The 49,655-nt window shown below is 39.9% G+C and carries 45 protein-coding genes; 31 read left to right on the top strand and 14 right to left on the bottom strand.

The genetic code is table 11. The features are described from left to right. Together ABI367_RS16305 and ABI367_RS16300 are read left to right on the top strand one after the other, a co-directional pair. Positions 1–358 (top strand): phosphoenolpyruvate carboxylase (locus ABI367_RS16305; RefSeq protein ID WP_462227458.1); only part of this gene is annotated, 358 nt, incomplete at its 5' end. A gap of 91 nt (positions 359–449) precedes the next feature. Next, positions 450–983, top strand: coding sequence for a DUF4142 domain-containing protein (locus tag ABI367_RS16300; RefSeq protein WP_462227457.1), 534 nt, complete (start codon positions 450–452; stop codon positions 981–983). Here ABI367_RS16300 and ABI367_RS16295 read toward each other — a convergent pair. Further along, positions 975–2,177, bottom strand: a complete 1,203-nt coding sequence (locus tag ABI367_RS16295; RefSeq protein ID WP_462227456.1) for a DUF763 domain-containing protein — start codon at positions 2,175–2,177, stop codon at positions 975–977. The genes ABI367_RS16300 and ABI367_RS16295 overlap by 9 nt on opposite strands. Positions 2,178–2,308: 131 nt before the next feature. Between ABI367_RS16295 and ABI367_RS16290 the strand changes: the two genes are divergently transcribed. Then, entirely contained in the window at positions 2,309–3,253 is a 945-nt protein-coding gene (locus ABI367_RS16290) for an SMP-30/gluconolactonase/LRE family protein (protein ID WP_462227455.1), read from the top strand. 2 nt (positions 3,254–3,255) lie between these two features. Here ABI367_RS16290 and ABI367_RS16285 read toward each other — a convergent pair whose 3' ends face one another. Then, positions 3,256–4,074 (bottom strand): NAD(P)H-binding protein, encoded by an 819-nt coding sequence (locus ABI367_RS16285; protein WP_462227454.1) that lies wholly within the window; start codon positions 4,072–4,074, stop codon positions 3,256–3,258. A 316-nt stretch (positions 4,075–4,390) separates the two neighbouring features. Here ABI367_RS16285 and ABI367_RS16280 point away from each other — a divergent pair, with 316 nt between their 5' ends. The 5 genes from ABI367_RS16280 (at position 4,391) to ald (ending at position 11,989) form a co-directional block, all read left to right on the top strand. Further along, the gene (locus ABI367_RS16280; RefSeq protein ID WP_462227453.1) at positions 4,391–5,497 is read left to right on the top strand and encodes an efflux RND transporter periplasmic adaptor subunit; all 1,107 of its coding nucleotides are present in this window, start codon (positions 4,391–4,393) and stop codon (positions 5,495–5,497) included. Between the two features lie 12 nt (positions 5,498–5,509). Then, complete coding sequence (locus tag ABI367_RS16275; RefSeq protein ID WP_462227452.1) at positions 5,510–8,608, top strand: efflux RND transporter permease subunit; 3,099 nt, start codon at positions 5,510–5,512, stop codon at positions 8,606–8,608. Positions 8,609–8,611: 3 nt separating this feature from the next. Further along, the gene (locus ABI367_RS16270) at positions 8,612–9,898 is read left to right on the top strand and encodes a TolC family protein (RefSeq protein WP_462227451.1); all 1,287 of its coding nucleotides are present in this window, start codon (positions 8,612–8,614) and stop codon (positions 9,896–9,898) included. 11 nt (positions 9,899–9,909) lie between these two features. After that, entirely contained in the window at positions 9,910–10,623 is a 714-nt protein-coding gene (locus ABI367_RS16265; protein WP_462227450.1) for an outer membrane beta-barrel protein, read from the top strand. Between the two features lie 238 nt (positions 10,624–10,861). After that, on the top strand, positions 10,862–11,989 hold the full coding sequence (gene ald / locus ABI367_RS16260) for an alanine dehydrogenase (protein WP_462227449.1): 1,128 nt from the start codon (positions 10,862–10,864) through the stop codon (positions 11,987–11,989). Between the two features lies 1 nt (position 11,990). Here ald and ABI367_RS16255 read toward each other — a convergent pair whose 3' ends face one another. Beyond that, entirely contained in the window at positions 11,991–12,413 is a 423-nt protein-coding gene (locus ABI367_RS16255) for a secondary thiamine-phosphate synthase enzyme YjbQ (RefSeq protein WP_462227448.1), read from the bottom strand. A gap of 100 nt (positions 12,414–12,513) precedes the next feature. On the opposite strand from ABI367_RS16255, the gene ABI367_RS16250 reads away from it, so the two are divergent. Beyond that, complete coding sequence (locus tag ABI367_RS16250; protein WP_462227447.1) at positions 12,514–12,750, top strand: hypothetical protein; 237 nt, start codon at positions 12,514–12,516, stop codon at positions 12,748–12,750. A gap of 26 nt (positions 12,751–12,776) precedes the next feature. Here the strand turns inward: ABI367_RS16250 and ABI367_RS16245 are convergent, their stop codons facing one another. Then, a complete protein-coding gene (locus ABI367_RS16245) occupies positions 12,777–13,007 on the bottom strand; it encodes a hypothetical protein (RefSeq protein ID WP_462227446.1) in 231 nt (76 codons plus the stop codon). Positions 13,008–13,059: 52 nt separating this feature from the next. Here ABI367_RS16245 and ABI367_RS16240 point away from each other — a divergent pair, with 52 nt between their 5' ends. Together ABI367_RS16240 and ABI367_RS16235 are read left to right on the top strand one after the other, a co-directional pair. Further along, a complete protein-coding gene (locus ABI367_RS16240) occupies positions 13,060–13,746 on the top strand; it encodes a class I SAM-dependent methyltransferase (protein ID WP_462227444.1) in 687 nt (228 codons plus the stop codon). A gap of 75 nt (positions 13,747–13,821) precedes the next feature. Next, on the top strand, positions 13,822–14,514 hold the full coding sequence (locus ABI367_RS16235) for an SIMPL domain-containing protein (RefSeq protein WP_462227443.1): 693 nt from the start codon (positions 13,822–13,824) through the stop codon (positions 14,512–14,514). A gap of 112 nt (positions 14,515–14,626) precedes the next feature. Here the strand turns inward: ABI367_RS16235 and ABI367_RS16230 are convergent, their stop codons facing one another. After that, the gene (locus ABI367_RS16230) at positions 14,627–15,076 is read right to left on the bottom strand and encodes an acyl-CoA thioesterase (RefSeq protein ID WP_462227442.1); all 450 of its coding nucleotides are present in this window, start codon (positions 15,074–15,076) and stop codon (positions 14,627–14,629) included. A gap of 143 nt (positions 15,077–15,219) precedes the next feature. On the opposite strand from ABI367_RS16230, the gene ABI367_RS16225 reads away from it, so the two are divergent. Beyond that, positions 15,220–15,657, top strand: a complete 438-nt coding sequence (locus ABI367_RS16225; protein WP_462227441.1) for an Hsp20/alpha crystallin family protein — start codon at positions 15,220–15,222, stop codon at positions 15,655–15,657. Between the two features lie 281 nt (positions 15,658–15,938). Here ABI367_RS16225 and ABI367_RS16220 read toward each other — a convergent pair whose 3' ends face one another. After that, complete coding sequence (locus ABI367_RS16220) at positions 15,939–18,236, bottom strand: S41 family peptidase (protein WP_462227440.1); 2,298 nt, start codon at positions 18,234–18,236, stop codon at positions 15,939–15,941. Positions 18,237–18,349: 113 nt separating this feature from the next. Further along, complete coding sequence (locus ABI367_RS16215) at positions 18,350–18,844, bottom strand: YajQ family cyclic di-GMP-binding protein (RefSeq protein WP_462227439.1); 495 nt, start codon at positions 18,842–18,844, stop codon at positions 18,350–18,352. 525 nt (positions 18,845–19,369) lie between these two features. On the opposite strand from ABI367_RS16215, the gene ppk1 reads away from it, so the two are divergent. The 7 genes from ppk1 (at position 19,370) to ABI367_RS16180 (ending at position 27,092) form a co-directional block, all read left to right on the top strand. Beyond that, positions 19,370–21,424 carry a polyphosphate kinase 1 gene (gene ppk1, locus ABI367_RS16210; RefSeq protein WP_462227438.1) on the top strand — a complete coding sequence of 685 codons (2,055 nt, stop codon included), beginning with the start codon at positions 19,370–19,372 and terminating at the stop codon, positions 21,422–21,424. Then, on the top strand, positions 21,421–22,302 hold the full coding sequence (locus ABI367_RS16205; protein ID WP_462227437.1) for a Ppx/GppA phosphatase family protein: 882 nt from the start codon (positions 21,421–21,423) through the stop codon (positions 22,300–22,302). Before ppk1 ends, ABI367_RS16205 begins: the two co-directional genes overlap by 4 nt. 218 nt (positions 22,303–22,520) lie before the next feature. Continuing rightward, positions 22,521–23,096 carry a UbiX family flavin prenyltransferase gene (locus ABI367_RS16200; RefSeq protein ID WP_462227436.1) on the top strand — a complete coding sequence of 192 codons (576 nt, stop codon included), beginning with the start codon at positions 22,521–22,523 and terminating at the stop codon, positions 23,094–23,096. Positions 23,097–23,310: 214 nt separating this feature from the next. Further along, entirely contained in the window at positions 23,311–24,630 is a 1,320-nt protein-coding gene (gene mtaB / locus ABI367_RS16195) for a tRNA (N(6)-L-threonylcarbamoyladenosine(37)-C(2))-methylthiotransferase MtaB (RefSeq protein ID WP_462227435.1), read from the top strand. A gap of 29 nt (positions 24,631–24,659) precedes the next feature. After that, positions 24,660–25,829: a prolipoprotein diacylglyceryl transferase gene (locus ABI367_RS16190; protein WP_462227434.1), complete on the top strand. Its 1,170-nt coding sequence runs from the start codon at positions 24,660–24,662 to the stop codon at positions 25,827–25,829. After that, a complete protein-coding gene (locus ABI367_RS16185) occupies positions 25,822–26,295 on the top strand; it encodes a GtrA family protein (protein ID WP_462227433.1) in 474 nt (157 codons plus the stop codon). The genes ABI367_RS16190 and ABI367_RS16185 overlap by 8 nt, the downstream gene beginning before the upstream one ends. A gap of 5 nt (positions 26,296–26,300) precedes the next feature. Next, positions 26,301–27,092 (top strand): inositol monophosphatase family protein, encoded by a 792-nt coding sequence (locus ABI367_RS16180; protein WP_462227432.1) that lies wholly within the window; start codon positions 26,301–26,303, stop codon positions 27,090–27,092. 122 nt (positions 27,093–27,214) lie between these two features. Here the strand turns inward: ABI367_RS16180 and ABI367_RS16175 are convergent, their stop codons facing one another. Both ABI367_RS16175 and purB read right to left on the bottom strand, forming a co-directional pair. Then, positions 27,215–27,766 (bottom strand): NifU family protein, encoded by a 552-nt coding sequence (locus ABI367_RS16175; RefSeq protein ID WP_462227431.1) that lies wholly within the window; start codon positions 27,764–27,766, stop codon positions 27,215–27,217. Between the two features lie 178 nt (positions 27,767–27,944). Continuing rightward, complete coding sequence (gene purB / locus ABI367_RS16170) at positions 27,945–29,288, bottom strand: adenylosuccinate lyase (protein ID WP_462227430.1); 1,344 nt, start codon at positions 29,286–29,288, stop codon at positions 27,945–27,947. A 227-nt stretch (positions 29,289–29,515) separates the two neighbouring features. On the opposite strand from purB, the gene ABI367_RS16165 reads away from it, so the two are divergent. From ABI367_RS16165 to ABI367_RS16150, 4 genes are all read left to right on the top strand, one after another. Next, positions 29,516–30,136: a TetR/AcrR family transcriptional regulator gene (locus tag ABI367_RS16165; RefSeq protein WP_462227429.1), complete on the top strand. Its 621-nt coding sequence runs from the start codon at positions 29,516–29,518 to the stop codon at positions 30,134–30,136. 95 nt (positions 30,137–30,231) lie between these two features. Then, a complete protein-coding gene (locus ABI367_RS16160) occupies positions 30,232–31,578 on the top strand; it encodes a TolC family protein (protein WP_462227428.1) in 1,347 nt (448 codons plus the stop codon). A 26-nt stretch (positions 31,579–31,604) separates the two neighbouring features. Continuing rightward, on the top strand, positions 31,605–32,699 hold the full coding sequence (locus ABI367_RS16155) for an efflux RND transporter periplasmic adaptor subunit (protein WP_462227427.1): 1,095 nt from the start codon (positions 31,605–31,607) through the stop codon (positions 32,697–32,699). Positions 32,700–32,731: 32 nt separating this feature from the next. After that, positions 32,732–36,130, top strand: coding sequence for an efflux RND transporter permease subunit (locus tag ABI367_RS16150; RefSeq protein WP_462227426.1), 3,399 nt, complete (start codon positions 32,732–32,734; stop codon positions 36,128–36,130). Between the two features lie 303 nt (positions 36,131–36,433). On the opposite strand, the gene ABI367_RS16145 is transcribed toward ABI367_RS16150, so the two are convergent. Both ABI367_RS16145 and ABI367_RS16140 read right to left on the bottom strand, forming a co-directional pair. After that, positions 36,434–37,672: a nucleoside recognition domain-containing protein gene (locus tag ABI367_RS16145; RefSeq protein ID WP_462227425.1), complete on the bottom strand. Its 1,239-nt coding sequence runs from the start codon at positions 37,670–37,672 to the stop codon at positions 36,434–36,436. Between the two features lie 63 nt (positions 37,673–37,735). After that, complete coding sequence (locus tag ABI367_RS16140; RefSeq protein WP_462227424.1) at positions 37,736–38,224, bottom strand: hypothetical protein; 489 nt, start codon at positions 38,222–38,224, stop codon at positions 37,736–37,738. Positions 38,225–38,332: 108 nt separating this feature from the next. On the opposite strand from ABI367_RS16140, the gene ABI367_RS16135 reads away from it, so the two are divergent. The 5 genes from ABI367_RS16135 (at position 38,333) to ABI367_RS16115 (ending at position 44,398) form a co-directional block, all read left to right on the top strand. Next, positions 38,333–38,755 carry an OsmC family protein gene (locus tag ABI367_RS16135; protein WP_462227423.1) on the top strand — a complete coding sequence of 141 codons (423 nt, stop codon included), beginning with the start codon at positions 38,333–38,335 and terminating at the stop codon, positions 38,753–38,755. A gap of 75 nt (positions 38,756–38,830) precedes the next feature. Further along, positions 38,831–40,156, top strand: a complete 1,326-nt coding sequence (locus ABI367_RS16130) for an OmpA family protein (protein ID WP_462227422.1) — start codon at positions 38,831–38,833, stop codon at positions 40,154–40,156. Positions 40,157–40,453: 297 nt separating this feature from the next. Then, a complete protein-coding gene (locus ABI367_RS16125; RefSeq protein WP_462227421.1) occupies positions 40,454–41,848 on the top strand; it encodes a DUF6089 family protein in 1,395 nt (464 codons plus the stop codon). A 246-nt stretch (positions 41,849–42,094) separates the two neighbouring features. Then, complete coding sequence (locus tag ABI367_RS16120; RefSeq protein WP_462227420.1) at positions 42,095–42,898, top strand: hypothetical protein; 804 nt, start codon at positions 42,095–42,097, stop codon at positions 42,896–42,898. Between the two features lie 51 nt (positions 42,899–42,949). Then, positions 42,950–44,398, top strand: a complete 1,449-nt coding sequence (locus ABI367_RS16115) for a family 43 glycosylhydrolase (RefSeq protein ID WP_462227419.1) — start codon at positions 42,950–42,952, stop codon at positions 44,396–44,398. 77 nt (positions 44,399–44,475) lie between these two features. Here ABI367_RS16115 and ABI367_RS16110 read toward each other — a convergent pair whose 3' ends face one another. Beyond that, a complete protein-coding gene (locus tag ABI367_RS16110; protein ID WP_462227418.1) occupies positions 44,476–44,859 on the bottom strand; it encodes an SRPBCC domain-containing protein in 384 nt (127 codons plus the stop codon). Between the two features lie 64 nt (positions 44,860–44,923). Here ABI367_RS16110 and gpmA point away from each other — a divergent pair, with 64 nt between their 5' ends. Next, on the top strand, positions 44,924–45,613 hold the full coding sequence (gpmA, locus tag ABI367_RS16105; RefSeq protein WP_462227417.1) for a 2,3-diphosphoglycerate-dependent phosphoglycerate mutase: 690 nt from the start codon (positions 44,924–44,926) through the stop codon (positions 45,611–45,613). 58 nt (positions 45,614–45,671) lie between these two features. Here gpmA and proC read toward each other — a convergent pair whose 3' ends face one another. Both proC and argB read right to left on the bottom strand, forming a co-directional pair. After that, positions 45,672–46,481: a pyrroline-5-carboxylate reductase gene (gene proC, locus ABI367_RS16100; RefSeq protein ID WP_462227416.1), complete on the bottom strand. Its 810-nt coding sequence runs from the start codon at positions 46,479–46,481 to the stop codon at positions 45,672–45,674. Further along, positions 46,478–47,275 carry an acetylglutamate kinase gene (gene argB / locus ABI367_RS16095; RefSeq protein ID WP_462227415.1) on the bottom strand — a complete coding sequence of 266 codons (798 nt, stop codon included), beginning with the start codon at positions 47,273–47,275 and terminating at the stop codon, positions 46,478–46,480. Before argB ends, proC begins: the two co-directional genes overlap by 4 nt. A 174-nt stretch (positions 47,276–47,449) precedes the next feature. Here argB and ABI367_RS16090 point away from each other — a divergent pair, with 174 nt between their 5' ends. Both ABI367_RS16090 and ABI367_RS16085 read left to right on the top strand, forming a co-directional pair. Next, entirely contained in the window at positions 47,450–48,745 is a 1,296-nt protein-coding gene (locus tag ABI367_RS16090) for an NAD(P)/FAD-dependent oxidoreductase (protein WP_462227414.1), read from the top strand. A gap of 13 nt (positions 48,746–48,758) precedes the next feature. Beyond that, positions 48,759–49,655: cation:proton antiporter (locus ABI367_RS16085; RefSeq protein ID WP_462227413.1), on the top strand; the 897-nt coding region annotated here is incomplete at its 3' end.

Raw genomic sequence — 49,655 nt, 5'->3', positions numbered from 1 at the left:
TAAAACGATGGTTGATAATTGCATTATGTCAATGTCTAAATCTGATTTCAGGCTTACGACTTATTTAGAAAAAGATGAAAAATTTGGCGCTTTCTGGAAACAGCTTAAAGATGAATTTGAACTGACTAAAACATTGTTGTTGGAACTTACAGAAACAAAAGCTTTAATGGAAGATTCGCCTGTTGAGCGCCGATCAATAGGTATTCGTGAGCGTATTGTACTGCCATTGGTCATAGTGCAACATTATGCTTTGCATTGTTTAAACAATACTTCGGACGAAGAACTATCAGAGGTTTATAAAAAGCTGGCCATACGTACAGTATATGGTATAGTTAACGCCGGCAGAAACCTGGCATAAGCCATAGCTTAAAATAAAATACCTGACTTATATGGTTTTGTAAACCATATAACAGTAAGTTTGTTATCCTGATAACAAATTATAACCAATCATGAAAAAGGTATTTTTTTATTTAGCTGCCGTGGCAATCATGTCTACAGCATATTCATGCCAGGATGCCCGGAAAGGTAAAAACTATAATGACAAAACGCTTGCGGACGATGAGGCCATAAATTTTATTAAGAAAGGCCTTGAAGCAGGGCTTACCGAAGTAAAAGCAGCCGGGGTAGCTAAAACCCATTCATCAAATGCCCGCATTATAAATTTTGCCAATATGATGATAGCCGATCATACCAGAGCTGGTAACGAACTTAAAAAGATAGAGACCGATAAAATGGTTGATGACCGTGATACCATTAGCATGGAACATCAAAAAATGATAGCCGGGATCTCGGCAAAGTCGGGCGTTGAGTTTGATAAGGCTTATATGGAAATGATGGTTGATGACCATCAAAAAGCCATAAAATTATTTAAAAGCGTTGGCGATAATACCAGCGGTACCATACAAGAATTTGCTGCTAAAACTTTACCAACATTACAAATGCATCTCGATTCGGCTAAAGCAATAAATGCAGCATTAAAATAATTTTAATTGTTGTTGCAAGGGTGGTTTTGCTTTGCCAAACACGGTACGGCCACCATATTTCCAGGAGTTGCTGCGTTCTTCTTCAATCACCTCATCAAAGTTGGCGTTTGGTATAAAATCTTTTTCGGCTTGCTGTGCTATATTGGTTAACCGCTTTATGGCTTCGTTTTTTTCGGTATTGCCCAATTTAGCTTTGTGTATAGCGGTTTGTAAAGTTCCTATTGTTTCATCATAAATCTTAATAGGCACAGGGAAGGGGTGACCGTCCTTACCGCCGTGTGCAAATGAAAACCTTGCAGGGTCCTTAAAACGCGACGGTGTGCCATGTATCACTTCGCTTACCAGCGTTAACGACTGTAAAGTACGCGGACCCAACCCCTTTAATAATAACAATTCCTCAAAATCTTCCGGTCGTTTTTCATGTGCCAGCCAAAGTACGCTGCCCAATCGTTTCAGGTCAACATCCTTGGCTTTTACGTCATGATGCGATGGCATAACCAGTTTATTGATCTCTTTGAGCATAATATCAGGGTTTTCATTAGCTATCTGCATAACTCCGGCCCTTGATGATGCGGCGTGCTTATCAGCCATATTTAAAATATAACCTGCATTTTGCCCGTAAATAGAAGTGTGCGGATTATCAACAAACGAGGTTAACGCATCCGAATGCCAGTGATAGCGTCGCGCTGTTTTACTATGGTCGCTCATACCTTGTTGCACTACGGTCCATTTCCCGGTATCGCTTAAAATAAAATTATGAGTGTATAACTGAAAGCCATCCTGTATGGCTGTATTATCAACCTTGGCGCTCAATTTACTACACCTCACCAGTTCAGTGCCGTTAAGGCCGGTACGGTCGCTTATTTTTATAAGCTCATCAGGAGTTTGTTTGGAGTATTTACCCTTGCCACCACAAATATATATCCCTAAATCTTTACTATGCGGATTAACAGCACGTTTTAAAGCACCCATAACCGAAGTAGTAATACCTGAGGAGTGCCAGTCCATCCCCATAACCGCCCCCAGGCTTTGAAACCAAAAAGGATCGCTCAGACGGCGTAAAACTTCGTCTTTGCCATAATCCATCACTATAGTTTCAACAACAGCCAGCCCTAACTTTGCCATTCTTTCTGCCAGCCATTGGGGCACATATCCATAATGTAACGGCAAATCAGCACTTCCTGAACGCTTCATGCTAACAAATTTAGCAAAATGTTTGTAAAAATTGCAATGCTAAATTTGGTATTAAGCACATTATTATCGATTATTGAGGAACGGATATTAAACCAAACCTTTTACTATTTATCCAATTAAATAAAAACTAAATGAAAAATATTAACAAAGCTCTTTTAGCTATTGGCGCGGGTTTTTTTGCGCTTTCATCGTTTACCATGAATGGACGTATAACGCCTTCATTAAAACTTAATGCCCCTGCTGATACGGCTACTGTTGTATTAGCTGCTGATGCAAAGCCTGTTCTTATATCTGATAAATTTGGCTTCGCCGAAGGCCCTACGGTTGATAAAAAGGGCAATCTGTTTGTTACGGATATGCCTAATGATAAGATATTTAAATATGATATCGACGGCAATTTATCGGTATGGATGGAACATGCACACAGACCTAACGGGATGTTTATGGACAAAAAAGGCAATTTGATTGTTTGTTCTGAAGAAAAAAATCAATTGCTATCTATAAGCCCTAAACAGGAGGTTACCGTTTTGTTAAATGATTACCAGGGCCATATGTTTAATGCGCCTAATGATGTTTACATCCATAAAAATGGAGGTATGTACATTACCGATCCATTATTTGCCCGTGATTTTTGGACGCGTAAGAAAACCAGTGATTTGGACGGCGATAAAGTTTATTACCTACCCAAAGGAGCTTCGCAAGCTATACCCGTTGTTAGTGATATGAAAAAACCTAATGGTGTTGTAGGCACACCTGATGGTAAATACTTATATGTTGGTGACTATTATGGAAAGACCTACAAATACAAAATTGAAAAGGATGGTACGTTATCAGAAAAAACATTATTTGCAGATCAGCCATCAGACGGTATGACGCTTGATAATATGGGTAATGTTTACCTTACAAGCCGTGGTGTAAATGTTTACAGCCCTCAAGGCAAACTGATCAATAAAATATCTGTGCCGGCACCTGCCACAACCAACGTTTGTTTTGCCGGAAAAAACAAAGATGTTTTGTTTATAACCACTTCAAAAGCCTTATATAGCTTACAAACCAAAGTAAAAGGGGTAGAATAATATTATCCTACGGATGTATCCAGCCAATTCATTAAAGAATTGATTTGGTACCGGTAATTTAAAATGGTATTAACGTAGAGACTGGAAATGATTTTCCAGTCTTTTTTTTCGTCAATAAATTCAGGTACAGCTAACCCAGCACAGGTAGAGGCTTTGGTATAAAAGGCTTGTTTTGTGGGATGATCAGGGCTGCAGGCGTTATAGGTATACCCAAAAGCCTGTTGTTTTATAACAGCTAAACTTATGCCTATACAATCCGTTAAATGTATAAGATTTACAGGAGCGTTACCATTGGGTATATCTTTCTTCCCTACAAAAAATCTTCCGGGATCACGACCGGGCCCGATTAAACCGGCAAACCGAATAATGGTTGTAGTAAAAGCGGCTTCCCCCTTTAATAATTGTTCGGCTGTGAGCATTGTATTGCCTGATGTTGTGTTAGGTTGGGGGATGTTTAATTCATCTACTTCTGCATTATCATCAGCATAAACACCGGTAGAGCTTATTAAAACCACTTGTTTTATATTGTACTGTTTAGCTAATGCTATAATAGTATCAATACTATATAGGTAGGATTCTCCATTACCAGAACGAGCTTTTGGCGGGATGCATATCCATAATATATTGCAGGCAAAAAAATCGGGATCGTATTTTTTTTCGCTTTCAGACAGGTTTAGCAGGTAGGGTTTTATACCCTCATTTTGTAATACCGGAAGCTTCGTGGCAGTGGTTGACGAGCCTTTTACCGCTATACCCATATCAATCAATGATTTTGCCAATTGTAAACCATACCAGCCGCATCCTGCAATACTAATGATCATTGTTTTTAATTTAACGCTCAAAAATATTAATAAAATTGTTACTTAAAATTATTTATTTAACTATTTGATTATTAATTATTTATATAATATCAATTAATTTGTTACAAAGATTTATAATAGGATTAGAGTAGATTGTTAGGCTTGCCGAATTTTAGAAATTAGAACAGCATTAGAATATTGTAATTAAAAGCTAACCTTGCTGTTTACATCTATATTTGACGCCTTGAAAGCCGTAATTATAACCTAAATAAAACTTAAAAAATTGATCAAAAATTGTTTTGATTTTACTATACCCAATTGTATTTAAACTAACATAATGAAAAATGTATGCCTATTGGTTTTTGCAGTATTTGCATTAACCGCCTGCAAGCAAAAAAAAGAGGAGAAAGAACCCAGCAACTACACCGTTAAAGGCGATATCATTGTTATTCCGGACAGTTCAAACATTAAATCAAAACTAAAACTTACTACTATAACCGAAGAGCCTTACCGATTACAAATGGTAACGGCAGGTACGGTAAAGGCTATACCTACACAATATGCCGAAATTGCGCCGCCTTTTTCAGGGAGGGTAATTAAGTCATATATGCGTTTGGGTGCAAGGGTTACCACTAATACCCCATTATTTGAAATCAGTTCGCCTGATTTTATGGCTGCACAAAAAGCTTTTTTTCAGGAAAAATCGCAAATGTTACAAGCCGAAAAAACATTAAAACGCCAAAAAGATCTTAAAGATCATGGTGTTGGCTCTGAGAAGGACATGGAAGAGGCTGCCACAAGCTATGAAATAGAAAAAAAGGAATATGAAAATGCCATAGTTGGCATTAAGGTGTTCAAAGCCAATCCTGATAATATTACATTGGGGCAACCATTAATAGTTTATTCGCCTATTAACGGTGAAATAATTGAAAATACTATTGTAGTAGGTCAATTTATAAAAGATGACGCAGCCCGTGTGGCTATAGTAGCCGAATTAAATAAAGTTTGGGTAGTGGGCCAGGTAAAAGAAAAAGACATACGTTATATACATGAGCTGGATCAATGTAGTATTGATATACCCGCGTTGCCCGAAAAACATATAACCGGTAAAATTTATCACGTTAATGATATTATTGACGAAGATACCCGTAGCGTACAAATATTGATTGAATGTAATAACGCCGACCATACCCTTAAGCCCGGCATGTACGTTAATGTTGATTTTAGTAATGCGCCAACCAAAGCCATATTGGTGCCAACCACTTCAATATTGCAAATGAACGAAAGTAGCTTTGTATTTGTACAAAATGCTAAAAATACCTATCAAAAGCGTAAGGTTGAAACAGCGGGTACCGATAGTAACAGAACAGTAATAAAATCAGGTTTAAAACCGGGTGATGTAATAGTTAGCGAAGGCGGTTTTTATTTATCAAATGTGCAATAGTTTTTAAAACTGATGAAGAAACTGATATTTACCGCTATACAAAAGCGCTGGCTGTTTTTAGCTTTATTTATATTGATAGCCATTTTTGGCTATTACTCATGGAAACAATTATCTATTGAGGCTTATCCCGATATTGCCGACGTTACCTCGCAGGTGGTTACCCAGGTGCCCGGTTTGGCTGCCGAAGAAATTGAACAGCAAATAACCATACCTATTGAGCGGGCATTAAATGGTATGCCGGGTCTGCACGTAATGCGTAGCCGTAGCACCTTTGGCCTCTCCATGGTTACACTGGTATTTGAAGATGGGATAGAGGATTACTGGAGCCGCCAGCGGGTGTTGGAACGTTTGGGTGACCTCGATCTTCCTTACAGCGCAAAACCCGGTCTTGATCCGCTTACATCGCCCATTGGCGAAATTTACCGTTATATTATTGTAAGTAAAAATCACGACCTGAGGGAACTTACTGATCTGCAAAACTGGGTTATCATACCTAAAATTAAACAGGTTACCGGCGTGGCCGATGTTGCCAATTTTGGTGGTATTACTACACAGTATCAGGTAGAGGTTGATCCGCGTAAGCTGTCGGCATACAAATTATCATTAGGGGATGTACAGACGGCTTTAAACAATAATAACACCAATTCGGGTGGTAGCGTATTGCCGCGCGGCGATTTGAATTATGTGATACGTGGTATAGGTTTATATAAAACCCTTACCGACATGGGCAATACTGTTATTAAATCAAAGGACGGTGTTCCAATCTTTCTGAAAGATATAGGTACGCTCAAATTTGGTAATCTTGAGCGTAAAGGCATATTGGGCTATACCGACAGAAATGTGAATTTTGATGACGGCATAGAAGGTATTGTACTCCTTTTAAAACACGAAAACCCATCTGTAGTGTTAAACGGTGTACATGCGGCAGTTGATGAACTTAACAATGGTATTTTGCCCGCGGGTGTTACTATTAAACCATACATGGACCGTACCGGATTGGTTGATACCACGCTGGAAACGGTATCGCATACCTTATTGGAAGGTATGTCGTTGGTTATTATAGTGCTTATTATATTTTTAGGAAACTGGCGCGGAGCTTTAATTGTAGCCATAACTATTCCGCTGGCACTGCTTATTGCATTTGTATTGATGCACTTTACCAATATACCGGCCAACTTGTTATCGTTGGGTGCAATTGACTTTGGTATTATTGTGGATGGAGCCATTGTAATGATGGAAACCATATTGAAGCGGCGTGAGGATGATGAAACGTCCATTCTGAAAGAGGAATCAATAGGTACCATTGCAGCAGATGTAGCACGCCCTATATTTTTTGCGACGTTAATTATCATAACCGCTTACATGCCCCTATTTGCTTTTGAACGGGTAGAGAAAAAGCTATTTACACCAATGGCATTTACCGTAGGATACGCGTTATTTGGCGCCTTATGTGTGGCCTTATTATTAATACCTGGCCTTGCCTACACGGTATACCATATGCCGCGTAAAATGTACCATAATAAATGGCTCGAAAAGCTGGGCGAGGCCTATCACCGGGGCATACAAAATATATTTAAAAAGCCATCGAAGGTATTTTTGCCTTTAGCTATAGTTTTAATATGTGCATCTATATTAACCGCTATGGTGGGTAAGGACTTTTTGCCACCACTTGATGAAGGTTCAATATGGTTGCAGGTTACCCTGCCGCCGGGTATATCATTAGATAAATCAAAAACCATGAGCGATGCCCTGCGTCAGCGTACGATGAAACACGGTGAGGTAACTTATATAACTGTGCAGGACGGAAGAAATGATGACGGTACAGATCCGTTCACGCCGTCGCACTTTGAATGTTCAATAGGTTTAAAACCTTATAAAGAATGGCCGCGTGGTAAAACCAAGTATGACCTGATCGATGAATTGGCTAAGGATTATGCAGGCATGGCAGGCTTCCAGATTGGGTTTAGTCAGCCGATGATTGACGGTGTAATGGATAAAATTGCCGGTGCGCATAGCGAGCTGGTGGTTAAGGTGTACGGAAATGATTTTAAAGAAACCCGCCGTATTGCCGAACACGTTTTATCAACGCTGCAAACGGTGCCGGGTGCTGTTGACCTTGCTATTGACCAGGAACCGCCATTACCGCAGTTGCAAATAAAAGTTGACCGAGATGCAGTGGCCCGTTACGGTTTGAATATAAGTGATGTTGCCGAATTAATAGAAGTAGGTATTGGCGGTAAAGCTATATCGCAAATATTTGTGGGCGACAGGGTGTACGATATTAGTTGCCGTTACAGCGAAGATAGTCGTAATACTGTCGATAAGATATCTAACCTGATGCTTACCTCACAATCGGGTGCCAAGATACCGTTATCGCAAATAGCTTCAGTAAAAACCGAGACAGGCGAAAGTACCATCACCCGCGAAACCAACCGCAGGCAACTTACTGTTAAACTAAACCTGCGCGGGGTTGATTTAAGCAGCTTTTTAAAAGCAGCGCAAAGTAAAATTGACGCTAATGTAAAATACGACAAATCAAAATATCAAATAGAGTGGGGCGGCCAGTTTGAGAACCAAAACCGCGCTTATGCACGCTTGGCAGTGGTAGTGCCTTTAACACTGGCCATTATGTTTATTTTACTGTATGGTTTGTTTGGTAAATTCAGGCAGGCCGGATTAATATTGTCTATCGTGCCGCTGGCTTTATTTGGTGGTATGCTGGCCCTGAATATACGGGGAATGACACTAAATGTATCATCAGCAGTAGGTTTCATAGCGTTGTTTGGGGTGGCCATACAAAACGGGGTTATTATGGTCTCGCATATTAATGGTTTACGAAAGAAGGGTATGGCCTTAAAAGAAGCTGTAATTGAAGGTGCCCTAAACCGTTTCAGGCCGATATTAATGACAGCTACGGTGGCTGTGATAGGTTTATTACCGGCATCGCTGGCTACAGGCATCGGGTCGGATGTGCAACGGCCATTGGCTACAGTTATAGTTTATGGTTTATTGTTTTCAACCATATTAACACTTTATGCACTGCCATCTATTTATTATTTACTGGAAAACAAATGGGGAAAAGATGATTACCCGGTAACCCCAAATGCATAAACCATGAAGAGTATACATAAAATATTTATAGGGTTGTTAACACTTTGCAGCGCGCAAATGGTTATGGCGCAGGCTGATACTGTGTTTAACAGGAAGCCGGTGCGCTATATGGCCTTTTTGGCCGCGGTAGGCAAAAACAATCTTAGCTATAGCGCGCAAAAATTTAGTATTGACCTTGCCGCCGCCAACGTTGAAGTGGCAAAAATATTCCCTGACCCGCAACTGGCATTTGGATATACTAACCTTAATCAGGGACGTTTGGCTATGGGATACGGCTTTAACAGCAGTTTGAGCACCACTTTAGAAATGGGAGGTAAGCGCCGTGCACGTATTAACTTGGCCCAAAGCCAAACAGAACTGTCTAAATACCTACTTGCAGATTATTTCAGGAACCTACGTGCCGATGCTACGCTGGCCTATTTAAAGTCGTTACAAAACAGGTATTTATTAACAGTTATGGATAGCTCATACGCTGCCATGAATGGGTTGGCAAAATCAGACAGTATACGCTTTAAATTAGGCGCTATAAGCGAGATCGATGCACGACAAAGTAAAGTGGACGCTGTTAACATGCTTACTTCACTTTATCAAAGCGAGGCCGATTGGAAAACCAGTTTAGTAAATTTATCACTATTAACCAGTAGGACAAATTTAGATACATTGCTTTCTCCGGTGGGTGATTTTAGCAAGTTTGAACGTAATTTCAACTTGATAACCCTAATAACATCCGGGCAAAATAACCGTGCCGACCTGCTTGCGGCTTTACAAAATAAGGATATTGGCACTAAAATGCTCGAACTGGCCAAAGCCAACAGGGTAATTGACCTGGGCATAAACCTTGGGGTAAATTATAATGGTTATGTGCATAATATTATGCCGCCAACGCCATCAACCACACCTATATCAATGGGTATTAGTATACCGTTAAAATTATCTAACAAATACGCCGGCGAATATAAAACAGCCTATTTTACAGCTCAACAAAACGAAGCGTTATACCGCCAAACCGAGTTGCAGATACAAAGTGACGTTACGCAGGCTTATTATAATTATTTAGCGGCGCGCAAGCAGGTAAACTCGTTTAATAATGGTTTATTAAATGATGCCAAACGTGTTTTAGAGGGTAAAATATACAGTTACAAACGCGGGCAAACTACCCTGTTGGATGTATTGAGTGCACAGCGCACTTATAATGATGTGCAGCAAACTTATTACCAAACACTGTATAACTATGCTGCGGCATTAGTTGAAGTTGAAAGAGCAGCAGGTATTTGGGATATTGACTTTTAAGAGAATTAACAATGAAAAAAATAATATTATTCCTGGCATTTATACTGGTAAAGCAATTGGTATTTGCACAGGGGCAACTTCCGGATAGCGTGATGATGAAGCTTAACGGCCGGGTATCATTTAGCATTGAGGCAGGGTACACACAGGCTGGCTTTTATGGAACTGATAAAGACTCTGTATCAGCTAATGGTAAAACCACTACTATAGCTGGTTGTCATGTAGGTATAATTGCGCATACCGCGCTGGGAAAAGAATTTTTTTTACAACACGAATTAATGCTAACCCAGAAGGGTGCAGGCGTAAGTAAATTAGATGCCAACAATAAGCTATATGATACCGAACTAAGGATGCTTACGCTGGATCTGTTCCCTGCAAGCCCGACCTACCGCATAGGTGGTTTTGAATTATTCGCTGGCCCTTATTTAAGCATGCTGGTTAACGGCCATTACCGTTTAAAAGATGTCCAGGGTAATTTTTATAATAAAGAGATCTATGGTCGCCCTGACCAATTGGGGCAAACAGAAAAGTACCTGGAAAAAATTGATTATGGTATCAACGCGGGCGTATCTTTTTCTTACAAAGCACTTAGCCTGCGTGTTAAATATGTACAGGGCTTTGCCGAGGTATTAGACGATCCGTATGCTCTTAACGTGGGGAATCCAAAAACCAGCATCAATGTTTATAACCGATATTTAAATTTTAGCGTAGCTTATCGTATCTGGTAATAACTTAATCAGTCTTAATTTTTCACTCCTCGCCTACAATAGCATAGTAAAACCAAATCTGTGCTGGTATGTTGTATGCTAATACTTTGTCATTTTCAATAAATAAATATTAATAATATTGTATTATTATTTACATTTATTTACCGAAATGACAAGTATTGATTATAATTTTTAGCAATATCTAATTTAAAAAATTATAATCTGTGAAAATATTAACTGACCATATATTATTATCATCATGACAATTGGCATCCCCAAAGAGATAAAAAATAACGAGAACCGTGTAGCGGCAACCCCCGCCGGTATTGCGGCATTGACAGCAGCCGGTCACATGGTTAAAGTTGAGAAAAACGCCGGGTTGGGATCGGGCTTTACAGATATTGCCTACAAAGTTGCCGGGGCGGTTATTGTTGATACAGCTGATGAGGCATGGGCCTGTGAGATGGTAATGAAGGTAAAGGAACCCATTGAAAGCGAGTTTAAATATTTCAGGGAGGGCCTTATATTATTTACCTATTTGCATTTGGCCGCCGAGCCTAAGCTGACAACCTCATTAATGAAAAATAAAGTTACAGCCATTGCTTACGAAACCATACAATTACCCAATGGTACTTTGCCGTTACTTACACCGATGAGCGAAGTTGCCGGACGTATGGCTGTACAGGTTGGTGCCAGTTTTTTAGAAAAGCCAAATGGGGGTAAAGGTGTATTGCTAAGCGGCGTACCGGGGGTAAGGCGAGGGAAGGTTACGATAATTGGTGGAGGCGTAGCCGGTACAAACGCGGCCAAAGTTGCCGCAGGAATGGGGGCTGAAGTAACCATACTGGATAATAACCTGGAAAGGCTACGTCAGTTAGATGATATTTTTGGTTCGCAAATAGCTACGCTGGCATCAAATACTTTGACCATTGCCGAAGCGGTAAAAAATTCGGACCTCGTAATAGGTGCCGTATTAATACCGGGAGCAAAATCACCTAAATTGGTAACTGAAGCCATGATACTTACTATGGAGCCCGGATCTGTAATTGTAGATGTGGCAATTGACCAGGGTGGCATATTTGAAACCGCCGACCATGTTACTACACATGACGATCCTGTTTACATAAAACATAATATTCTGCATTATTCGGTAGGTAATATGCCGGGTGCTGTACCTAATACATCTACCGTAGCGCTTACAAACGCTACATTATTTTACGCGTTGCAAATAGCCAATAAAGGATATGTAAAAGCTTTTAAAGAAAGCGTTCCGTTATTAAAGGGATTAAACACCTATAAAGGCCTGCTTACCTGTAAAGCCGTTGCTGATGCATGCCAGTTACCTTTTACAGAAGCCAAATTTGATGGGCAATTTTCAGTAGCTTGAGTTATTCGCCCCAGGCGGTAATTACCAGTTTACGCGCATCACCGTAATTTCGGTGTTCGCATAAATATATACCTTGCCAGGTACCTAATGCCAGCCTGCCGTCGCGTATAGGTATGGTAACCGAGTTGCCCAGCATGGCAGCTTTTAAATGTGCAGGCATATCATCCGGCCCCTCGTCATCATGTTGATAATCGGGATCGTTTTCGGGGACTGCTTTATTAAAATACATTTCAAAATCCCGGCGTACCGTTGGGTCGGCATTTTCATTAATAGTTAACGATGCCGAGGTATGCATAATAAATACCTGACAAATACCAATTTTAAGCTCGCTTATCTGCGGCAGCGCGTTCAACACTTCGGCGGTGATGATATGGAAGCCTCTTTTACGTTGATTTAGCTGTAATAATTGTTGGTATATTTTCATGATAATTACGATTGCCTCAAATATATTAAATTGAATATCTTTATAAACAAACCTGCTGTATGCATGTTTTTAATAAGCACCACTTAAAAAAAATCCAGTTATGCCAACTATAAGTTTTGAACAATCAATGAGCGGCCTTAGCCAATATTTGTTTGCCATGCAGGTTATGCCCGATGAAGATGATGAATTAGAAGGCGACTGGAACGATGAGGAAGACGAAGATTTTGATGATCGTCTTGATGATATTGAAGACCTGAACGAGATACGCGCGGCAGACGATATGGATGAACCCGACCCGGAAGATGATGATCATTTACCGGATGACGACCTTCAATAACTTTGTCAGATAACTATAATAAATATTTAAGTGATTTTTTGCTTATTCATTTCTTCTAACACGCCATTTTCATTAACGCAATAGGTTGAGCTAAGCTCTACCTTTACAGCATTGGTGTTTTTTTTACTTCTTCTGCGCCTTTTAGCTATGGCAAAAGGTACTGTCAGTATCAACAGCAGTATAATAATCTTCACAATAGCTATTCCCATGGTGCTGTTTTTAATAGTATGTAAACGTCGAATGTTAATTTTTAGCATTCTTTATAAATAAGTAATATTATAATTGAGCTAATTGTTTTATTTTATAGCTATGAATGATGTTTTAGGTCGGGCAATTTTTGATTATCATCACCAAAATAAGCCCGGGCAACTTTGGATACATAACCAATATGGCCCAAAAGAGGAAATGCCGCTTGACATATTCTTCAGGCCAAAAGACGATATGTCTGATATAGAATTGCTTGCGCTTGATCATTGCAGGGGTAAGGTGCTTGATATTGGTGCCGGGGCCGGCAGTCATTCCTTACTGCTGCAACAAGGCGGTACAGATGTAACCGCAATTGATATCTCGCCCCTGGCCGTGCAGGTTATGCAGGCGAGGGGAGTTAAAAAGGTTTATGAAGCCAATATATTTACATACCACCCGCGCAAATTTGATACTCTGTTATTATTGATGAATGGCATTGGTTTGGCAGGTACCCTGCACGGATTAAAGCAATTATTAATGCACCTGCGTTTGTTGCTGAATGATGGAGGACAAGTGCTATTTGATTCTTCGGACGTTGCTTATGTATATGAAGAAATTGGCTTACCGGCCAACAACTACTATGGCGAAATACCCTATCAGTATCAATATAAAACCTTAACAACTGATTGGTTTAGCTGGTTATATATTGATAAAAACACCCTTCATGATATAGCCGTACAAGTCGGTTTTAAACTGCAAATATTGGCTGAGGACGAATATGGGCAGTATTTAGCCAGGTTAATTGTATAACAATTCGGTTATATGATTGTTGGTATTAAACTTTGCCTTTAAGTGCAGAGTCATATTATAAAAAAACATACATTCATGAAAAAGCTATTTATACTTGCCGCGTTTATTACATTTACCTATGGTGCCTTTGCGCAAAACGTTGACCTGCGCCGCAAAATTGAAGTTGTTGGCCTTGCCGAACAGGAAGTTACGCCCGATATTATAAACGTATCCATATCATTAAAAGAATATCTGAACGGTAAAACCAAAGTTACTATTGAAGAATTGGAGAACCAATTGGTTAAAGCCGTTAATGAAGCCGGTATCGCTAAAACCGATTTTACGGTAAACAACCTGTCTTCCTACAACTTTGATTACCAGAAAAAGAAAAACCCCGATTTTTTGGCAAGCAAACAATATGGCATCCGCTTTACTGATTTGAATAAGTTTAACCAGATCATCAGCAAGATAGACCCTAAGGGTATACAAAGCACCAATATTGATAGCTACGATTATTCAAAGATTGATCAGCTTAAAAACGAATTAAAGTTAAAGGCATTGCTGGCTGCCAAAGCTAAGGCAACCTATTTACTAACCGGTGTAGGGGAGAAACTGGGGCAGGTGTTAAATATCACCGAAAGCGATAACAGCAGTTTCCCGCAGCCGCGCCAGGTAATGTATATGGCCAAAACCATGACCAATAGCGACGTTGCCGAATCTGATATTGATCTTAAAAAGATAAAGTTAAGCTTTCAAATAAATGCCGTGTTTGAGATAGGGGCGAGATGATAAGTTAATGCATACTTGTCATTTCGAACGAGGTACGAGGAGAAATCTTAAACGATACATGTCAAGCGTTTAAGATTTCTCACTTCGTTTCGAAATGACATTTTTTTAATTATCAATCCGTATTCAAAATCAGCCTTGGCTCATCATACTCTATCATTTTATTACGGGCATGTGGCGGTATACGTACCGGTTTATTAATGGTATAATCATAGCTTACACACACGGTTTTGCCGGTGGTAACTATCTCTTCGTCACCATTCGGGGTGGTGCGTATCAGTATATGCATCACATCAAAGCTACTGTTACCAATACGTACCACGCGTACACCGCATGATATCTGGTCATGCAGCATAACCGGTTTTAGGTACTGTACTTCGGCGCGGCCTACTATAATACCGTTCTCGCTAAAGTTCCAGTCTATTACATCGCGCCAATAATTAAAACGGGCCACCTCAAAATAGGTTAAATATATAGCGTTATTTACGTGGCCCACAGCATCGATATCCGAAAAACGGATGGCTATCGGGGTTTTATATTTATAATCTGATATCTTTTCAGGCATAATGTGTCATAATGTCGCTTAAAATCTATTCAAACCGACATATTGTCTTTAAATATATGTAAAAAATCTATTGGTACAACAGTTGACCAAACACTTGCGAAGTTAATAAAGAAAAAAACAAAAAAACTTAGGAGGATATAAAAATGACTTTAGTAAAATTTAACAACGGACACAAAGCACAATTGGCTAACCCATTTTTTAATGATGTGTACAATTTGTTAAGCGATTCGGTATTTAGCGAAAAAGTCGCTGCTTTTACACCCGCTGTAAATGTTGCCGAAACAGAAAATCAATTTGAAGTTGAATTGGCCGTTCCAGGTCTTAAAAAAGAAGATTTTAAAATAAATCTTGAAAAAAATGTGTTAACTATTTCGGCCGAGAAGAAAACCGAAGCAGTTGATGAGAATAAAAAATACAGCAAACGCGAATACAGCTTTAACTCGTTTACAAGGTCATTTACCTTACCTGAAAGTGCCGACCAGACAAATATTGAAGCTGATTATACTGACGGTATTTTAAAATTAACAATAGCTAAAAAAGAAGAAGCTAAAATTCAATCAAGAGAGATCACTATAAAATAATTTATTCGGGTAAGTCTGGATTTCCGATTGGCGGCAGTGAACTGAAGTTTGTAGGATAGGAGGTCCGGATATTACCGGATAATATAAAATATGTTGAGCAACGTTACCAACCGTTGCTCATTAAAAGACAGTTAGTTTTCATAATAAAGTTGGTTTAGGTTTGAGATGGGCCGTTTTCTTTTAGGAGGAAGCGGCTCTTTTTTTGATTTCGGATGTTCAATTTCGAATTTAAAATAGTCTGCATACAGAAATCCCAAATTGAACATCCGAAATCCGATATATTACTCATTAGCTATCTCCAAAGCCTTCTCTAAAAATTCATCCCTGTTTTCACGAACGCCTTTTATGGTTTTAGTTACATAAATATCGGGTCTTGTGCCTATGCCGTGATGTTGTGAGCCATCAAGTTTAACAACTTTTAAGCCTGTAAATGTAATAGTATAGCCACCAGGTAATGAAAGTTGGTTTATGTCGCCGTTTGTACCTGCTGTAGGCTGGCCGATGATTGTTGCCAATTTGTAATGCTCAATTATCCCCATATAACTCTCGGCCCAGCTAATGGCTTGCCCATCTATTAAAAAAATAATTTTAGCGTTTAAATGCGGCTTACGGGGCTTTAAGTTCCACCCACCTTTTTTAAATTCTACTAATTTTTCCCGGTCAGGATAAATTATGTGTGGTATTTGCAGCCAGTTTGATGCAGTATCTTTTTGCGTTAATAGGTACTCTATAAAGTTATTGTTGTTTTTTGGATATCCCCTCAGATCACAAATTATAGTTTTACTGTTTTGTAATTTCACCAATGAGCTGTTAATAGTATTCATGTTTGCCGCGCCAATGTTTACATACATGATATCTTTACCTAATATTTTAATTTCGTCTTTTGGAGATGTACTTAAATGCTCATTAAATGATAATGTACGTCTAAGTACAACCTTTTCGTTCTTCCCATCATTATCTAAAATATCTAATCGTAGCTCCGTATCCTTTTCACCCGCTAAACTTTCTATTTGAGCCCGGTATTTTAACCATCCATCAGTAGCTGCAGATATATTTTGCTCAACAGCTTTAAAATAGTCTTGAGGATTTAAACCGTTGATGGCTGTTACAATATCGCCCTTTTTTAATCGGAACGATGCCCCGGACACATCAGTTATAACTAACTTGCCTTCTATCCATTCCCAGGCAATGGGGGGTACATAATTATAGTTACTACCGCCTGTTATGTTTACCCGGATATGGCCGTCTTTAAGCTTTGCGGTTAGTTTTTGCAGGTTTTTTTGAAATGCGTATCTTGTGCTATCCACATAAGCCTCACTTATCGCTTCTCTCATATCATCCAGCCAATTGGTTTGGGCAAAATCAAAGTATAAAAAAAAATGTTGAAATACGTTCCAGGTTATACACAAATCGCCTAAGCGGGTATACAAGTCAACACCGGTTATATCTTCATCATTTATCTTATTATAATTACTTTTTAGCTGTGCTAATTTTAAAGTGTCGGCAATGGGGTAGGTATTTGTACTATTCCCATAAACGGCCAGTGGAATAATAACTTTAAGATTTGCGCCAATATCTTTGGCGATATACTCGCCAACAGCCGGATATGCCTTAAAATAACTCGTGTGCTTTTCTGTTATTTGATTTGTCGGCAATGTGCTTTTAATAGACACCCATTTTTCGGCAGGTGTTTTATTGTCTTCCACAATGCTAAAAGCATAATTTGGATTCGGTACTTTTAATGGGGCATTACCAAAAATACCCGTGATGGATACACCTGTTTTTTGGGTGTTAAAGGTATTGGAATACACTTCTTTCCATACAGTTCCTTCTTTTATCGAAATTTTATAATTATCAACCCAAAACTCGCCATTGCCAGATAAAAATGTACCGGTTGCAAGGTCAACGGCGTTACTATCTATCGTCCCGGTTACAACGTAATTTTTCCATTCAGTTGATACAATAGGACTCTCATCCATATTGTTAAAAAAACCTGTTTTTGTATTGTTAAGATCCACTCTCGCCCAAAAATGACCAGAGCCGGTACCAGTAACCATTTTTGCTTTCCCCTCTAGCTTAAATTGTTTGCCCCGATAGGGCTTAGCATCAAAAAACTTAGCTATGGTACCAAATGATTGGGATATAGGCTTGAAATTGACATTCCTATTTGTACGGGCACTTTGATAAGGGCTGCGTTTGTCATTTAGCAAACCAACACCTATATGCTGCCAGGCTATAGTTTTATATCCGTCAAGAGGAGTTGGTGGTATTAGTTTCTCTTTATCAAATGATATATTTTCATCCTGATTACCTATTTGCAGGGTAGGAGCAATTGGTGAAAAAAGATTTATAAGGGTTTGTTTGAGTTGCTGCTGATCATTACATTCGGCAACTTTTTTGCTGCCATATATAGCAAATTTATCCCAGTCAATAGCCGCTGCCTCATCACTTGGGTGGAAATACCTTACATAGCCATATAATTTAGTAAAGGCTACCTGGTTTTCAATTTGTTGCTTGGTTTGGGCAATTATTGGTGTTGTAAACACAACAAATAATAGTAACAAGCAATTTTTTTTCATGATGCGGGCTTAATTGTTACACAAGTATAACCTAAAATAAACACTACATCTGGAAATTAACAAAATTTAACTATCCTTAATTCCGCATTCTAACTTCCGCATTCCGCATTTAATTAATCCCGCATATTAATATACTGCAAAGGCTGGCCAAAATCACCTTTACGGCAAAGGGCAATTACTGCTTGCAGGTCGTCAATCTTTTTTCCCTGAACGCGAACCTGGTCGTCCATAATAGATGCCTGTACTTTTAAGCCGCTATCCTTTATTGCTTTTACTATTTTTTTTGCGGCTTCTTTATCAATTCCTTCCTTAATTTTAATTTCCTTACGTATCATATTGCCTGATGCAGCTATTTGATTTTGATCAAGATCAAGCGCTTTGGGATCAAGGTTTTGCTTTACCATGCGGCTTATTATCGAATCCTGAATAGCTTTAAGGCGCATATCATTTTCGGTAACTATGGTTACGGTGTTTGTTTTCTTATCCAGTTCAACAGTGCTTTTTGAATCGTTAAAATCATAACGGTTCAAAATTTCTTTTTTCGCAGTATTGATAGCATTATCAAACGTTTGGCCGTCAATCTTGCTTACTATATCAAATGTTGGCATGATGTATTTATATTTTGGTTTACAAACTTAATTAAAATAAGATAATGTTGGCAAGGTGTTGACTTACCTTCGACAGATTGCCCGTTCGGGCACAGACAATGGGCTAAAGTTAACATTTAAAACGACCACATTTTTTTGGTAAAATGGTTTACATAGGTTTACACAATTACAAATCAAATAAATTAATTTATTGATATTCAACTAATTATAAAAATAGTGGGTTTACAAAAATTGATTTTTAAGTCTCGCTGATAAACTGGTGCTATCCACTCACTGGTATAAATGAAGTATAGCATAACTTATTCTTTATAATATTCTATATTTCAGATTAATAAGACATAATAATGCTTGCCACAATTTAAAACTAAGTTGAAAACCTTGACTTGTAAGAGGATTAAATAGACATCAGTGATTCAGACACTCCCTAGATTAAATTATTAAAACAATGCACATTACAATTACTTAATATTAACTTAACAAATAAATAAGCAGATTTGCATTTACGGCTGCAAGGCCGGTATATATATGGATATTAAGCGCGCACCTTTAATTAATAGAGAAATAAGCTGGTTGTATTTTAACGACCGCGTATTACAAGAAGCCGCCGACCCAACCGTACCATTAATTGAACGCATAAAATTCCTGGCAATATTCTCGTCAAACCTTGATGAGTTTTACCGCGTGCGCGTGGCAACTTTAAGCCGCCTGGCAAACCTTAATGAAAAAGCCAAAGAAGTATTGGGTTACAACCCTAAAAAAATACTTAATCAAATAAAAAGCATAGTAGTAAAGCAGGAGCGTAAGTTTAATAACCTTTATGAAAATATTATAATTAAACAACTTGCCGAAGAGAAGATATTTATATTAAATGATACGCAGTTAAATGTGGCGCGGGGTAGTTTTGTTAAAAATTACTTTCGCGAAAAAGTGTTGGCTACATTGGTTCCTATTATGCTTGATAATGGCTCGCCGCTGCCTGATTTGCGCGACCGGGCCATTTATTTTTTTGTAAAACTTACCCGCAATAAAAAAACACGGTATGCACTTATTGAGATACCTGATAACCATAGCCGGTTTATAGTGCTGCCCGAAACCAATAACCTTAAATTTATAATACTGCTCGATGATATTATAAGGTATAGCCTGGAAGACGTTTTCTTTATTTTTGAACACGATAGCATTGAGGCTTACTCCATACAGCTTACCCGAGATGCGGAGCTTGACCTGGATAAAGAGGTAAGCGGCAAATTTATCGACTCGTTAGCTAAAAGCTTGCAAAAGCGCCGTAGGGGCAAGCCAATGCGCTTATTATATGATTCGGAAATGCCGATGGAAATGTTAACACATTTGGTAGGCAAGATGGGTTTACATGGCGAAAGCCTAATACCCGGCAATAGGTACCATAACTTTAAAGATTTTATTTCCTTCCCTAACGTGGGCAGGCCCGAACTGGAATATCCCAAATATACCCCACTGCCGGTTGATCATCTGTCGTTCAGGAAAAGCTTGATAGAGATGATAGCAAAAAAGGATTACCTGATCAATACGCCATACCAATCATACGATTACGTGATACACTTTTTGCGCGAAGCGGCTATTGATCCGAAGGTAAAAGAAATAAGTATAGCCGTTTACCGCCTGGCTGAGAACTCACGTATAATTCATGCTTTAATAAACGCGGCTAAAAACGGTAAAAAAGTTACTTGCCTGGTTGAGCTACGTGCCCGCTTTGATGAACAAAATAATATTACCTGGAGCCATAGACTTGAAGAAGAAGGCGTTAAAGTAATATATGGTTTTGAAGATTATAAGGTACACTCAAAAATATGTTTGGTTAGCCGTACTGAGAAAGAAAAGGTAAATTACTATGCCTGCCTTTCTACCGGTAACTATAACGAAAAAACTGCCCGTATATATGCCGATCATACCCTGCTAACCAGCAATAAGAAGATAACTGACGATCTGCGATCGGTTTTTAAGGCATTGAACAAAGGTGATTTACCCAAAGGGTTAAAAAGCCTTATCGTATCGCCTATTGATTCGCGCCCGGCTATTTACAAATTGATTGATACAGAAATAAAGAATGCTAAAGCAGGCAAACAGGCGTATATGGTATTTAAAATGAACAGCCTGGCCGATGAGGATTTGATTGCTAAATTATACCATGCCAGCAACGCAGGGGTTAAAATACAACTTATTGTAAGGGGAATGTGCTGTTTGGTACCGGGAGTAAAGGGCTATAGCGAGAATATTGAAGTGATAAGTATAGTTGATAAATATCTGGAACATGCCCGTGTACACATTTATTGTAATGGGGGTAACGAACTGATTTACCTTACATCCGCCGATTTTATGTCACGCAATATAGATAGCCGGATTGAAGTAGGTTTCCCGATTTATGAAGCTGATATAAAAAAGGAGATACGGGATATTATCAATATACAATTGAGCGATAACACCCGTGCTCGCGAAATAAATATTCATAACAGTAATAAATACCGTAAAACACATGCCGAACTTCCGGTTAGGGCACAAATAGATATATACAATTACCTAAAAAATAAACAGCCAATAAATTGAGATACGCCGCTATTGACATCGGATCAAACGCAGTAAGGTTACTTATTGCCGAAATAATTGAAAACAACGGAGCTATTTCTTTTAAAAAGAATACGCTTATACGGGTACCCCTGCGTTTGGGCGACGATGCCTTTATGGACCAACATATATCTGATAAAAAAGCTGCCGACCTGGTAAAAACCATGCAGGCTTTTCGTAACCTGATGGATGTATATAAGGTGACTGATTATATGGCCTTTGCTACATCGGCCATGCGCGAAGCTAAAAATGGGAAACAGGTTGTTGACCAAATTATTAAAGATGCCGGTATTGACCTGGAGATCATCCACGGGCAAAAAGAGGCTAAAATAATTTATGCCAGCCATGCCGAACAGGCTATTGATAAAGCCAAAACCTACCTGTATATTGATGTAGGTGGTGGCAGTACGGAGCTTTCATTATTTTCGGCAGGAGAGATGGTGGCTTCAAGGTCATTTAACATTGGTACCATACGCATATTGGATAATCAGGATACCGAAGAAACCTGGACCGAAATGCACGATTTTATTCGCGAACATACCCGTCAGGTTAAAAACATATCGGGCATTGGTACGGGTGGCAATATTAATAAGCTGTATAAACTGGCCGAAGAAAAAGATAAGGCACCTATAAGTTTTGCAAAATTAAAATCACTTTATAACTACTTAAACTCGTTTTCGTTAAAGGACCGTATAAATGTTTTAGGGCTTAATCAGGATAGGGCCGACGTTATTATACCGGCCGCCGAAATATATATAGCCGTGATGAAATGGGGCGGAATTAAGCAAATGTATGTACCCAGCGTAGGTATGGTTGACGGTATTATTCAAACCTTAATTGAAAAAAATTACAACAAATAGGTTAAATTAATTTTAGCAAATTATTTAATAATTAAGAAAACTGTTATTATATTTGTATTGCTTCGATAAGAAGCATGTTTTTCATAGGTAGATGTAGGGTCGGGTACATAGTATTCGACCCTTTTTTGTGCAGGTAAATAGCACCACCCAACCCTCCCCGGTAGGGAGGGCTTAAAAAGTCTCCCCAACCGGGGGAGATTTAGAGGGGGCTGATAGATATGATGAAAAGAAAAATTGTTGTAGCCATTACCGGTGCCAGCGGCGCCATATACGCCCAGTTATTATTAAAAAAGCTGCAGCAATTAAACAGCCAGATAGCCGAGGTGGGCATAGTAATGTCTGACAATGCCAAACAGGTTTGGGAGTTTGAGCTGGATAATACCGACTACAATAATATTCCATACAAATTTTACGAGAAAAATAACTTTATGGCACCCTTTGCGTCGGGATCGGCCAGGTTTGATACCATGGTTATTATACCATGCTCTATGGGTACGCTGGGTAGGATAGCCTCCGGCGTGTCTGATGACCTGATATGCCGCGCAGCTGATGTTATACTCAAAGAGCGCCGCAAACTGATTCTGGTGGCCCGGGATATGCCGCTTAACCTTATCCACATCCGCAATATGCAAACCGTTACCGAGGCCGGCGGCATAATTTGCCCTGCGGTACCATCATTTTACAGCAAACCACAAACCATTGAAGATGTGGCTATGACGGTGGTGAACCGGGTAATTGACCTGATAGGGTTGGAGAATGAGAGTTATCGATGGAGTGAAACGCTTAATAGTTAGTGGTTTATTGGGCTAAAGCCATCACTTATTATTTTATGCTCCGTCCCATAAATGGGACGGCAATGAAGACATTATCATTAAATAAATTGAAATATCATCTAATTCATTGCCGTTGGTTTTAACCAACGGAGAATTGTAGTAGTCCAAAAAAGGCTTTAGCCAAACTAAGCCTTTTCAATTCTATCTCTAAAATCCCTACCTTTGCACTTTGCACATGAATAAAAAAGTTGCTTTTTATACACTGGGTTGTAAGCTGAATTATTCGGAAACATCAACTATTGGTCGCCAGTTTAATCAGGCCGGCTTTGACACCGTTGACTTTACCAACACCCCCGATGTTTTTGTAATAAACACCTGTTCAGTTACCGAAAACGCGGATAAAAAGTGTAGAAAGATTGTTCAGGAAGCGCTTAAAATATCGCCTTCGGCGTATGTGACCATTGTAGGCTGTTACGCGCAGTTAAAACCTAAAGAGATTGCCGAAATACCGGGCGTTGATATGGTTTTAGGCGCTGCCGAGAAGTTCCAGATAGTGGATTATATTAGCGACCTCACTAAAAATCCTAAAGCATTAGTATATAACCAGCCTGTATCCGAGGCTAATGAGTTTATATCATCCTATTCATTTGGCGACCGTACCCGAACCTTTTTAAAGGTACAGGATGGCTGCGATTACTCGTGTACATTTTGTACCATACCATTGGCCCGTGGCAATAGCCGTAGCGACACTATTGACAATGTGGTAGCACAAGCACGGCAAATAGCCGCGTCAGGCGTTAAAGAAATTGTACTAACAGGCGTAAATCTGGGCGATTTCGGTATTATTGATGGCAAACGAGACACCAAATTTTTCGAGTTGGTGAAAGCTTTAGATAAGGTGGAAGGTATTGATCGTTTCCGCATCTCATCAATCGAGCCTAATTTATTGACTGATGAGATCATTGAGTTTGTAGGGTCATCTAAAAGGTTTGTGCCGCATTTTCATATTCCGCTGCAATCCGGCTCTGATAAGATATTAGGTTTAATGCGGCGCAGGTATAAAAGAGAGTTATATACCGATCGCGTAGCCAAAATAAAGGCACTGATGCCTGATTGCTGTATAGGAGTAGATGTTATAGTAGGTTTCCCCGGCGAAACGCGTGAGGATTTTATTGATACCTATAACTTTTTGAACGACCTTGATATTTCCTACCTGCATGTATTCACCTATTCGGAGCGCGAAAATACTTTAGCTGCCGAGATGAGTGGGGTAGTGCCGGGCTCAACACGTGCCGAGCGTAGTAAAATGCTGCATATATTATCTGATAAAAAGCGCCGCTCATTTTATGAAACCCAGCTTAATAAAACGGAAGAAGTTTTGTTTGAGGGCGACATTAAAGATGGCTTTATGCACGGCTTTACCCGTAACTATGTTAAAGTAAAAGCTAAGTACGACCCGGTATTGGTTAACGAACTGAAAACTGTTTACTTAACAAATATTTCACCTGACGGTGATGTTGAAATAACCGAAAGCGAAGAAATATTAACTCATTAAGGCTTATATTCGCTGCAAACACATAACCTATGTTTCCAACCATAACTTCGCTTATTAAGTATCTTACCGGTTTAGATATTGTATTGCCGATACAAACTTTTGGTTTTTTTGTAGCGCTTGCCTTTATGGCGGCTTACTGGGCATTTACACAGGAATTTAAGCGCAAAGAAAAGCAAGGCGTAATCCACTCTTTTGAAAAAGAAGTTACCGTTGGCGCGCCCATAACACCAGTTGAACTGGCCGGAAATTTTCTTTTTGGGTTTGTACTGGGTTATAAAGTAATTGACATGGCATTTAACTACAGCGCCATGATAGACGATCCTCAAAATTTCATATTATCATCACGGGGTAATTGGATAGGCGGTATTATATGTGCCGCCATATTTGCTTACTGGGCCTACGCCGAAAATAAAAAAACACGTTTGCCGGAGCCGGTTACCAAAAAAATAATGGTGCACCCATACGAGTTGATGGGAAGCATATTACTATGGGCCTCTATATGGGGCTTTGCCGGTGCCAAATTGTTTAACGCGCTCGAAAACTGGCACGAATTTATGGTCGACCCCGTAGGGATGCTGATAGGCTTTAGCGGCCTTACCTTTTATGGTGGCTTAATTTGTGGTGGCGCGGCGGTATTGTACATAGCCCATAAACATGGTATTAAACCACTTACCATGCTGGATATCGGCGGACCGGGCATGATGTTAGCCTACGCCGTTGGCCGCATTGGCTGCCAAATGGCAGGCGATGGCGATTGGGGTATTAATAACCTGGCACCCAAACCTCACTGGCTAAGCTGGGCACCTGATTGGATGTGGGCCTTCAGGTTTCCGCATAATGTGAATATGGAAGGCAATCTGATACCCGGTTGTGTGGGTAAGTTTTGTAATATATTAAACGTTCCGGTGTTCCCTACATCGTTCTATGAATCAGTGGCTTGTATGTTGTTGTTCTTTTTTTTATGGAGTATACGCGACCGTATAAAAACACCCGGTATACTATTTGGCATTTATCTGGTTTTAAATGGTATTGAACGCTTTTTAATTGAATTGATAAGGGTTAACACCCGTTATAATGTAGCCGGTATAAGCTTTACACAAGCCGAAATGATATCATTGTTGTTGGTGGTGGGTGGCATAGCTTTAATTGTAAACGGGTTAAATCAACCTAAAAAAATAATGTCAAAGCAGCATGGCTAATAAGGTTGTACGAAAAATAGTAAAGAACCAAATATTGCGTTTTATGCTCTCGGCGGGGATGGGATTTTTGGTTGACATAACAGTTTTTTATTTATTGTACCATAACTTGCTTTCAGAAAAAAGGTATCATTTTTTCAATTCAGAATACAAAAACTCTACAGTATCACTGGCTATTTCTTACTGCCTGGGTGTGATGGTTAATTTTTTGATAACCAAATACCTGGTATTTTCCGAATCAACAACATCGTCAACCAAACAATTTGTCCGTTTTGCATCCGTAGCTGTTATAGGCTTTTTTGCCAATTTGGGCGCAATAGACCTATTGATACATTATTTTAATATGTACCCGCCACTGGCACGGCCTTTAGCTATGCTGAGCCTGTTTTTTGCCAGCTTTTTTATACACAAGTTTTTTTCATTCAGCCTGTCTATGCGCCATCAGCATGAGGCTGCACCTACTAAATAAATTTTATGCCTCTTGAACAAATAACAAACCGGGTAATTGAGATAGCTAAACAAGCTGGCCAGTTTATCCGCCAGGAACGCCTGTCATTCAGCTCAGCTAAGGTGGAATATAAAGGGTTGAACGACATGGTATCCTATGTAGATAAAACCGCCGAAGAAATGATTGTTGCCGGACTGGAAAAAATATTACCCGAAGCCGGGTTTATTACCGAAGAGCAAACCAAAAACAAAATTGCCGACCGCTATAATTGGATCATTGACCCGTTAGATGGTACTACCAACTTTATACATGGCCTACCGGTATTTTCGGTTAGCATAGCTTTACAGGAGTACGGCGAGTTGGTATCCGGTGTAGTATATGAAATTAACCAGGATGAATGCTTTTATGCCTGGAAAGGCGCACCGGCCTATTTAAATGGCCAGGAGATTAAAGTGAGCAACTGCCCAACTATCAACAATAGTTTAATAGCAACGGGGTTCCCTTATTATGATTTTACTAAACAGCCGCAGTATATTGAGTTATTTACCTATTTAATGAAAAATTGCCACGGCCTGCGCCGACTTGGCTCGGCCGCGGTCGATTTGGCTTATACTGCCGCCGGGCGTTTTGATAGTTATTACGAATATAACCTAAATGCCTGGGATGCCGCCGCCGGTATTGTTATCGTAAAACAAGCAGGGGGGCACGTAGTGAACTTTAGTGGGGGTGATGAAGTATTAGAAACCCGCGAACTATTAGCTACTAATGGAAAGATGACGGAGGAGATGTTGAGTGCTATCGCACAGTATTTTAAATAGCTAAATGTCATTTCGATAGAGCGGCAGAGAATGTGCGATAGGGCGAAAGAGAAATCTATACACCTGCAAAGAAGTAATGGCATGTGTATAGATTTCTCGCTATGCTCGAAATGACAGGAACTTTATAACGCTTCTGACACCACCTCAGTAACCTCAGGAACCATGCGTTTAAGCAGGTTCTCAATACCGGCCTTTAGGGTGATAGTTGATGATGGGCAACCACTGCATGAACCGCGAAGCTCTACCGTTACCACACCTTCTTCAAACGATTTATAGGTGATAGCGCCGCCATCCTGCTCAACAGCCGGACGAACGTAATCATGTAGTATTTGCTGTATTTTAACTTCGGTATCGGTACCTTCAAAGTTACCTTCTTCGGCTTGTTCCTCTACCTGTACTTTTATTTCTGATTCAACCGCGCCTTTTACAAACTCTTTCAATATGGGCGTAATATCATCCCAGCTATCCTGCTCAAATTTGGTTACGGTAACAAAGTTGCTGGCAAAGAATACACCGTTTACAAACGAAAATTTAAATAGCTCTTGTGCAAAAGGCGAGTTTCCGGCGCTTTCTTTAGTAGGATAGTCAACACTGCCGTTTATCAGCAACTTGTTCACTATAAACTTCATAGTTGCCGGGTTTGGGGTTGATTCTGTATATACGTTGATATTCATCGTTGTAGCTTATTTATAATTATTTTAAACAAATTTAGGCAAGGTTTTGATTAGTTGTGTACGATTAAATTGTTTTTACTAATACATGACCGTTGAGCAGAAAGACGAAAGCAAAAAGCTAAAAGCTTTTACGGAAATTTTGCCAATAAGCTTTTAGCTTTCTGCCTTATGCTTTCAACTATATCCCCGTATAATTAGCCGGCGTTATTTTCTTAATCTCGTCCTTAACACTATCACTCACCTGCAATGTATCCACAAACTCGGCAATGGTATCGGCATTGACATGCGTATTGGTACGGGTCAGTTCTTTTAACGCTTCGTACGGGTTGGGGTAGCCCTCGCGGCGTAAAATGGTTTGTATAGCTTCGGCAACTACCGCCCAATTGGCATCCAGGCTGGCATTTATAGCATCGGTATTTAATAGCAGTTTATTTAACCCTTTTACAGTTGATTTAAATGCGATCAACGTATGTGCAACCGGCACGCCAATGTTTCTTAACACGGTCGAGTCGGTCAGGTCACGTTGTAATCTAGATATAGGCAACTTGGCCGCCAAATGCTCAAACAAAGCGTTGGCAATACCCAGGTTGCCTTCCGAGTTCTCAAAATCTATCGGGTTAACTTTATGCGGCATAGCTGATGAGCCCACCTCGCCGGCTTTTATCTTCTGCTTAAAGAAGTTCATAGATATATAGGCCCACATATCCCTGTCCAGGTCGATAATAATATTGTTGATACGTTTTAAGGCATCACATTGCGCGGCAAAATTATCGTAATGCTCTATCTGCGTAGTAAACTGCGAACGGTTAAGGCCCAGTATGTTATTTACAAAGTTGTTCCCAAAATCTTTCCAGTTAATAGCCGGATAGGCAATATTGTGCGCGTTAAAATTACCGGTGGCCCCGCCAAACTTAGCCGAATTAGGTATTTGCTTTAATAAAGTCAGTTGGTTTTCTAAACGCTCTACAAAAACCTGTATCTCTTTACCCAAGCGGGTAGGCGAGGCAGGTTGTCCGTGCGTATGGGCCAGCATGGGCAGTTTATCCCATTCGGCAGCATAGTTTTTTAATATGGCCAGCAACTCATCAAACGCGGGGTAGTAAACTTCCTCAAGCGCCAGCTTAAAAGTATAAGGTACCGCGGTGTTATTTATATCCTGCGAAGTTAAACCAAAATGGATAAATTCTTTATAGGCTTGCAGGTTAAGCGCATCAAATTTTTGTTTGATAAAATATTCAACCGCCTTAACATCATGGTTAGTAGTTTTCTCAATTTCCTTGATGCTTTGCGCATCGGCCTCGCTAAAATTTTTATAGATATCGCGTAACTTTTCGGCTACATTTGAATCCAATTGCTGCAATTGCGGGATTGGATGCTTGTATAAAGCTATAAAGTATTCTACCTCAACAAACACCCGGTATTTGATAAGGGCGTATTCTGAAAAATACGCGGCCAAAGGCGCAGTAGTATTGCGGTAACGGCCATCAATAGGTGAAATTGCTGATAGAGGTGTAAGTGTCATGTTGTGGTAATTTTTGCAAAGGTAACAATTTTCGGTTGCTCACGTAAATGGCTTGTTGGTTTGTCGCTTTACCGTGACTCACCCCGAATGAATCCCCTCTCTAGCATAGAGAGGGTGGCCGAGCAAAGCGATGGTCGGGTGAGTTGAAATCAATTTTATTTAACTAAACGGAAAATATTTCAAACGGAAACTTTGAAATCTAAAAATGTTTCCATAGTTTTATCGCCGTGAAACAAAATGTGCAGATAGATAGAATAATACAAGGCGGCGAGGACCTGTTTTTAAGCGCAGGGATAAAAAGCGTGACGATGGATGATATAGCCAAGCATTTGGGTATGTCAAAAAAAACCATTTACCAGTTTTTTAAAGATAAGAACGAATTGGTTATAGCCCTTGTAAAGAAGAAATTGAAGGATGATGAGGAGCAGATATGCAGCATCATCAGCCAATCGGGCAATGTGATCGAGGAAATGATCAATATGATGAAATGTTCGGAAGATATGTTTTCGCGCATCAACCCGATAGTTATACATGATATGCAAAAATATCACCCTGAAGCCTGGAGGGAGTTCCAAAATTTTAAAGCGGATGTTTTAATACATACACTGGAGGAACTTTTAAGCAAAGGCATACAGCAAGGTTATATACGGCCCGAAATAAATGCAAAAATACTGGCACGTATGCGGGTAAGCCAGGTTGAAATGGGATTTAATACACAGGTGTTCCCGGTAGCTGATTTTAGCCCGTGGAAGGTACAGTACCAGTTTTTAGAGCATTTTAATTATGGTATTTGTACGCTTAAAGGACATAAGTTATTAAATAAACACAAAAATATAAGTGATGAATAATATAATACTGCTGACATACGGCTGTCATAACCGATCAATTAATTTGCAGAGCTAACATGATAATAACCCAAATAAGTACCAACCTAATCGCAATAATGAAAAATATATTTTTATTACTTTTTTTAATAAGTGCAACGGCCTTTACGGGTTATGCACAACAGTCGCAGCCTGATGGACAAGTGTATAATTTTACACTTGCTGATTGTATTAACTATGCCTATCAGCACCAGGACTCGGTATTAAATGCAGGCCTTGATGTAAAAAGTGCCGGATACCGTGTAAAGGAAACCATTGGGCGGGGTTTACCGCAAATAAATGCCACAGGTACCTTTCAGGATTATTTGAAGATACCTACATCGTTATTACCGGGTGAATTTTTTGGTGCTCCGGGCACATTTATACCTGTAAAGTTTGGTGTTAAATACCAGTCAAACCTGGGTGCAAACCTTAGCCAGTTATTATTTGATGGTGACTATTTGGTAGGCTTGCAAGGGCGCACCACTTACAAACAATTATTTGAGTTAAACTTCACCCGCTCAAAAATTGAGGCCAATGTTAATGTTACCAAGGTTTATTATCAGGTGTTGGTTAACGATGAGCAGATAAAGTTACTGGATGCCAACATTAAACAAATAAAACAATTGCTTGACCAAACGGCTGCTCAAAACAAGCAGGGATTTGTTGAGAAAATTGATGTTGACAGGTTAACCGTTCAATATAATGACCTGGTTACCACGCGCGAGAACTCGGTACGCCTGCTGGCACTAAACTACCAGTTGCTTAAATTCCAGATGGGTATGCCTATTGAAAACAACGTTGTTTTAAAAGATAAATTACAGGATGTTAAACTGGAAAGTTTAAATGAAGCTGTTGGTGATAGCACCTTTTACCGTAACCGTATTGAATATGGTTTAGTAGAAACACAAAAAAAAATAAACGAGTTTGATGTGAAAAGTAAAAAAGCCGCTTTTTTACCTAAGCTTACTTTTAATGCAAATTTTGCAAACTCCTATCAAAATAACTCTTTTGGTAACTTATACAGCACCAGTTACCCGGTAAGCTATATTGGCTTAACCTTGAACGTGCCTATTTTTAACGGGATGCAGCGCACCAACCAGTTAAGGCAATCTGAAATAACGGTTAAAAAATCAGAAAATGATCTGATCAACTTAAAAAACGGGTTGAGGTTACAGGCCAGCCAGGCCCGTATAACTTATATTAACGGTCTGCAATCGCTCAATAATCAAAAACAAAACCAGGCGCTTGCACAAGAAGTATTAAGAGTAGCCCAAATAAAGTACCAGCAGGGTGTAGGGTCGAGTATTGAGGTTACCCAGGCTCAAACCGCGGTGCAGGATGCAGATAATAAATATATACAAGGCTTATACCAGGCTTTAGTGAGCAAGGTTGACCTTGATAAAGCATACGGAATTATAAAATAAACCAAACCACAACGATATATAACAACATGAAAAAACTAATTATTATACCGGCTATATTGCTTTTAGCGGCATGTTCAAATAAGCCAAAAGATAAAAAAGCTGAATTGGCCGACCTTAAAAAGCAACAGGCCGAACTAAGCGATAAAATAAGTAAGCTTCAGGCCGAAACTACTAACCCCGATTCGGTTAAGGTAACTGATGTGAGTGTGGTTGTAGCTAAAACAACCAATTTTACCAACTATGTAGATATTCAGGGTAAAATTGATGCGCAGGATAACGTTACCGCCTATCCGCAGGCGCAGGGCATAATTACTGCCATAGATGCCAAACCGGGCCAACATGTAAGCAAGGGCCAGATATTGGCACAACTGGACAACAGCGTTTTAAAACAAAACATTGCCCAGGCCGAAGTACAGGTAGGATTGGTGCGCACTTTATTTGAGCGTCAAAAAAATCTATGGGATCAGAAAATTGGTACCGAGGTGCAATTTTTACAGGCACAGGCTAATTTACAAAGCGCGCAAAAACAAGTTGCAGCATTACAACAGCAGGCAGATATGTACCGTATCAAATCGCCTATTAACGGTACTATTGACCAAATGGACCTTAAACTGGGCCAGGTGGCTATGCCGGGTACAACCGGTATACGTATTGTTAATGCCGATATTTTAAAAGTTAAGGCTGATGTACCTGAATCATATACTGGTACTGTTAAACAAGGTAACAATGTTAAAATTGTATTTCCGGATGCTAATGATTCGCTGGTAACTAAAATCACTTTCGCTGCTAAAGTAATTGACCCGGTATCGCGTAGTTTTCCTATCGAGATCAAACTTCCTGATCGTAGTACACTTCGCCCTAATATGACCGCGGTTTTAAAAATTGCCAACTATTCAAAAAGCAACGCTATCAGTATCCCTTTAAAAGCTATACAAAATTCAGAGGGCGGCAATTATGTTTTTGTTGACGAAAATGGTTTTGCTAAACGTAGAAATATACAACAAGGCGCAATATCAAACGGTCAGGTTGAAATAACATCAGGCGTTAAAGCGGGCGATAAGGTAGTGGTTGAAGGCGCAGGTGATATTGAAGACGGAGATAAATTAAAAGTTTCACAATAAGGTTATTTACCTCATTATAAAAATTTGATCTAATGAAAGATCTTGACAAAGAATTTAAACCATCCAGCTGGGCTATTGAAAATAAAACCGCTGTATATGTGATGGTATTTTTAATAACTGTACTCGGATTGGTGAGCTATAACAGTTTACCAAAAGAAAACTATCCGGATATAGCGCAATCAAAGGTATTTATAACTACTACCTATGCAGGGCAATCGCCTCAAAATATTGAGGTATTGGTAACCCGGCAGATTGAAAAGAAGTTAAAATCATTAAAAGGGCTTAAAAAGGTTACGTCAAACTCCTATCAAAACGTATCTATCATCACCTGCGAGTTTAATGGTAATATACTGATAAAGGATGCTAAAATAGATGTAAAAGAAGCGGTTGATAAAGCCAAGCCTGATCTGCCTCAAAATGATAATAACCTTAAAGAATCTACCATATCGGATATCAACGTTGCCGATCTGCCTATTTTATATGTGAATATATCAGGCGATTATGATCTGAAAAAGTTAAAGGAATATGCCGATAACCTGAAGGATGATATTGAGAGCATGAAAGAGATATCAAAGGTTGATGAGGTAGGTGCCTTAAAACCCGAGATACAGGTAAATGTTGATCTGAACAAAATGACCGCCGCGCAGGTAAGTTATACCGATATTATAAATGCCATTGGTTATGAAAACATTATAACCTCCGCCGGTGATTATAAAATTGACGGCGTACAACGCTCTATTGATATTAAACAGGATTTTAAAAATGCCGGCGAAGTAGCCGCTATGGTTATTCGTAACCCTAAGGGCCAGGCTATTTACCTGCGTGATATTGCCGAGGTTAAAGATAGCTTTCATGAGCAGGAAAGCTACGCCCGTTTAAAAAACACCAATGACAACGAATTTAAAAACGTTATAACGTTAGCGGTAAGTAAAAGGGCGGGAGAGAACCTGATAGAAGCCTCGAACAAAATTACTGACCTGATTAAGCTTAAACAAAAAACAGATTTCCCAAAAGGATTGGATATTATTGTTACCGGCGATCAATCTGATAAAACCCGTACCACTATTAATGATCTGGTCAATACCATTATTATAGGCTTTATACTGGTAACTATTATCCTGATGTTTTTTATGGGTACCACCAACGCGTTATTTGTGGCGCTGTCGGTACCATTATCGTGCTTTATCGCGTTCCTGGTAATGCCTGTTATTGGCTTTACGCTGAATATGATCGTATTGTTCTCGTTCCTGCTGGCATTGGGTATTGTGGTGGATGATGCTATTGTGGTAATTGAGAACACACACCGTATATTCCGCAACGGCGCGGTACCAATTAAACAAGCCGCTAAAATAGCTGCCGGAGAGGTGTTCCTGCCTGTATTTTCAGGCACCATGACCACGCTGGCACCATTTATACCACTGGCATTCTGGAACAGTTTGATTGGTAAATTCATGTTCTTCCTGCCTATAACTTTAATAATTACTCTATTGGCATCCCTGGTGGTGGCTTATATTATTAACCCGGTTTTCGCGGTTGATTTTATGAAACCGCACCATGACGGCGAACATGATAACCCGAAATTTGACAGAAGCGTTAAACGGGCCCTGATATTTTTAGGTATAGCGGCTGTGGTTGGTTACCTGATAAATTTTGGCGTTGGTAATTTTGTAGTACTTGCCGCTGTATTGTACCTGTTAAATCATTTTGTTTTATTACAGGTGATAGACAGGTTCCAGAAAAATTCATGGCCAAAATTCCAGTCATGGTATGCCCGCTGGATAGAACGTGCTGTACAAAGGCCGTGGACCGTATTATTCGGAACCATAGCGCTATTTTTCCTGAGCATAGCATTTACCATTATACGTTCGCCCAAGGTAGAGTTCTTTCCGCAAGCCGACCCTAACTTTGTGTATGTGTACATAACCCTGCCCACAGGTACTGATCAGGCTTATACCAACGAGGTTACCAAAAAACTGGAACAACGTGTTGCCAAAGTAGCCGAGCCTGATAAGGACATTATATCATCCATTATTTCAAACGTTACAGTAAGCGTTACCGACCCTCAGGATGAAGATCAGGGCAATTATCCTAACAAAGCAAAAATTACTGTAGCTTTTGTGGAGTTTGGCAAACGCCACGGTAAAGACACTAAAGAAATATTAGCCAGGATACGCAAAGCAGTTACCGGTGTGCCTGGGGCCAAAATTACTGTTGACCAGGAGGGTGGCGGTCCGCCAACGCAAAAGGATATTAGTATTGAACTGGCGTGCGAAAATCTGGATACCCTGGTTAAAACATCAGGCAGGTTAAAAAACTACCTGGCTAAACAAGGCATAGAAGGTATTGAAAATTTACAGGCCGACGTGCAGGACGATAAACCCGAATTGGTTTTTGATATCGACAGGGAGCGTGCCAATCGCGAGGGTATAAACAGCGGGCAAATAAGTCAGGCTCTATTTACTACGATATACGGTTTTAAAGCAGCTGATTTTAGGAATACCCGCGAAGATAACTACGAGATAAATGTTAGGGCGCAGGAAGATCAGCGTACTAATATTGACGCGATAAAAAATCTTAAAATAACTTACCGTGATTTGGCCACCGGTGGTGCTATACGCCAAGTACCTATATCTGCCTTTACCGATGTTAGGTTTACCAACACCTTTAGCAACATTAAACACAAGCAGCAAAGGCGTGTGCTTACTTTAAGCTCAAATGTTATTAAGCCTTATAATGCAAACGAAGTAAATGCCAACATACAGCGTGCTATAAACGATTTTAAAAAACCGGATAACGTAAGTGTTAAAATGGGTGGCGGACAGGAAGATCAACAGGAAGCTATGAACTTCTTATTGGGTGCTTTGGGTTCATCATTCGGTATCATATTGATCATCTTGATGGTGCAGTTTAACTCGGTTGGTAAAACGCTTATTATTTTGAGCGAGATACTGTTCAGTATTATAGGTGTGTTTCTGGGCGTAAGTATATTCGGGATGACCATTACTATAGTAATGACCGGGGTAGGTATTATAGCGCTTGCGGGTGTGGTGGTACGTAACGGTATATTACTGGTTGAGTTTACTGATTTGCTGATGGAACAAGGCGTCAGCATACATGATGCCGTTGTTGAAGCCGGCCGTACCCGTATGACACCTGTTGTGTTAACAGCTACCGCAGCCATATTGGGCCTAATACCATTAGCCGTTGGGTTTAATATTGATTTTGTGGGCCTGTTTACCGAGTTTAAACCGCATATACACTTCGGTGGCGATAACGTAGCATTTTGGGGCCCGCTATCATGGACTATGATATTTGGGTTAGGTTTTGCAACTATTATAACCCTCATACTGGTACCATGTATGTACCTGATACGCTACAATATAAAAGCGCGATTTAAAAAGAAAGTAAAACCGCAAGAAATTGCCGAATAATATAAAATAAAACTAAAAAAGTCACGTTTCATAAATGTGGCTTTTTTAGTTTAAAGTACCTGCCTGAAACCTGTTTAGCCTTTACTTAATTAACGCAGATAACCTACTGTCAGTTAGGAGTAAAAAACCAAAACAAGTTTAAACATTTATTAGTGCAATGAGTATATTTGCCCGTTGATTAGGTGCGAAGAATTATGTTCTTCACATCAATATAAAGATACTTCTGAAGTTTAGAGGTGATTGTTTTAGAGTGATTATCAGGCCGGTATTAGTATCGGCCTGATTTTTTTTATCCTTTCTATATTATCCAAAAAACAGGTACGAAATTAATATAGCGGTAACTATCCCAAAAAAGTCCGCAATAAGCATGGCGGGTATAGTATAACGTGTTTTTTTAACGCCTATGGCACCAAAATAAAGGGCCACAATATAAAAGGTGGTATCGGCAGTGCCGTATAAAACACTGGATAAATGCCCGGTAAAACTATCGGGCCCAAATACTTTCAAGTTATCAAGCATCATGGCCCGCGCACCCGAACCGCTTAGTGGGCGTAAAAACGCAATGGGCAGTACATCAGTAAAACGGGTATCAATATTAAAGTGACTAAATATCCATTTAAAGCCATCGCCTAAGTAAGTAACCGCCCCGCTTAATCTAAATATACTTACCGCCGTTAATAAGGCAACCAGGTAGGGTATTATTTTTATAGCTATATCAAAGCTTTCTTTTGCACCTTCAATAAAGGTTTCAAAAACGTTTATTTTTTTACGCAAGCCCCCTAATATAAATAATACAGGCAACCCAAATAAGGTTAAGTTGCTAAACACTTTTGATACCTCGCTTATCTGCGCCTTGGTTAAATAAACGGTAAAATACCAAACCACTAAACCAATAAATGCAGTAATGCCGCCCAGCCATGATAAAATTACCCTGTCAAACAAGTTTATTCTTTGCTTAATGCTCACCACAATTAAGCCGGCAAGTGTAGCAACATACGTGGCAATAATACAGGGGATAAATATATCGGTAGGATCTTTTGAATTGTATATAGCGCGTTGTGCTATAATGGCTATGGGCAAAAGCGTTAACCCGGAGGCATGAAGCACCAAAAACATGATCTGCGAATTTGATGCGGTGTCTTTATCTTTATTTAATTCCTGCAGTCCGTTCATAGCTTTTAAACCGAAAGGGGTGGCCGCGTTATCAAGTCCCAATAAATTGGCGGCATAATTCATCATCATTTGCCCAACTGCGGGATGGTTTTCGGGTACCTCCGGAAACAACCTGCTAAAAAACGGCCCTACAATACGCGATAGAAAATTAATGGCCCCAGCCTTTTCGGCTACTTTTAAAATGCCCAGGTAAAAAGCCATAATACCAACTAATGGCAACGCTATATCCATTACCGCTGATTTGGCCGAATCAAACGTGCCATCAACCATAAGCCTGAATATATCAGTATCGCCTAAAAATATCAGCTTAAACAAGCCAATAACAAAGGCTATAACAAAAAATAATATCCAGATATAATTTAAAGCCATGTATAATATTAAAGCAATGAAGATAAATGTTTTTTACAGACGAGGAATATTTACTTCAAAAAATTAGTTCAGGTCCCTATCGGCCATAACGTTTTTATCGGCAACTATTTGTATATCGTAGTCCTTCCTTAACGGGTTGTAGGGTACGGTATCAGTAACGGTAATATAGGCTGTACACACGCCTTTTATAACATAAGTTTGTACATCGCCGGCCAAAACACTGCTTTTGTTGGGGTACTGCATAATGGAATTATAGATCAGGTCATATTGGCCCAATTCAGTAGTTTCCAGGTCAATAAACATACGTCTGCCATCTGCACGTAAGCTTACATTAACAAAGGTACCGCCCTTAATGGGCATGGTATATTCATAATATTTCTTTTTTATATTTTTTGATTTCACCCTGTATCCTTTAGCTACTAAAAAGGTGTCGGCCCGGTCAAGGTCATTATGTAATATGTATTTAATGTCCTCAAACGATATTAAACTGCTTTGCGCAAAACATAACATTGAACAACAGATCATTACCACAACTAATACTGCTTTTTTCATGTATTTTTTACACTTGGATGTTACTAAAATTACATAAATGTTAGCTTGGGGCAAAGTTTAAAACTTCAAAAATCATAACTTAGCTTCATTGTTACATAATATAAAGTTATGCCTAAAGTAGAATTAGCACGTGTAAGCGGCGATTACGGATTTGACGTTACCGACGAGAACGGCCACGTTATTAAAATGGATACTAACCCCAATAATGGCGGGCAAAATTATGGGGCCAGGCCCATGCAATTATTATTAGTTGGCCTGGCAGGCTGCTCGGCCATTGATGTAATAGGGATATTAAAAAAACAGCGCCAGGAAGTACGCGACTATAAAATGGTGGTTAACGGCGACAGGGAAGCGGGAGTAGAGCCATCATTATGGAAAAATATTAATATTGAATTTCATTTATATGGCGACATTAACCGTGATAAAGCAGTAAAAGCGGTTGAACTATCTGTTGGTAAATATTGCTCGGTTGCGGCTACGCTTGAGCAGGCGGGGGCCGAGATAAAATGGGAACTATTTATACATGATTGATATTTATTGCCGTTGGTTTACTAAAATATAATTATGTTTACAAGTATCAACCAGCATAGCTATTGATCCTGTTATATGAAGTCGATTTTTACTAAGATCTCCTTATTTTTTGTTGCGATTTTATGGGGAACAAGTGCCTTTGCCCAGGATCTTGATTCGGCTTATGTTGAGCCTTTTTCAAAGATCAGCGCATTCCGTACATGGTCAATTGGTTTTGTAGGTGGTTACACCCAACCTTTTGGCGACGACTTTCATACCCCCAGTTATCAATATGGTTATGGCGGCTTTATCAAAAAGCAAATTTTATCAACCTTAGGGGTCCAGGCTGATTTTATGACCGGCAGGGTAACTTCCGAGGGTTCGTCTAATGGTCTCTATGAAAAGTATCTTACCAAAATAAACTGGGCGGCATCATTAAACCTGAATTTAATTTTAGCTAATATAAACTGGCGCAACAGGAGCGGGTTGGTTTTGCCTTATATAGGTGCAGGCGTGGGTTACATGGCTTACAGCCCCGCTTTAACAGACCTTAGCATCCCGCCGGTTACCAAAGAGGTTCAACCCGGTGGTTTTAAATCCTATTTTATCCCTGTAAGCGCGGGTTTTAAAATTAAGGTTTCAAGTGGCGTTAATCTTGACTTGGGCGCTACGGTAAATTTTGTAAGCGCAGATAATTTTGACGGGGTAGATCTTGGTAACGGCAACGATCGGTTTATTTACCCTCATTTTGGTTTAGAGTTTGCTATAGGTGACCGTACCAAACAACAGTTGGCCACACATAATCCGGTAGCCTCGATGCGTGCAGAGTATTTAAGACAGGCACAAAACTTTCAGCAGGAATTGAATGACCAAAAGGCTGCAAACGAAAAATTAAGCAACAATTTAACAGCCAGCAATAATAATTTTAAACGTGCGCTTACCGATGGCGATGATGATGGTGTGGCCGACTTGTATGATAAGTGCGCCAATACACCCAAAGGCACCAAGGTTGACGGCTCGGGCTGCCCGTTAGTAATACCCTTGCCGCAGGAAAAAATTGTGTATGTAACGGATCAGGATAAAGAGGTGGTAAAAGAAGCTGTAGATAACCTGGAATTTAACTTTAATTCGGCTATAATAAGATCATCGTCATTTCCAAGCTTAAATAGTTTAGCGCAGCTGATTATAGATAAAAAGTTTAGCCTTAAATTAGCCGGATATACTGACAATGTAGGCCCAACAGAGGTTAATTTAAAATTCTCGCAGGATAGGGCTAACGCTGTAAAATCATATCTTATAAGTAAGGGCGTTAGCCCCGCAAAAATTGAAGCGATAGGCTATGGCCGTGATCAACCCATTGCATCAAACGCTACTCCCGAAGGCAGGCAACAAAACCGCAGGGTAGAATTTACCTTATATTAATTGATGGTTTTAACCTACAGTTATTGGTTATATCATATCAATGGCTGATACACCATTCATACAATGTTGTATAGTATTAAATCCATAATCCTCTTTGTGTTTTACATGCAGTTTGCATTTTCAGATGTTACTAAAGGTAATTTTTAGTTACTTATAAATAGCTGTATTGTAATAACATACGTGCAAATATGTTAACATGTGTATATTTTAAAATACAACTTACCTGGTACTGGCATTAATGTTGCCTAATGAGTGTAATGCTTATTTAAAACAGGCAGTCAACTAAAAACTCATACAATGAAATCAATTTTAAAACAAGCCGCTTTCTCACTTACGGGAGTTTTGCTGGGAAGCTGTGCATTTGCACAGTCTGTTACCGACCCTAACTATGTTAAACCTTTTTCGGGCGATGCAGCCTTCAACACCTGGTCAATAGGTGTTAATGTGGGTATGTTAAGTACTTATACCCCTTTACAAAACAATAGTCGCCAGGATTTTATGTCGCCGCAGGTGGCATTAGGTTACGGCCTTTACATTAAAAAGCAAATACTGCCCTCATTTGGTATACAAGCCGATTATTTAGGTGGTAAAATAGAAGCCAATAATTCAGCTATGCGTCCGGCGCCGTTTAATAATAGCGCCTATAATAGCGTATCTACCAGCTTAAATTATGCGGTTAGCTTAAGTGGAAACTATACGCTGGCAAATATTAACTGGCATTATAAAACAACCGGTATACAACCTTACTTTACTGCAGGTGGCGGTTTTATGGGTTACAAACCTGTGCTTACTCCTTCTGACGGTACTGCAAAAGTTAATTTTAAAAACACCGATGGTGGTAAAATAAGTGAATTTTATGTACCAATAGGTGTTGGTTTTAAACTGAATGTATCAAAGGCAGTAAATATCGATTTGGGATATCAGGTAAGCTTTGTTAACTCTGACAATCTTGATGGTTATAATTATTCTAATAATAACGACAGGTTCTCATACGCACACATCGGCCTTGAATTTGCCCTTGGCAGCAGGTCAAAACCACAATTAGCCACACATAACCCGGTTAATTCTATGCGTGATGAGTACATGATGGACGAAGCACGCTTGCAAATGGCTATTGATGCACAAAAAGCACAAAATGACCAGTTAAGAAATGACCTTAACGCTGCGAAAAACGAAATGAATGCTAGCCTGGCCAAATTTACAGCCGATAGTGATGGAGATGGTGTGCCTGACTTTTTAGATAAATGTCCTGGAACACCTGCGGGTACTAAGGTTGACGGCGCTGGTTGCCCGCTTCCGGCACCGGTTATTCAAAAACCTGATGTTAAAGTATACGTAACAGAAGCAGATAGAAAAATTGTAAAAGAAGCCATTAGAAATCTTGAGTTTGATTTTGCAAAATCAACTATTCGCGCTCACTCGTTCCCAAGTTTAAATAGGGTTGCAGATTTATTGAAAGAGAAAAATTTCAGTTTAAAATTAGCAGGACACACTGATAATGTAGGTTCAAACGACGCTAACATGAAGTTATCTAAAGAACGCGCCGAATCAGTTAAAAACTATTTGGTAAGTCAAGGTGCCAATGCATCACGCATTGAAGCTACCGGTTATGGCGAAACACAACCAATTGCAAGTAACAAAACTGCAAAAGGTCGTCAACAAAACCGTAGGGTAGAGTTTACTTTATTCTAAGATCGACAGATAAATAACAACTGGGCCTACCAAAAAGCGAAATTACCGCTTTTTGGTAGGCCTTTTTTTGTATTATTTTTGTTTCAACTTTTCTTATTCCGCTAAGACAGACGTTCCTTCAACCGGCAAATAATCAACACATTAATTTAACCAACTGTACCTGTTCTTTTTTTCAATTTCGTTTTGTACGTTTGAAAGATAGTTTGCTCCATTTAAAAACCAATAACCATTACAAATAAATCTTTCATGAACAAAAAACACAAATACTTTTTGCCGGCTATGGCTTTTGTAGTTTTATTAGGATTACAGATAGGTGCCACAAATGCTTTTGGGCAGGCGCCAGGACCAGGCCAACGACCGCCAGGACAAGGGCCAGGAGGACCCGGTGGCTTTGGACGCGGGCCAAGCCTACCACCTATACCTATAGCTGGGGATACTACGCACTCATTGTCTATACACTTTACCCCGGCTACTGCTATTAAAAAAGCACCAGATGCCAAGGGATTTATTCAGCGCTGGCTGGTGCTTGAACCTGTTAAGAAAAACCTTCGCAGCAATAGCACCATCACCGAAAGCTACCTGAAAACAACTTTTGCCGTTGATAATTTTTCACAAGATTATAGCGCTGTTCCAAAAAATGGCCAAACCGTAAAAATTGGCGATCAGGATTTAAAATGGTACGCGTTAGACAGCAAGTCATTCAACTTTAATTTATACCATTTTAGCTATGCAACAAACAAGGCGCGGGCAGGTGTGCTATTTTGGCTGGTAACTGTAATTAATTGCCCCGAAGAAATTAAAAACGTACGCATTGCTGCGGGAGTTAATTCGGGCGGTGCGTTTTGGTTAAATGGCCAGGAAGCATTGATGATTCCGGGCGATAAGGATATTATAGTTGATAATGTGGCCTCACCGCTTTTAACGCTTAAAAAAGGAAGGAACGTTATTCGCGTCGCGGTTATTAATGGACAAGGCATGTGTAACTTCTGTGTGCGGTTTATTGATGAGAAAGGTGCACCGGTTAAAAACTACAGTATCAGTTACGAATAAATTTTTTAGTCCATTAACGTATCAATCAACTTCTGAAATAGAATTTATATAATGAAAAGACATAAAATAATCAGTCTGGCTGCCTTGTTAATAGCGTCAATAACGCAATCATCAATAGCGCAGATAGGTAAACCAAACATACATGATCCAGGAACGGTTGTTGAAGATCATGGAAAATATTACACCTTTGGCACAGGTGGCGGCGGCATAATATCCGAAGACGGCTGGAAATGGCATAGCGGTGGTGTACGCCCGGGCGGTGGTGCCGCACCTGATGCTATAAAAATTGGTGATCGCTTCCTTGTGGTATACGGGGCAACCGGCGGTGGTGGTAACCATAAAGGTGCCATCCTTTCCATGTGGAACAAAACATTGGACCCAAAATCTCCCGATTTTAAATACTCTGAACCGGTTATGGTTGCCTCGTCCGACGGTTATGAAGAAAATGACGCTATTGACCCGGGACTAATGCTTGACCCAACTACCGGAAAACTATGGCTAACATACGGTACCTATTTTGGATACATCCGCCTTGTGGAGCTTGATCCTAAAACAGGCAAACGTGTAGCAGGCAATAAGCCAGTTAATGTTGCCATTGATTGCGAAGCATCTGATATGATCTATCATGATGGCTGGTATTACCTGTTAGGCACGCATGGTACTTGCTGCGCCGGTCCAAATTCTACCTATAACGTAGTTGTTGGCCGCTCTAAAAGTATTACCGGTCCATTTATGGACAATGTAGGCAGAAGTATGTTAGAAGGTGGCGGCAAAATGGTTGCTACAACCCGCCCACGCTTAATAGGCCCAGGCCATTTTGGACGTGAGATTGTTGAACCCGGAGTAGAAAAAATGTCTATCCATTGGGAGGCAGATCTTGATCAGGGTGGAAGCAGCGTATTAGGTATTCTTCCGATAGTTTGGAAAAACGGTTGGCCTGTAATGGGCGAGAACGTAAAGGCAGGAACTTACGAAATACAATCAGAAAGAAGAGGATTTAGCTTAGAGTTAGCAGTTGACCCAACTAGTATGGCGGGTGGTGGCGGCGGTTTTGGCGGTGGTCGTAATAATGCCGGCCCTGTAAAACCTGTTGCTGACCAACAAGTGGCTGATGTTATTAAAAACTGGCCAACCGGGGATATTCCGGTAAGGATAAGTGATTACATAGCCCGTCCGCATCAAAAATGGACAGTTACCGCTGCTCCCGATTCAAGTGGTTACTTCGGTGCTCCATATTATAAAATTACCATAGCCGGAACAGAAAGGGCATTGACAGCGACAGCGGACGGACAGGTAATATCCGTTCCCGCGTTTACCGGCGCAGCCGAACAATTATGGAAAATTGATCAGTTAACCGATGGTACATACCGCATAATGCCTAAGATGGTTCCAAACTCAAAAGAAAAGTTAGCGCTTGTATCGGTTGGTGACGGCACACCGGCCTTAGCTAAGTTTGATATAAATAGTGATAATTCGAAATGGAATTTTATTGGTTATTAAAAAGCCAATTAGTTTTATAAAAAAGGGGCCGACTATGATCATGGTGATTTTAGTCGGCCCCTTTTTATTAAAATCTATTAATAGCCTTCGTAAAAGTCAATCAGCGCGCCAAAATAGCTATTGTTCCAACCTTCTACTATATCGTTATAATCCTCATCCGGAATACCTGTATGTTTTAATTCGGCCGATGTACCGGCTTTATCAAGATGCAGTTTAATAGTAACTATTGATTGCTCGGGCTGCCCATCAAAATACCATTGCTGTACTATTTTTTTACCCGGCTCAAACTCCAGGTTCTTACCTACAATACTGCCTTCCCACATCGAAAACTCTGACCCGGGCTCAGTTGACATTTCAGCAGCTTCGCCTGTCCATAGTTGTATAGTGACCGGGTTTGTAAGGGCGAGGTAAACCTCATCAGGCGTAGCCGGAATTATGTAGTACTTTTTAAAATCTTTCACGAGTGCAATTTATCATTTATCAAATTAAAAACCCATCTTTAATTAAAACGTTAAGATAGCAGATATGCTCAAATTAGTATTAATTCGCCACGGCGAAAGTGTTTGGAATCTGGAAAACCGCTTTACGGGCTGGACAGATGTTGACCTGTCCGTCGAAGGCTACGAACAGGCCAAACGTGCGGGTATCTTACTAAAAAAACATGGGTATGAATTTGACGCGGGGTATTCATCAGTATTGCAGCGTTGTATTAAAACCCTGCATATTGTATTGGAAGAAATGGACGAACTGAAAATACCTGTACAAACAACCTGGAGGCTTAATGAACGCTTTTACGGTGCGTTGCAGGGTTTAAATAAAACTGAAACCGTTGAGAAATATGGGGTAGAACAAGTGCAAAAATGGCGCCGTGATCCTAATGAAGACCCACCACCCATAACACGGGATGACAAACGATATCCGGGTTTTGACCCCAAATATAAAGATTTAACCGAGGCCGAACTGCCCCTTACCGAAAATTTAACCCAAACTATGAGTAGGGTTTTGCCTTATTGGCAGGAAACCATAATGCCAGCCCTGCAGCAAAAGCAACGGCTCATCATTTGCGCGCACGGGAACAGCCTGCGGGCACTAATAAAATACTTGGATAATTTAACCGATGAAGATGTTAGCCAACTGGAAATACCAACAGCGCAGCCTTTGGTTTACGAGTTGGATGATAATTTGAACAGGATAGCGCATTATTATTTGGAATAAGCAGAAAGCTTAAAGCTTAAAGCAAAAAGCTTTGGTCTTTCTGCTTTAAGCTTTCTGCTTACTTATACAATTCTCCCGCCTTTTCAGCAGATAATTTTATCCCCTTTATCATGGCCGAGCTAAAGCCGTTATGCTCCATCTCATTTAAACCTGCTATAGTACAGCCTTTTGGAGAGGTTACTTTATCAATTTCTTTCTCAGGGTGCGAGGCTAATTTTAATAACAGATCGGCAGCGCCTTTGGCGGTTTGGGCAGCCATTTGCAGGGCATCATGCGCATGGAAACCAATTTCGGTACCACCTTGCGAGGCTGCGCGTATGGCACGTAAAAAGAATGCAACACCACATGCGCAAAGCGCGGTAGCGGCTGTCATCAGGTCCTCATTTATTTGTATGGTTACACCAACAGTGTCAAATAATGACCTTACCAGTTTAATATTTTCTTCTGTTCCGGTGTCAGACGCTATACAGGTCATTGATTCGCCTATAGCGATAGCCGTATTAGGCATAGCCCGCACCACCTGTACATCCATAGCTAATTGCTCACGTATATCCACGCAGTTAACACCTGATATTACGGATATTAACAATTGGTTTGTAGGTTTCACAGCGGGTTTTATTTCGGCTAATAGCTTATTTAGTTGCTGTGGTAATACCGCTAAAACCACAATAGTTGCGTTGCTTACCGCTTTCGCGTTATCGGTTGTAACCTGATAGCCGTTGGCTTCATGTTCGGCCAGTGGTGCCATGCTGCGGCGGGTTAATGTAATTTGCTGCGGCTGGTATATGCCTGCCTTTACTAAACCTTTAGCTAATGCTAAACCCATGTTACCGCTGCCTAAAATGGCAATATGTTGTTGTGTGCTCATATACTTGTACTTAAACGTGTGCCAAATGGCTGTTTATTTTTTAACTGCCCCAACTCGTCCGACCGGCCAATAATTACAGCTTTAACGCCGCAGGCTATAGCGGTAAATGCATTATCCAGCTTGGGCAGCATACCGCTGTGTATTATTTGTTTCAATTTTAATTCTTCGTACCGTACCGGGTCAAGCTCGCGTATTATAGAATCTTCATCATCAATATCCAGCAAAACACCCTTCTTTTCAAAGCAATATATTAAGGTGGTACTGTAAAGCTTTGCCAAAGATACAGCTAAAGCTGATGCAATGGTATCGGCATTGGTATTTAATAGCTGGCCATCGCCATCATGCGTTATGGCGCAAAAAACAGGGGTAAAGCCGGCTTCCAGCAATTTACTTATATTGTTTGGGTTGATGGATGTATCGTCGATATCGCCCACAAAACCATAATCAATAGTTTTTACCGGACGCTTTTTTGCGCGGATAAAATTACCGTCAGCACCGGTAAGACCTATGGCATTATTACCAAAACGTTGTAGCTGGGCCACTATGTTCTTGTTGATCAATCCCCCATACACCATCGTGACCACGCGTAAGGTCTCAATATCTGTAATACGGCGACCATCAACCAATTTAGCTTCAATACCCAACGTTTCTGAAAGTTGGGTTGCTGCTTTGCCACCCCCATGCACCAGTATTTTATAACCATCCAACGCTGTAAAATCTTTTAAAAAATGATGCAGGTTTTCGGAGTTATCAATTACGTTGCCGCCTATTTTAACAATATGTATGGGTGTCATACTACCGGTTTATACAATTTGGATGCTAAAATAAGTAAATCTTGATGAAATGGTGTTTTAAACCGCCATTAATACATCAAGCTAAAACACTTTTACTTTAAAAACAGTTGTATGTGAAATTGGCTGAATTAGCGTAATTTACAAACAGTAAGTTTATTGCACATAATTTTATAGATGGATCAAAAAAATACAAGCCGGCCCCGCGTGGTCATTATTGGCGGAGGTTTTGCCGGGTTACAGTTAGCTAAAAAGCTAAAATATGCCCCGGTTGATATATTGATGCTGGACAAGCATAATTACCATACTTTTCAGCCATTACTTTATCAGGTTGCTATGGGGGCGGTAGCTGCCGATTCGATCGTATTCCCCATACGTCGCATATTTACTCACCAGGATAATATCAGCTTTAACCTGGCTTACGTTGAAAATATAAATGCCGAAAAAAATACTGTTAGCACCAATATTGGCGAAATAAGTTATGATTATTTGGTGGTAGCTACCGGATCGGACACCAATTTTTTCGGTAACAAGGAACTGGAATCTTATGTAATGCCGATGAAGAATTTGCCCGAGGCGCTAAACCTGCGCGGCCTTATACTACAACATCTTGAACAAGCTATTATAACTAAGGATGAAGCCGAAAAAGATGCCTTAATGACCTTTGTTGTGGTAGGCGGCGGCCCTACGGGTGTTGAGCTATCAGGTGCGCTGGCCGAAATGCGGCAACTGATATTAATGAAAGATTATCATGGCCTCAGCAAGCATGATATGAAGGTTTACCTGGTTGAAGGTAAAGACAGGCTATTAGCGGCCATGTCTGAACATGCCTCGCACAAAGCCAAGCAATATTTATCGGCCAATGATGTGATCATATATAATAGTGTGCATGTTGAAAGTTATGATGGACTAACGCTAAAGATAGATGACGGCATGACCCTTAAAGCGCGTAATGTATTTTGGGCCGCAGGTGTAGTAGGCGAGGCACCCGAAGGAATGACAGCCGCTACTTTTACCAGGGGATCGCGTATACAAACAGATGAAATAAACCGGGTAAAGGGCTACCAAAATGTATTTGCCATTGGCGACGTAGCTGCAATTATCAGTGAGCAATTTCCTAATGGACATCCGGGTGTGGCCCCTGTAGCTATACAGCAAGGAGAGTGGCTGGCTAAAAACCTGGTACACTTAATTAATAACGAACCGACCGAGCCTTTCCAATATCATGATAAAGGCACTTTAGCAACTATAGGGCGCAATAAAGCGGTAGCTGATATCTGGAAACTGCATTTTCATGGCTTTTTTGCCTGGTTGTTATGGGGGCTGGTGCATATATTATCGTTAGCCGGATTTTCTAATAAATCATCTGTTTTTTTAACGTGGGCCATTAATTATTTTACCAAAAACAGCGATAACCGCCTGATCATAAGAAGCTTTAACAGGAAAACCAGGATGGTTGAACCCGAAAAATAATTAATTTATATTAATGGATCTGTTCCAAATAATTGCGTTACTGGTTATAGTAAGTTCAACATGTTCGTATCTCAACGCCCGCTTTTTAAAACTTCCGGGTACAATTGGTATTGTAACCATCGCCATTGCCATATCCATAATTATTTTAATTATTGATGGGCTAAATCCGCGTATAGCAAGCTATTTAACTATCCTGGCAAAGCATATCAACTTTACAAGTACGGTATTAAATATTATGCTGGGCTTCCTACTTTTTTCCAGTTCCTTTAACCTGAACACCAAGCGACTTAAAAGAGAAATGCGCCCGGTATTTATACTGAGTACCATCGGCGTTATATTATCTACAGCTATTTTTGGAGGACTATTTTATGGGGCCGCACTGCTTTTTAAGATACATATCCCTATATTATATTGCTTTTTATTCGGCGCGTTAATATCACCTACCGATCCGGTTGCAGTGGGAGCCATTATTAAAAATTCAAAGCTGCCGGTACATCTGGAAACCATTATTACCGGCGAATCGTTATTTAATGATGGTTTGGGTTTGGTGTTATTTGTTACCATATTAGATTTTATACGATCGGGGAAGGATAATATTGATATAGGAGATACGCTGTTATTATTTGCCCAGGAGGTATTTGGCGGCATTATATTAGGATTGGTGTTGGGGTATTTGGCGTTTAAGCTGATGAAATCTATTAAAGATTTTCAAACCATTGTGCTGGTATCATTAGGTTTGGTAATGAGTATATCTATTATTGCTACTTTTTTGCATTTGTCTATCCCGCTGGCTGTTGTTTTTGCCGGGTTATTTGCAGGTAACCAGAGCATCAATTCGGATTGGCGAGATCATTCGCACGAATCATTAGAAAAATTTTGGCTGCTGATAGACGAAATGCTAAACACCATT

This window comes from Mucilaginibacter sp. (genome assembly GCF_039935595.1).
Taxonomy (GTDB): Bacteria; Bacteroidota; Bacteroidia; order Sphingobacteriales; family Sphingobacteriaceae; genus Mucilaginibacter.
Note: the sequence above shows the minus strand (reverse complement) of the source record. Positions and strands in the feature narration are given on the sequence as shown.

What these genes read in the sequence shown, in the direction of transcription:
- ABI367_RS16300 (WP_462227457.1), top strand. Translation starts at nt 450, where the DNA reads ATGAAAAAGGTATTTTTTTATTTAGCTGCCGTGGCAATCATGTCTACA.
- ABI367_RS16295 (WP_462227456.1), bottom strand. Translation starts at nt 2,177, where the DNA reads ATGAAGCGTTCAGGAAGTGCTGATTTGCCGTTACATTATGGATATGTG.
- ABI367_RS16290 (WP_462227455.1), top strand. Translation starts at nt 2,309, where the DNA reads ATGAAAAATATTAACAAAGCTCTTTTAGCTATTGGCGCGGGTTTTTTT.
- ABI367_RS16285 (WP_462227454.1), bottom strand. Translation starts at nt 4,074, where the DNA reads ATGATCATTAGTATTGCAGGATGCGGCTGGTATGGTTTACAATTGGCA.
- ABI367_RS16280 (WP_462227453.1), top strand. Translation starts at nt 4,391, where the DNA reads ATGAAAAATGTATGCCTATTGGTTTTTGCAGTATTTGCATTAACCGCC.
- ABI367_RS16275 (WP_462227452.1), top strand. Translation starts at nt 5,510, where the DNA reads ATGAAGAAACTGATATTTACCGCTATACAAAAGCGCTGGCTGTTTTTA.
- ABI367_RS16270 (WP_462227451.1), top strand. Translation starts at nt 8,612, where the DNA reads ATGAAGAGTATACATAAAATATTTATAGGGTTGTTAACACTTTGCAGC.
- ABI367_RS16265 (WP_462227450.1), top strand. Translation starts at nt 9,910, where the DNA reads ATGAAAAAAATAATATTATTCCTGGCATTTATACTGGTAAAGCAATTG.
- ald (WP_462227449.1), top strand. Translation starts at nt 10,862, where the DNA reads ATGACAATTGGCATCCCCAAAGAGATAAAAAATAACGAGAACCGTGTA.
- ABI367_RS16255 (WP_462227448.1), bottom strand. Translation starts at nt 12,413, where the DNA reads ATGAAAATATACCAACAATTATTACAGCTAAATCAACGTAAAAGAGGC.
- ABI367_RS16250 (WP_462227447.1), top strand. Translation starts at nt 12,514, where the DNA reads ATGCCAACTATAAGTTTTGAACAATCAATGAGCGGCCTTAGCCAATAT.
- ABI367_RS16245 (WP_462227446.1), bottom strand. Translation starts at nt 13,007, where the DNA reads ATGCTAAAAATTAACATTCGACGTTTACATACTATTAAAAACAGCACC.
- ABI367_RS16240 (WP_462227444.1), top strand. Translation starts at nt 13,060, where the DNA reads ATGAATGATGTTTTAGGTCGGGCAATTTTTGATTATCATCACCAAAAT.
- ABI367_RS16235 (WP_462227443.1), top strand. Translation starts at nt 13,822, where the DNA reads ATGAAAAAGCTATTTATACTTGCCGCGTTTATTACATTTACCTATGGT.
- ABI367_RS16230 (WP_462227442.1), bottom strand. Translation starts at nt 15,076, where the DNA reads ATGCCTGAAAAGATATCAGATTATAAATATAAAACCCCGATAGCCATC.
- ABI367_RS16225 (WP_462227441.1), top strand. Translation starts at nt 15,220, where the DNA reads ATGACTTTAGTAAAATTTAACAACGGACACAAAGCACAATTGGCTAAC.
- ABI367_RS16220 (WP_462227440.1), bottom strand. Translation starts at nt 18,236, where the DNA reads ATGAAAAAAAATTGCTTGTTACTATTATTTGTTGTGTTTACAACACCA.
- ABI367_RS16215 (WP_462227439.1), bottom strand. Translation starts at nt 18,844, where the DNA reads ATGCCAACATTTGATATAGTAAGCAAGATTGACGGCCAAACGTTTGAT.
- ppk1 (WP_462227438.1), top strand. Translation starts at nt 19,370, where the DNA reads ATGGATATTAAGCGCGCACCTTTAATTAATAGAGAAATAAGCTGGTTG.
- ABI367_RS16200 (WP_462227436.1), top strand. Translation starts at nt 22,521, where the DNA reads ATGATGAAAAGAAAAATTGTTGTAGCCATTACCGGTGCCAGCGGCGCC.
- mtaB (WP_462227435.1), top strand. Translation starts at nt 23,311, where the DNA reads ATGAATAAAAAAGTTGCTTTTTATACACTGGGTTGTAAGCTGAATTAT.
- ABI367_RS16190 (WP_462227434.1), top strand. Translation starts at nt 24,660, where the DNA reads ATGTTTCCAACCATAACTTCGCTTATTAAGTATCTTACCGGTTTAGAT.
- ABI367_RS16185 (WP_462227433.1), top strand. Translation starts at nt 25,822, where the DNA reads ATGGCTAATAAGGTTGTACGAAAAATAGTAAAGAACCAAATATTGCGT.
- ABI367_RS16180 (WP_462227432.1), top strand. Translation starts at nt 26,301, where the DNA reads ATGCCTCTTGAACAAATAACAAACCGGGTAATTGAGATAGCTAAACAA.
- ABI367_RS16175 (WP_462227431.1), bottom strand. Translation starts at nt 27,766, where the DNA reads ATGAATATCAACGTATATACAGAATCAACCCCAAACCCGGCAACTATG.
- purB (WP_462227430.1), bottom strand. Translation starts at nt 29,288, where the DNA reads ATGACACTTACACCTCTATCAGCAATTTCACCTATTGATGGCCGTTAC.
- ABI367_RS16160 (WP_462227428.1), top strand. Translation starts at nt 30,232, where the DNA reads ATGAAAAATATATTTTTATTACTTTTTTTAATAAGTGCAACGGCCTTT.
- ABI367_RS16155 (WP_462227427.1), top strand. Translation starts at nt 31,605, where the DNA reads ATGAAAAAACTAATTATTATACCGGCTATATTGCTTTTAGCGGCATGT.
- ABI367_RS16150 (WP_462227426.1), top strand. Translation starts at nt 32,732, where the DNA reads ATGAAAGATCTTGACAAAGAATTTAAACCATCCAGCTGGGCTATTGAA.
- ABI367_RS16145 (WP_462227425.1), bottom strand. Translation starts at nt 37,672, where the DNA reads ATGGCTTTAAATTATATCTGGATATTATTTTTTGTTATAGCCTTTGTT.
- ABI367_RS16140 (WP_462227424.1), bottom strand. Translation starts at nt 38,224, where the DNA reads ATGAAAAAAGCAGTATTAGTTGTGGTAATGATCTGTTGTTCAATGTTA.
- ABI367_RS16135 (WP_462227423.1), top strand. Translation starts at nt 38,333, where the DNA reads ATGCCTAAAGTAGAATTAGCACGTGTAAGCGGCGATTACGGATTTGAC.
- ABI367_RS16130 (WP_462227422.1), top strand. Translation starts at nt 38,831, where the DNA reads ATGAAGTCGATTTTTACTAAGATCTCCTTATTTTTTGTTGCGATTTTA.
- ABI367_RS16125 (WP_462227421.1), top strand. Translation starts at nt 40,454, where the DNA reads ATGAAATCAATTTTAAAACAAGCCGCTTTCTCACTTACGGGAGTTTTG.
- ABI367_RS16120 (WP_462227420.1), top strand. Translation starts at nt 42,095, where the DNA reads ATGAACAAAAAACACAAATACTTTTTGCCGGCTATGGCTTTTGTAGTT.
- ABI367_RS16115 (WP_462227419.1), top strand. Translation starts at nt 42,950, where the DNA reads ATGAAAAGACATAAAATAATCAGTCTGGCTGCCTTGTTAATAGCGTCA.
- gpmA (WP_462227417.1), top strand. Translation starts at nt 44,924, where the DNA reads ATGCTCAAATTAGTATTAATTCGCCACGGCGAAAGTGTTTGGAATCTG.
- proC (WP_462227416.1), bottom strand. Translation starts at nt 46,481, where the DNA reads ATGAGCACACAACAACATATTGCCATTTTAGGCAGCGGTAACATGGGT.
- argB (WP_462227415.1), bottom strand. Translation starts at nt 47,275, where the DNA reads ATGACACCCATACATATTGTTAAAATAGGCGGCAACGTAATTGATAAC.
- ABI367_RS16090 (WP_462227414.1), top strand. Translation starts at nt 47,450, where the DNA reads ATGGATCAAAAAAATACAAGCCGGCCCCGCGTGGTCATTATTGGCGGA.